This window comes from Pseudoalteromonas porphyrae (assembly GCF_001298125.1).
Taxonomy (GTDB): domain Bacteria; phylum Pseudomonadota; class Gammaproteobacteria; order Enterobacterales; family Alteromonadaceae; genus Pseudoalteromonas; species Pseudoalteromonas neustonica.
Genome location: NZ_LHPH01000015.1, coordinates 1 through 57,671 on the forward strand (window position 1 = coordinate 1; position 57,671 = coordinate 57,671).

51 protein-coding genes and 1 tRNA gene (1 of these 52 running past the window's edge) are annotated in these 57,671 nt (G+C 40.0%); 22 read left to right on the top strand and 30 right to left on the bottom strand.

Annotated features, from left to right (window positions below; all coding sequences use genetic code 11):
• From ADS77_RS22960 to radA, 3 genes are all read right to left on the bottom strand, one after another.
• Positions 1–157, bottom strand: a 157-nt coding sequence (locus ADS77_RS22960) for a phage integrase N-terminal SAM-like domain-containing protein (RefSeq protein ID WP_410054817.1), incomplete at its 3' end; no start/stop codon positions are given.
• A 551-nt stretch (positions 158–708) separates the two neighbouring features.
• Entirely contained in the window at positions 709–1,641 is a 933-nt protein-coding gene (locus tag ADS77_RS13180; RefSeq protein WP_054454854.1) for a hypothetical protein, read from the bottom strand.
• A gap of 100 nt (positions 1,642–1,741) precedes the next feature.
• Positions 1,742–3,127 (bottom strand): DNA repair protein RadA, encoded by a 1,386-nt coding sequence (radA, locus tag ADS77_RS13185; RefSeq protein ID WP_054204205.1) that lies wholly within the window; start codon positions 3,125–3,127, stop codon positions 1,742–1,744.
• A gap of 379 nt (positions 3,128–3,506) precedes the next feature.
• Between radA and ADS77_RS13190 the strand changes: the two genes are divergently transcribed.
• Complete coding sequence (locus ADS77_RS13190; RefSeq protein WP_054204206.1) at positions 3,507–5,993, top strand: PilZ domain-containing protein; 2,487 nt, start codon at positions 3,507–3,509, stop codon at positions 5,991–5,993.
• Here the strand turns inward: ADS77_RS13190 and serB are convergent.
• Positions 5,977–6,999, bottom strand: a complete 1,023-nt coding sequence (serB, locus tag ADS77_RS13195) for a phosphoserine phosphatase SerB (RefSeq protein WP_054454856.1) — start codon at positions 6,997–6,999, stop codon at positions 5,977–5,979. The two genes, ADS77_RS13190 and serB, sit on opposite strands and share 17 nt — an antisense overlap.
• Positions 7,000–7,132: 133 nt before the next feature.
• On the opposite strand from serB, the gene ADS77_RS13200 reads away from it, so the two are divergent.
• Positions 7,133–7,753, top strand: a complete 621-nt coding sequence (locus ADS77_RS13200; protein WP_054204208.1) for an AhpA/YtjB family protein — start codon at positions 7,133–7,135, stop codon at positions 7,751–7,753.
• On the opposite strand, the gene ADS77_RS13205 is transcribed toward ADS77_RS13200, so the two are convergent.
• From ADS77_RS13205 to prfC, 4 genes are all read right to left on the bottom strand, one after another.
• Positions 7,720–8,493 (bottom strand): TatD family hydrolase, encoded by a 774-nt coding sequence (locus ADS77_RS13205; protein ID WP_054454858.1) that lies wholly within the window; start codon positions 8,491–8,493, stop codon positions 7,720–7,722. The genes ADS77_RS13200 and ADS77_RS13205 overlap by 34 nt on opposite strands.
• A gap of 6 nt (positions 8,494–8,499) precedes the next feature.
• Positions 8,500–9,138: a pyridoxamine 5'-phosphate oxidase gene (gene pdxH / locus ADS77_RS13210; protein WP_054204210.1), complete on the bottom strand. Its 639-nt coding sequence runs from the start codon at positions 9,136–9,138 to the stop codon at positions 8,500–8,502.
• Positions 9,139–9,482: 344 nt separating this feature from the next.
• Positions 9,483–11,225, bottom strand: a complete 1,743-nt coding sequence (argS, locus tag ADS77_RS13215) for an arginine--tRNA ligase (protein ID WP_054454860.1) — start codon at positions 11,223–11,225, stop codon at positions 9,483–9,485.
• A 54-nt stretch (positions 11,226–11,279) separates the two neighbouring features.
• Positions 11,280–12,863: a peptide chain release factor 3 gene (gene prfC / locus ADS77_RS13220; protein ID WP_054204212.1), complete on the bottom strand. Its 1,584-nt coding sequence runs from the start codon at positions 12,861–12,863 to the stop codon at positions 11,280–11,282.
• A 262-nt stretch (positions 12,864–13,125) separates the two neighbouring features.
• On the opposite strand from prfC, the gene ADS77_RS13225 reads away from it, so the two are divergent.
• Positions 13,126–15,804 carry an ATP-binding protein gene (locus ADS77_RS13225; RefSeq protein WP_054204213.1) on the top strand — a complete coding sequence of 893 codons (2,679 nt, stop codon included), beginning with the start codon at positions 13,126–13,128 and terminating at the stop codon, positions 15,802–15,804.
• Here ADS77_RS13225 and rimI read toward each other — a convergent pair.
• The 5 genes from rimI to guaB all read right to left on the bottom strand — a co-directional run bounded on the left by rimI (position 15,790) and on the right by guaB (position 19,992).
• Positions 15,790–16,251 (bottom strand): ribosomal protein S18-alanine N-acetyltransferase, encoded by a 462-nt coding sequence (rimI, locus tag ADS77_RS13230; RefSeq protein WP_054454862.1) that lies wholly within the window; start codon positions 16,249–16,251, stop codon positions 15,790–15,792. The two genes, ADS77_RS13225 and rimI, sit on opposite strands and share 15 nt — an antisense overlap.
• Positions 16,238–16,546, bottom strand: coding sequence for a hypothetical protein (locus ADS77_RS13235; RefSeq protein WP_054454864.1), 309 nt, complete (start codon positions 16,544–16,546; stop codon positions 16,238–16,240). The genes rimI and ADS77_RS13235 overlap by 14 nt, the downstream gene beginning before the upstream one ends.
• Positions 16,547–16,611: 65 nt before the next feature.
• Positions 16,612–16,688 (bottom strand) — tRNA-Trp (locus tag ADS77_RS13240).
• Between the two features lie 154 nt (positions 16,689–16,842).
• A complete protein-coding gene (guaA, locus tag ADS77_RS13245) occupies positions 16,843–18,420 on the bottom strand; it encodes a glutamine-hydrolyzing GMP synthase (protein WP_054204216.1) in 1,578 nt (525 codons plus the stop codon).
• Between the two features lie 102 nt (positions 18,421–18,522).
• On the bottom strand, positions 18,523–19,992 hold the full coding sequence (gene guaB, locus ADS77_RS13250; protein WP_054204217.1) for an IMP dehydrogenase: 1,470 nt from the start codon (positions 19,990–19,992) through the stop codon (positions 18,523–18,525).
• Positions 19,993–20,127: 135 nt separating this feature from the next.
• Here guaB and xseA point away from each other — a divergent pair, with 135 nt between their 5' ends.
• Positions 20,128–21,462 carry an exodeoxyribonuclease VII large subunit gene (gene xseA / locus ADS77_RS13255; protein ID WP_054454866.1) on the top strand — a complete coding sequence of 445 codons (1,335 nt, stop codon included), beginning with the start codon at positions 20,128–20,130 and terminating at the stop codon, positions 21,460–21,462.
• 36 nt (positions 21,463–21,498) lie between these two features.
• Here the strand turns inward: xseA and ADS77_RS13260 are convergent, their stop codons facing one another.
• The 3 genes from ADS77_RS13260 to ADS77_RS13270 form a co-directional block, all read right to left on the bottom strand.
• Positions 21,499–22,173, bottom strand: a complete 675-nt coding sequence (locus ADS77_RS13260) for a hypothetical protein (protein WP_054454868.1) — start codon at positions 22,171–22,173, stop codon at positions 21,499–21,501.
• A 110-nt stretch (positions 22,174–22,283) separates the two neighbouring features.
• Positions 22,284–23,102, bottom strand: coding sequence for a serine O-acetyltransferase (cysE, locus tag ADS77_RS13265; RefSeq protein WP_054204220.1), 819 nt, complete (start codon positions 23,100–23,102; stop codon positions 22,284–22,286).
• Positions 23,103–23,662: 560 nt separating this feature from the next.
• Positions 23,663–26,548 carry a M16 family metallopeptidase gene (locus ADS77_RS13270; RefSeq protein WP_054454870.1) on the bottom strand — a complete coding sequence of 962 codons (2,886 nt, stop codon included), beginning with the start codon at positions 26,546–26,548 and terminating at the stop codon, positions 23,663–23,665.
• A gap of 523 nt (positions 26,549–27,071) precedes the next feature.
• On the opposite strand from ADS77_RS13270, the gene ADS77_RS13275 reads away from it, so the two are divergent.
• Positions 27,072–28,028, top strand: coding sequence for a methylenetetrahydrofolate reductase (locus tag ADS77_RS13275; RefSeq protein WP_054204222.1), 957 nt, complete (start codon positions 27,072–27,074; stop codon positions 28,026–28,028).
• A 10-nt stretch (positions 28,029–28,038) separates the two neighbouring features.
• Here the strand turns inward: ADS77_RS13275 and ADS77_RS22725 are convergent, their stop codons facing one another.
• From ADS77_RS22725 to proB, 7 genes are all read right to left on the bottom strand, one after another.
• Positions 28,039–28,512 carry a GGDEF domain-containing protein gene (locus tag ADS77_RS22725; protein ID WP_235575781.1) on the bottom strand — a complete coding sequence of 158 codons (474 nt, stop codon included), beginning with the start codon at positions 28,510–28,512 and terminating at the stop codon, positions 28,039–28,041.
• The gene (locus tag ADS77_RS22730; protein WP_235575782.1) at positions 28,487–29,017 is read right to left on the bottom strand and encodes a GAF domain-containing protein; all 531 of its coding nucleotides are present in this window, start codon (positions 29,015–29,017) and stop codon (positions 28,487–28,489) included. The genes ADS77_RS22725 and ADS77_RS22730 overlap by 26 nt, the downstream gene beginning before the upstream one ends.
• A 231-nt stretch (positions 29,018–29,248) precedes the next feature.
• Entirely contained in the window at positions 29,249–30,493 is a 1,245-nt protein-coding gene (locus tag ADS77_RS13285) for a DEAD/DEAH box helicase (RefSeq protein ID WP_054204224.1), read from the bottom strand.
• Positions 30,494–30,602: 109 nt separating this feature from the next.
• Positions 30,603–31,304 (bottom strand): DUF3581 domain-containing protein, encoded by a 702-nt coding sequence (locus ADS77_RS13290; protein ID WP_054204225.1) that lies wholly within the window; start codon positions 31,302–31,304, stop codon positions 30,603–30,605.
• A 322-nt stretch (positions 31,305–31,626) separates the two neighbouring features.
• Positions 31,627–33,111, bottom strand: a complete 1,485-nt coding sequence (gltX, locus tag ADS77_RS13295; protein WP_054454872.1) for a glutamate--tRNA ligase — start codon at positions 33,109–33,111, stop codon at positions 31,627–31,629.
• A gap of 82 nt (positions 33,112–33,193) precedes the next feature.
• Positions 33,194–33,553, bottom strand: a complete 360-nt coding sequence (locus ADS77_RS13300) for a glutaredoxin domain-containing protein (protein ID WP_054204227.1) — start codon at positions 33,551–33,553, stop codon at positions 33,194–33,196.
• A 456-nt stretch (positions 33,554–34,009) separates the two neighbouring features.
• Positions 34,010–35,113 carry a glutamate 5-kinase gene (proB, locus tag ADS77_RS13305; RefSeq protein ID WP_054204228.1) on the bottom strand — a complete coding sequence of 368 codons (1,104 nt, stop codon included), beginning with the start codon at positions 35,111–35,113 and terminating at the stop codon, positions 34,010–34,012.
• 248 nt (positions 35,114–35,361) lie between these two features.
• Between proB and ADS77_RS13310 the strand changes: the two genes are divergently transcribed.
• Both ADS77_RS13310 and ADS77_RS13315 read left to right on the top strand, forming a co-directional pair.
• Positions 35,362–36,318 (top strand): DMT family transporter, encoded by a 957-nt coding sequence (locus tag ADS77_RS13310; protein WP_054204229.1) that lies wholly within the window; start codon positions 35,362–35,364, stop codon positions 36,316–36,318.
• A gap of 266 nt (positions 36,319–36,584) precedes the next feature.
• Positions 36,585–36,818 (top strand): hypothetical protein, encoded by a 234-nt coding sequence (locus tag ADS77_RS13315; protein ID WP_054454874.1) that lies wholly within the window; start codon positions 36,585–36,587, stop codon positions 36,816–36,818.
• 30 nt (positions 36,819–36,848) lie between these two features.
• Here ADS77_RS13315 and ADS77_RS13320 read toward each other — a convergent pair whose 3' ends face one another.
• From ADS77_RS13320 to ADS77_RS13335, 4 genes are read right to left on the bottom strand one after another with little or no spacing between them, the layout of a single operon-like run.
• A complete protein-coding gene (locus tag ADS77_RS13320; protein WP_054454876.1) occupies positions 36,849–37,349 on the bottom strand; it encodes a DUF1543 domain-containing protein in 501 nt (166 codons plus the stop codon).
• 21 nt (positions 37,350–37,370) lie between these two features.
• On the bottom strand, positions 37,371–38,720 hold the full coding sequence (locus ADS77_RS13325; RefSeq protein ID WP_054204232.1) for a sigma 54-interacting transcriptional regulator: 1,350 nt from the start codon (positions 38,718–38,720) through the stop codon (positions 37,371–37,373).
• A 2-nt stretch (positions 38,721–38,722) separates the two neighbouring features.
• Positions 38,723–39,235, bottom strand: a complete 513-nt coding sequence (locus ADS77_RS13330; protein ID WP_054454878.1) for a hypothetical protein — start codon at positions 39,233–39,235, stop codon at positions 38,723–38,725.
• Position 39,236: 1 nt separating this feature from the next.
• A complete protein-coding gene (locus tag ADS77_RS13335; protein ID WP_054454879.1) occupies positions 39,237–40,694 on the bottom strand; it encodes a sensor histidine kinase in 1,458 nt (485 codons plus the stop codon).
• Between the two features lie 327 nt (positions 40,695–41,021).
• On the opposite strand from ADS77_RS13335, the gene ADS77_RS13340 reads away from it, so the two are divergent.
• The 5 genes from ADS77_RS13340 (at position 41,022) to ADS77_RS13360 (ending at position 43,867) form a co-directional block, all read left to right on the top strand.
• Positions 41,022–41,249 carry a cag pathogenicity island protein Cag25 gene (locus ADS77_RS13340; RefSeq protein ID WP_054454881.1) on the top strand — a complete coding sequence of 76 codons (228 nt, stop codon included), beginning with the start codon at positions 41,022–41,024 and terminating at the stop codon, positions 41,247–41,249.
• A gap of 20 nt (positions 41,250–41,269) precedes the next feature.
• Complete coding sequence (locus ADS77_RS13345; protein WP_054204236.1) at positions 41,270–41,497, top strand: hypothetical protein; 228 nt, start codon at positions 41,270–41,272, stop codon at positions 41,495–41,497.
• A 113-nt stretch (positions 41,498–41,610) separates the two neighbouring features.
• A complete protein-coding gene (locus tag ADS77_RS13350) occupies positions 41,611–41,847 on the top strand; it encodes a calcium dependent protein (RefSeq protein WP_054204237.1) in 237 nt (78 codons plus the stop codon).
• Between the two features lie 9 nt (positions 41,848–41,856).
• Entirely contained in the window at positions 41,857–42,093 is a 237-nt protein-coding gene (locus ADS77_RS13355; RefSeq protein WP_054454883.1) for a calcium-binding protein, read from the top strand.
• A 115-nt stretch (positions 42,094–42,208) separates the two neighbouring features.
• A complete protein-coding gene (locus ADS77_RS13360) occupies positions 42,209–43,867 on the top strand; it encodes an amidohydrolase (protein WP_054454885.1) in 1,659 nt (552 codons plus the stop codon).
• Between the two features lie 6 nt (positions 43,868–43,873).
• Here the strand turns inward: ADS77_RS13360 and ADS77_RS13365 are convergent, their stop codons facing one another.
• Positions 43,874–44,113, bottom strand: a complete 240-nt coding sequence (locus ADS77_RS13365) for a YgjV family protein (RefSeq protein ID WP_054454886.1) — start codon at positions 44,111–44,113, stop codon at positions 43,874–43,876.
• Between the two features lie 268 nt (positions 44,114–44,381).
• Here ADS77_RS13365 and ADS77_RS13370 point away from each other — a divergent pair, with 268 nt between their 5' ends.
• The 3 genes from ADS77_RS13370 (at position 44,382) to ADS77_RS13380 (ending at position 49,444) form a co-directional block, all read left to right on the top strand.
• Positions 44,382–45,038, top strand: coding sequence for a Crp/Fnr family transcriptional regulator (locus tag ADS77_RS13370; RefSeq protein WP_054204241.1), 657 nt, complete (start codon positions 44,382–44,384; stop codon positions 45,036–45,038).
• Positions 45,039–45,517: 479 nt separating this feature from the next.
• Entirely contained in the window at positions 45,518–47,131 is a 1,614-nt protein-coding gene (locus ADS77_RS13375) for a hypothetical protein (RefSeq protein WP_054454888.1), read from the top strand.
• A gap of 162 nt (positions 47,132–47,293) precedes the next feature.
• Positions 47,294–49,444, top strand: a complete 2,151-nt coding sequence (locus tag ADS77_RS13380; protein ID WP_054454890.1) for a YjbH domain-containing protein — start codon at positions 47,294–47,296, stop codon at positions 49,442–49,444.
• A 79-nt stretch (positions 49,445–49,523) separates the two neighbouring features.
• Here ADS77_RS13380 and ADS77_RS13385 read toward each other — a convergent pair whose 3' ends face one another.
• Both ADS77_RS13385 and pepB read right to left on the bottom strand, forming a co-directional pair.
• A complete protein-coding gene (locus ADS77_RS13385; RefSeq protein WP_054454892.1) occupies positions 49,524–50,090 on the bottom strand; it encodes a phosphoribosyltransferase in 567 nt (188 codons plus the stop codon).
• A gap of 335 nt (positions 50,091–50,425) precedes the next feature.
• Positions 50,426–51,721 (bottom strand): aminopeptidase PepB, encoded by a 1,296-nt coding sequence (gene pepB / locus ADS77_RS13390; protein WP_054204244.1) that lies wholly within the window; start codon positions 51,719–51,721, stop codon positions 50,426–50,428.
• Between the two features lie 90 nt (positions 51,722–51,811).
• On the opposite strand from pepB, the gene sfsA reads away from it, so the two are divergent.
• From sfsA to panC, 7 genes are all read left to right on the top strand, one after another.
• A complete protein-coding gene (gene sfsA, locus ADS77_RS13395; RefSeq protein ID WP_054454894.1) occupies positions 51,812–52,528 on the top strand; it encodes a DNA/RNA nuclease SfsA in 717 nt (238 codons plus the stop codon).
• A 224-nt stretch (positions 52,529–52,752) separates the two neighbouring features.
• The gene (dksA, locus tag ADS77_RS13400) at positions 52,753–53,196 is read left to right on the top strand and encodes an RNA polymerase-binding protein DksA (RefSeq protein WP_054204246.1); all 444 of its coding nucleotides are present in this window, start codon (positions 52,753–52,755) and stop codon (positions 53,194–53,196) included.
• 18 nt (positions 53,197–53,214) lie between these two features.
• Positions 53,215–54,153, top strand: a complete 939-nt coding sequence (gene gluQRS / locus ADS77_RS13405; protein WP_054204247.1) for a tRNA glutamyl-Q(34) synthetase GluQRS — start codon at positions 53,215–53,217, stop codon at positions 54,151–54,153.
• 507 nt (positions 54,154–54,660) lie between these two features.
• A complete protein-coding gene (gene pcnB, locus ADS77_RS13410; RefSeq protein WP_054204248.1) occupies positions 54,661–56,013 on the top strand; it encodes a polynucleotide adenylyltransferase PcnB in 1,353 nt (450 codons plus the stop codon).
• Between the two features lie 4 nt (positions 56,014–56,017).
• Entirely contained in the window at positions 56,018–56,503 is a 486-nt protein-coding gene (gene folK, locus ADS77_RS13415; RefSeq protein ID WP_054204249.1) for a 2-amino-4-hydroxy-6-hydroxymethyldihydropteridine diphosphokinase, read from the top strand.
• Positions 56,504–56,534: 31 nt separating this feature from the next.
• Positions 56,535–57,329, top strand: coding sequence for a 3-methyl-2-oxobutanoate hydroxymethyltransferase (gene panB, locus ADS77_RS13420; protein ID WP_054204250.1), 795 nt, complete (start codon positions 56,535–56,537; stop codon positions 57,327–57,329).
• A protein-coding gene (panC, locus tag ADS77_RS13425; protein ID WP_054454896.1) for a pantoate--beta-alanine ligase crosses the window boundary here: on the top strand, positions 57,329–57,671 show its beginning. 509 nt of this gene lie beyond the right edge of the window; only the first 343 of its 852 coding nucleotides appear in the window; its start codon is at positions 57,329–57,331; the stop codon falls past the right edge of the window. Before panB ends, panC begins: the two co-directional genes overlap by 1 nt.

Below are 57,671 nucleotides of genomic sequence, written 5' to 3' on the forward strand. Positions count from 1 at the left end.
TAAAAAAGATATTCAGCTCATCATCAGTAATTAAATCGAGTGGTTTATTAAAATAATGGCTGAGTTTAAGTAAATGCTCGCAGTAACTTTTACAAGTACTTTGTGAATAACCACGGTAGGCTATTTCAGTTTTGACTTGTTCAATGAGTGTATTCATGACTTACCTCCAAGTTATGGGATAACCCCAAGGTAAGTGTGGCTCAAATGGTCAGAATAGGATCTCCGCGTAGCGGCTTAGTTCAACAATTTTATAGTGCGCGAAGGGCGGATCTTTCTGCCGATGCCACGCTTATGTATTTATAAATCTATTTTTAACAAATTAACTAAGATATTGCCATCACTAAGTTTTCTATTACCTTTAAGCAAAGCTAAATGAAACAATATACGCATGTCGCTCATTTTCCTGAATATGGGAGCAAACAACAGCTTTATTATTCAATAAGTTACTATCCTAAACCTATACCAACGTCGGTTTCCACCTTGAAACTATCACTCAGCTTTACTCTTTCAGCTTTGGCTTTCGTTGCTCTCAGTCACAATCTACGATGATTAATTTAACGCCAAACTGCTCTGGTTTTTCCTAGTACCTAGCGCCTAAAACCTAGTCCCTCAAGTAAACAAAAAAGCGCGAGATATACTCACGCTTTCAAACAACTCAAAACTATCTCTGTCTTAAACTGACAGCTTACGGCTGATAGCTAACAGCTTTTAGTCGCCCTTAGCTTTTAAATTTATAAACTCTGCTAGCTCGTTTGGTTGGCCCATCAAAGTAAATATTTGCTGATTAATCTCTGTCATTGTTTGCCCTGCGGGTAAACTGGCTGACACTGTTAATGAACCTAAACCTTGTGTGAAGTCTCTAATTGCCTGTGCAAGCTCGTCACTAACAGGGGCTTGCTGTAGCTGCATTTCAACCATTTGCTGCATTTGTTCTAGCGTCATGCCTTGCTTGCTTAATACTTGTTCAACAAGGGCTTTAAACTCGCCTTCGTTATTAAGTTTAATTTCAATACTACGAGGCTCAAGTTCTGAGATAGCTTGCATTAATAAAGTTTGTTGCTGTAATTGCTGCTCAAGCGGCAATGCCTGTGTGCCTTGCGCTTGTTGCATTTTACCCATTGCTAGTGAAGCTTCCATTAGTGCTTTTGATTTAGCTAAACCTAGATCAAAGTTAAGCGCAACAATCTGGTTTGCGTTGAGCGAAAAAGCAATATCGCTGTCGCCAGAGTTTTCGTCGTAGTTCATTAGCGTGTGTAAATCGTAACTTGCTGAGGCAAGTTGGTTATTTGCATCATTTGGTAGTTGCGCTACAAACGCATCGCTAAATTTAAAGCCTTTTAATGACAGCTCTGTACGCGGTGCTATTTTATCAACCTCGTAACCTGCAACTGTAATACTGCTTATTTGCGCAATATTTTCGTTATCAAAACCTTTGATTTCAACACCTGATAATTCAACACTTTGTGAAAACACACTTGCTGATAATGTTTCATAGGTTGCAGTTGAACCTGTTTGCTTAGCTAATAAAGCAAGCTGACGATCTACTTCTGTTTTTACTTCTTTGGTAAGCGCATAGTTTGCGTAGCTTGCACCACCCACAGCTAGTGCAACAACAGCTGCAACAATCGCTAATTTTTTCATTTTATTTCCTTATTACTGTTCTTTTTAATCATTAATTTGTGCTTACAATAGCATTTATAAGTAAGCTGACGTTATTGGTAATTGTAACAAAAATACCCTCTTAATTTATTAAACTAAGTAATTCGTGCACTGTTTTTACTGGCGTTATTTTAGCGCCCAGCCCTTCCATTGATTTATGGTAATTGCGAAATGGAATAAATATTTCGGTAAAACCATGCTGGGCAGCTTCTTTAACGCGGGGCACGCCACTGTCTATTGGGCGTACATCACCATTTAAACTCAGCTCGCCCATTATGCAAGTGGTACGCGGCACAACAAACTCATTTAAGCTGCTGAGTAATGCTGTTACTAGCGCTAAATCAATACAGGTTTCTGTTTCATCGATGCGTAGGCCACCAACAATGTTAAAAAACGTATCGTGAAATATCTTTGTTTTAGTGTGCTTACGTAAAATACCGGTCAGCATTTTAATCCGATTCATATTCAAACCAACACATACTCGCTGCGGAAACTCGGCCTCTGTTTCAGTAGTTAAGCATTGTATTTCGAGTAACAGATTACGATTGCCTTTACGGATACAGGTGATCGTTGAACCAGGGGAGTCAGTACTAGAACCTGATAAAAATATTTCACTAGGGTTATCAACGCTCAACATGCCGCGTTCGCACATTCTAAAAATACCCACGGTATCAATGTCGCCAAAACGGTTTTTATTCGCGCGCAAGGTACGTATTTGACCATCGTTTGTGTCTATATGCAGTAATGCATCAACAATATGAACTAGTGTTTGCGGGCCTGCAATTTCGTTATTTTTATTAACGTGGGCAATGATAAACATAGTAACGTCGTTTTGCTTGCAGTATTGTGTTAACGCTTGGGCGGCACTTTTTACTTGTGATGGAGAACCCGGGCTGCCATTTGCGTTATCGGTCACAACCGCTTGAATTGAGTCGATAACAGCAAACTTAATCTTATTTTTTTCAAGCTCTTCGATAATGGTTTCAACACTGGTTTCTGATAATAAGTACAGTTCATCAGGGTTGTAATCAAGCTTTAAGCGGTTAACACGATTTTTAAACTGTGACAGTGACTCTTCTGCGGTACAGTATAGCGAAGGCATGCGCTGTGACATGCGCGCAACTAAGTCAGATAATAATGTTGTTTTACCAGCCCCAGGGTCGCCAGAGATAATATTTACAGAGCCGGTGGTAACACCACCCGATAACACACGATCAAGCTCGCCAATACCGGTAAGTTGTTTTTCGGCCTCTGTGGTTGTTATGTCATTAATTTTTTTAGAGCCACCACCAACACCACCAGCGTAACCACCCACAACTGCTCGTGTAGCTGCTTTTTTACTTTGCCCTGCAGAGGGTTTGAATTCAGCTAAGGTATTCCATGCCCCACAACGGCATTGCCCCTGCCAACGCTGGTAATTCATACCGCACTCGGTACAAACAAATTCTATTTTTGCCGCTTTTGCCATTTACAGTGCCTACTTTGCTAACTTTTTGCTCATTCTCCCTAAGCATATTGAGTAAACTCATTTATGATTAGGTGCTTATTTTACTATTTCGTTGCCTTAACATCGAACATTGCCCTTGCCAATAGCGCAATTCAGCGCCACAATCGGAGTATAATTAAAGCTATTTTGTTACTTTTGCTTTAGGGCACGCTTTTTGCTTTAGTATTTTGTTACTAAAGCAATTGGAAGTAACAGTCATTAATTTGGCAATCTCATAATAATAAAAACTTAAAGATGGATACTCGCTACACTTAAATTGTCGTAATAATGCATTAAGATAAACGTATTTATAACGCAATAGTATACCAACTTTTTAGAATAGACGGTGATGGTTTTATAAATGACTGATGACATACTATTTAAATATGAAAGTTTAGTTGATGAACTTAAATCATATTTAGGTAACTCCAAATTTGACTCGATCTTTAAATCGAAAACCGCGGGCTTAACCAAGCCTGAGCAATTTTTGATCAAGATGGAAATGTCTCGCCTTTCGCAACCAATCGCCCGGTTTATTGATTTACGAGGCCAAGTAACAGGCCAAGTAAAACCTTTTGAATATGAAGGTAAACAGCACTTTATGGATGAAACAGCCATAGAAGTGTTTGAAAAAGCAATTGAACGACATGGTGGTTATACGCTTGCTGTTTATGAAGCCGTAATGAATACTGATAATAACCATCGGGTGATGCAAAAAAAAGCGGCACAATTAGCCCAGCAGCCAGAGCATCAAGAAGAGCAGAACTTTGATTGTCAGGTTATCAAGTTTGCATCCTATGAGAGCCGCCGCGAAGAGCGGATGAATTACTCAATTAAAATCACTGTTGAGCTTGAAAAAAGCAATACGGTTGCGGCCACGACGTCTGATATATCGTTAAGCGGCGCCAAAATAAAACTCGCACCTCGCTACCATGTCAAACGAGGACAAATACTTGGCTTACGGCTAGTTGGTCTTGAGCAAGATTTTGAACTTGGTTTAAAAAATGGTATTCAATACGAAGTTGTTGCCGTTGAAAAAGTTTCTGCTGACTTTAACCATATTCGCCTAAAAAGAACATTTGTTGAAAATAATGAAAAGTTTGATGGATTCTTAGAAAGCTTTATCCATGGAAATAAACGCCGCTATAAAGTAAATTTAGATAACACTTTAGATGCTGTTGTATCTAAAGGTTATGAGCAATATTATATTCCCCGTGTGACTTCTTTATTTACTTTCTTCAGCCAGCATGATGATAAAATATACCCGAGTTTAGTGCTTACCACTGAAAATAATATTTTTATCCAGCGCTATTTCTGCGATGAGCGAAAACTATCTTGTTTATACACAATATTAAATCAACAACGGATAAACTTACTACTGAGTGACCCATCTCCAGTAAAAGAAGAATATTTATATACATTTACCCATGTTGTTGGCGGTAAAGTTTATTATTATTCAGCAACCCGCTCAGAGCTTGCCACTGAACCTGAATTAAAACAGCTGTTCTTTGGTTTTGGCAGTCAAAAAGAAAGCTGGCAATGCTTTAAAGTACAGCTGATGCCCAGTCATCCCGATGATTCATTTATCCCTTTAAGTTTGCCAAATACCGCTGGCAAAGACATCGAAAAATTAAATAAGCCCCCCACTCCTCGCGTGCAAGGGATGGTGAAAGACGTTAAGTACTTAGTGATTTTAACGTCTGTAGGGACTAAAGCTGAGCAAACGCATTATCAAACTTTTAGTTATGACAAAAGCTTGGTAAATCAGTTAAAGCGCTTTGGTCATGGTAAGCATAAAGCGCCGCCAAAGCTCGAAACCGTTGATTTAGAATATGTAAATTTACGCGCACATAAGCGCTACCTTTATAAAACAGATATCTTGATCACTTTGCCTGATGAGCAAGTTTATACAGCGCATAGTCGCGATTTTTCGGTCATGGGACTACAGATTGAGTGCCAGCAACCCGTTAGCTTTAATAAAGGTGATGTTGTTGAATTAAGCATGCCTGAGCTGCAAAAGATCACTAAAAAATACCAACTTTCAGCATTGAAATATGAAGTTATGGCTGTAAGTAAGTCGCTTACTACAATTAATTTAAAAGCAACGCGGATAGCTGATTTACCGCATATGGGTGTAAAGTTTTTCACGCAGTTAATTGAAAATAATAAAGATAAGCTAAAAGTATCTGAAGAAGCGCCAAAAATTCCAGGTTTGTCTACAGCGCTTAGAAACATGGTCACTAAAAGTGTATGCCAATTCCCATTTTATTTGCATAAAGAAGCCGCGCACTTCAAAACAGGGGCAATTGGTCATGGGCTATACCCAAGCTCACTGCATACTATTTTACAAAATTACGGTTTGCTTAATGACACCACAACAATTGATCCCTTTTTATCAACAGAGCAAATTACCGATATTATTACTCCGTTAATTAAAGATCGTAGTCGCCAAGATCCCCCGCTACAATTTACGCTGTTTATTCGCTTTGATCCTAAAAAATCGACACTTCAAGAAGCCGTTAAAAGCCAGTGTGTTGCTGATGATAACTTTTCACCTTTGCACTTATTTTTAAAGAAAGGCTTAAAATCTGAATTAGTATTCGTTATGCGTTTATATATTTCTCGCACTGGCCGCCCTGATACAGATTACTTATCAAACGAGCTTAAATACGTGAGCCAATATGCGCTTCATAAAGCTAAAGATCTTGAGGAAGCGCTATGGTCAGTTGCAGGTGTTGGCGACATGGTAGATGTAACTGATGAAACGCTCAGCCACTTGGATTTTACAGCTGAGCTAATAGAGCAAATGAATAAGCGCAAACAAATTTGGCTTAAGCGTTTAACTTAAGCTCAGGGATCGTCAAAAGGTATAATATTTGTAATAGCGATCCTTGGCAAATTGCAGCTTGAGCTTGCTCAACCACCTTTGGCTTACCATGTACTGCTACACCTAAACCTGCCGCAGCCATCATGGTTAAGTCATTCGCGCCATCGCCAATGGCAACCGTTTGCTGTACAGGCAAATTTAATTGCTGTTGTAGTTTAGTCAACACCACCGCTTTTTGCTGTGCATCAACAATAGTTCCAAGTACTTTGCCGGTGAGCTGATTATCTTTAAACTCCAATACGTTGGCATGCACTTCATCCAAATCAAGTATGCTTTGTACTTGCTCTGCAAAAGGCACAAAACCACCAGAGGCAATTGCTAAATACCAGTTATGTTGTTTTAGCACTTTGCATAGCGCTTGAATGCCGGGCATTAAAGGTAAATTATTTTTAAGTTCATCAATTAAGCTTTGTTTAATACCTGTAAGTTTGGCAACGCGCTGATGTAAGCTTTCGCTAAAATCTAACTTTCCAGCCATTGCTTGCGCTGTTACCGCCGCAACATCATCGTACACATTCGCAAGGCGCGCTATTTCATCAATGCATTCAATAGTAATAGCAGTTGAATCCATATCCATAACCAATAAACCAGGCTGTATTAAGCTAGGTGGCTTGCTAACTTGTACTAGCTGAAAACCTAACGGATGAGCAAACTCATTTAATAACAACGGATTAATGGTCAATTGGCCTTTATCACTATAAAAGCACCATGCAGGCGTTAATTTTTGATCAGGCTGGTAACGACATACAGCACTAACAATAAAGCCATGTTGAGTTAAGAAAGCCGCAATACTAACGAGCTTTTGCCCATCAAAATTACCTGCAAAGGCGATACTGAATGTTCCCTGTAAATTAATCACTGCGCTGGTTTGTTCTACTAACGCACCCTGATCGCGATACCATTGTCCTAACGAAAACTGCATTGCCACTTGCTCAGATGTTAGGGTCGCAAAGCGCTCCAATGTCATGATGACTCCATAATGATACTAATGTCTCAACTGCGACTTAAGAGTAAATTCGCCATTGAGGGGGATTTAAGGTTATAGTTAGGCTTAGTTGTAACATCAAAAGCAAAAGCTGTCAGCAGCGCAAGCGGTGACTATGAAAAATAACCATCTTAAAAACCCTATTTCTGCATCTCAAAGGCAACGCTTAGTTCGTTTGAGTCTGGCTGCTGCATGTTTTTTACTGTTGAGCTGGGTTGCAATAAATAGTAGTTTTCAAAGCCATCAGTTACTTTATGACAGTGCCGACAGTACCGCTAAAAGCTTAACTCGCTTCATGGCGCTTAATGCAAAAACCCCATTACTTGAAAAAAATAAACCCGCACTAAACGCGCTTTGCAATAATATTAGTAAGGACGAATTTGTGCTTGCGGCAATGATTTATGATCACCAAGGAGTGCTTATTGCAAACAGCGCTAATTGGCAAACGCATCATTTATTAGGTAAATTACCAGATTCCACTCCCGGTATAAGTAAACTTAAAACCCCCTTTGTTGAACCAGTTATTAGCGATGATGACCGCCCCCTTGGCTTTGTATCCATTACGTATTTAACGCGATCATCGATAGCACAAAGCCACAGCCACTTTCATGACTTAGGCCGCCAAGTATTATTGATGCTGGTTATAACCTGTATTTTTACATGGCAACTAGGGCGCGGTTTAAAACGTTGGCAGGTTAATCGTTATATTCGAAAAAGTGCTGAGCACGAGTCATAAAGGCGTTGTTTTAGATCATTCCTATTTAATGATGTGACTTGTTTTAACTGACAAAGCTGATCAAACACTAATGGTAATTGCAGTGGTGTATTGTGCTGCCCCTGAAAGCCCGCAAGCGGCATTGATGGTGCATCCGTTTCAAGTAATAAATGCTCTGGCGCTATTTGAGCAATAACGTGACGTGTTTTTTGCGCGCGCTCATACGTAATTACCCCGCCTACCCCAAGTTTAAAGCCCAACTTAATGTATGAATTTGCTTGTTGTAATGAGCCTGAAAAAGCATGAATAACACCACCGAATTTAGGCTTACAGCGCTTAAATGATTGCGCAATTAAATCATGACTTTGCCGATGATGTACAATCAGTGGGAGTTCCAGTTGATTAGCAAGTTCAATTTGATATTCAAATATTTGTGTTTGCTTTGCTATATTTTCGATACTACGATCGATCCCACATTCACCAATAGCGACTAACTGATCTTTATGCTTGTGAGCCAGTTTGTTAAGTTCATCTAAATGCTCATCACGGTGTTCAGCCATAAAATAAGGGTGCAAACCAATGGCAATGTATACGCTCGGGTATTGTTTAGCAAAAGAGGTGAGTGAATAAGATTGTGCCAAGCTAACACCCGGCACAATAAAATGATTAATTCCCAGTTCTAAACTTTGCCGAATGAGTTGTTCGCGCGTGGCGTCAAATTCAGCAAAATCTAAGTGGCAGTGGGAATCAATAAACGCCATAACTGGTTATGGGTTTAAACGCGTTACTTGCCAGCTGTTGTCAGCTTGGCGTTGATACATAAAGCGATCGTGCAAGCGATGCGCCCCGCCTTGCCAAAACTCTATTTTAGTTGGCACAACACAGTATCCGCCCCAAAAATCAGGTAAAGGGATCTGACCTTTCGCAAATTTATTTTTCATATTCGCAAAGGTTTCCATTAATACTTTTCGTGATGACACAGGCCGACTTTGTGCAGACGCCCATGCAGCAAGCTGACTCTCTTTAGGGCGTGATAAAAAGTACTTGGCAACCGCTGCGGTTGGCAATGGTTTAGCTTCACCGTATACAATCACTTGGCGTTCCATGGTGTGCCACGGGAAATGCAATGATATTTTGTTATTACCTTTTAGCTCTTGTGCTTTACGTGAGCCGGTATTGGTAAAAAATACAAAACCGTCATCATCAAGATGCTTTAACAATACAATGCGTTGCGATGGTTGCCCTGTTTCATCAACCGTCGCCACGACCATAGCTGTAGGATCTGATAAATTAGCCGTTACAGCATTATCGAGCCACTTTTCAAACTGTTTAAATGGACAATCAAGCAAGTTATCTTCGCTTAAACCATCTTGTAAGTATTCACGACGAATATCTTCGAGTTTCATATCAAATCCTTCTTTATCAGCTATCAGCTATCAGCTATCAGCTATCAGCTATCAGCTATCAGCTATCAGCTATCAGCTATCAGCTATCAGCTATCAGCTATCAGCTATCAGCTATCAGCTATCAGCTATCAGCTATCAGCTATCAGCTATCAGCTATCAGCTACAAAATTAAGCAATTGCAGCTCAGTGTCAAGCTACAAGCACCTAGCACCTAAAATTATCTGCAAGTGTAGGAGCGCTAGCAAGGCAATGAGTTTATTTATGCCAAGGAGCATACGTATCTGGTATGTGACTTAGGCTAAATAAACTCATTGACGCAGCTAAAGCGAACTACGCGCAGCAGATTACATTTGCTCCATGACTTCGATACCTAACAGATCTAAGCCTGTACGCAGTGTATCTGCCACTAAATTACACAACATTAAACGGCTGTCGCGTACACTTGGCTCTACACCTTCTTTAAGTACTGGGCAGGCTTCGTAGAATGTCATGTATAGGCTAGCAAGTTCGTATAAGTAACTACACAATACGTGCGGTGTTGCCTCATTGATCATTTGATCAAGCACTTCTTCTAATTGTAGCAATTTAAGTGCTAGGGCTTTTTCTTGTTGCTCAACAATGGCTATTTCAGCATTTAGGTTTGCAGCATCTACACCTGATTTACGGAAAATACTACGTACACGAGTATAAGCGTATTGTAAGTAAGGTGCGGTTGCGCCTTCAAAGCTGAGCATGGTATCCCAGTTGAAAATATAATCACTGGTACGATTTTTAGATAAATCAGCGTATTTAACTGCGCCAATACCAACTTTACGGGCAATTTCACTGCGCTCAGCGTCGCTTAAATCTGATTCACGCTCAGCAAGTTTTGCTGTTGCACGAACAATTGATTCTTCAAGTAAATCGGCTAATTTTACTGTGCCACCAGTACGGGTTTTAAATGGTTTGCCATCTTCACCCATCATGGTGCCGAAAGGGCAAAATTCGTAGCTAGTCTCATCACGAAGTAAACCGGCTTTGCGTGCTGTAAGCTCTACTTGATTAAAGTGTAAGCTTTGGCGTGCATCAACAAAAATTAGGATACGTGCTGCACCCAACTTGTTTGAACGGTAATCACAAGCTGCTAAATCGGTGGTTGCGTATAAGAAACCGCCACCTGATTTTTGTACGATAAATACAGATGGCTCACCATCTTTATTTGCCAGCTCATCTAAAAAAACTACCTGTGCGCCTTGTGACTCAACCGCAATATTTTTATCTTTTAATAACGCAATAATGTTATTAAGCTCACTGTTATAAGCGCTTTCAGCCATTATATCGTCTGGCGTAAGCGTTACATTTAAGCGTTTATAAACTTCTTCAGAATGCTTTACAGATGTTGCGATAAACAGCTTCCACAGTTTTTCACAATGAGCGTCGCCGCCTTGTAGTTTTACTACGTAGTCACGGGCTTTATCAGCAAAACCTTCTTCGTCGTCAAAACGCTTTTTAGCATCGCGATAGAAAGTTTCTAAATCAGCTAACGCAACGGTATCAAGATCAACACCTTGGCTTATTTGATCTTCTAAATGCGCAATCAACATACCAAACTGCGTACCCCAATCGCCCATGTGATTTTGGCGAATAACAGTGTCACCACGAAACTCAAGCGCACGTACTACTGCATCACCAATGATCGTTGAACGTAAATGCCCTACGTGCATTTCTTTAGCTAAGTTAGGAGATGAGTAATCAACCACAACTTTTTGTGGCTGTGCATGCTCTGCAACAGCCAGTTTTTCATCTTGATTTGCCGCTTTTAAACTTTGCGCTAAAAACTCAGGCTTTAAGTGAATATTAATAAAACCAGGACCCGCGATCTCCGTTTTTTCTGCAATATCACTTACATCTAAATGATCTATTATTTTTTGTGCAAGCTCGCGCGGGTTGCTTTTCATTTTTTTAGCTGCGCCCATTGCACCATTGATTTGGTAATCACCAAATTGTGGGCGGGTGCTTTGTGTGACAGCAGGGTTGGTATCTGCAGGTAAGCCTGCCCCCGTCATTGCCGCGATGGCTTTTTCAATCAATAGCGTACGAATGTTCATGTAATTTATTACCTTTACCAGCCCGCTATTGCAGGCTTTAAATTGAATTTTTGTTTAGTTTTCACGCGTGTGGTTAAACGTCACTTCTGGGTAGCGTTCAGTCGATAAGTTAAGATTTACACGACTTGGGGCAATGTAAGTTAAATTATCGCCACCATCTAGCGCTAGGTTGCTTTCACATTTACGCTTAAAGTCTTCAAACTTTTTAACATCATCACAACTCACCCAACGAGCCGTATTTACATTAACACTTTCGTAAATAGCATCAACGTTGTATTCGGCTTTTAAACGCGCTACTACTACATCAAACTGCAATATACCTACAGCACCAACAATTAAATCGTTATTAATGAGAGGTCTAAATACTTGTACTGCACCTTCTTCAGATAGCTGCACTAAGCCTTTTAATAATTGCTTTTGCTTTAATGGATCGCGCAGGCGAATACGACGGAATAACTCAGGTGCAAAGTTTGGTATACCAGTAAATTTAAGTTTTTCACCTTGTGTGAAAGTATCACCAATTTGAATCGTACCGTGGTTATGTAGGCCAATGATGTCACCAGCGTAGGCGTCAGCTGCACGCTCACGGTCACCTGCCATAAAAGTTACGGCATCTGAAATGCTTACCTGCTTACCTATACGCACATGATTCATTTTCATGCCTTGGCTGTATTTACCCGATACAATACGCATGAATGCAATACGGTCGCGGTGTTTTGGATCCATGTTTGCTTGAATTTTAAATACAAAACCTGTGAAGTTTTCTTCACTTGCAACAACTGTGCGGTCTTCCGTTTCGCGCGGCAATGGCGTTGGTGCCCATTCAGTCAGACCTGTCAAAACATGATCAACACCAAAGTTACCAAGTGCTGTACCAAAATACACAGGTGATAATTCACCGGCTAAGAAAAGATCTAAATCAAACTCATTTGATGCACCAATCACAAGCTCAAGTTCATCGCGCAATTGCGCAGCTAACTCTTCACCAATTGCATCATCAAGTTCAGGGTTATCTAGCCCTTTAATACTGCGCACTTCTTGAATCATATGACCTTGCCCTGTTTTATATAACAAGGTTTCGCCGCGATGAATATGATAAACACCTTTAAACTCTTTACCGCAGCCAATCGGCCATGTAATAGGTGCACACGCAATATTTAGCTCTGTTTCAACTTCATCAAGTAACTCCATAGGATCACGGATGTCGCGGTCACATTTATTCATAAAGGTAACAATTGGCGTGGTACGAAGGCGTGTTACTTCCATTAATTTACGAGTTCGGGCTTCAACACCTTTAGCTGCATCGATAACCATTAAACATGAATCCACAGCCGTTAAGGTACGATAAGTATCTTCAGAGAAGTCTTCGTGCCCTGGGGTATCAAGTAAATTAACAAGTGCTTTATTAAACGGAAATTGCATTACAGAAGTGGTTACAGAGATACCACGCTCTTTTTCCATCTCCATCCAGTCAGATTTAGCATGTTGATTTGAACCGCGACCCTTTACCGTACCGGCTTTTTGAATTGCTTGTCCGAACAACAACACTTTTTCAGTGATGGTCGTTTTACCCGCATCTGGATGCGAGATGATTGCGAACGTACGTCGCGTATTGATTTCGTTTAATAAATTAGACATGTAAGCCGCTTTAAGTCAGAACAAGGCGCAACTAAAAACAAACCTAAGCAAAGGTCTTTTTTGCGCACTGTAAATATAAAATAGAATTACCCACATTATACCTTGTTTACCTTAGCCAAAAAAGCAACGATTGTAAGTAATTAGCTGATAACTTTGTTTCAAATTGCACCAAGCACGTAGGTGCAGTCAACGCGCTAAACTTGTGTAATTTTACACTAGCGCATACTATTGATGGATTACATGGAGGATATTTTGTTTGGGCATGAAAACCAGTAAGCTAAGCATACGATTATTATGGTATATCACGCCGTTGGTGATCTTACCGTTACTGTTTTTAGGGGGCTTTACGCTCACTAACGTCACTAGTTCAACACAAAAACAAGCTGAACTTATCGTGAGCCGTTTTGTAGAACAACAACAGCAAAAAATGTTCAACTACATTGACTCCTTTCATTCCACCACAAAATTACTGTCAACCTCCCCTGTTTTAAGCGACTTTCTCGCTGACGACCTTCGCTATAATGGTAATTACACACGTCGTTTGGGCGCATTAATGGACGTATTTGCCAGTTATTCTGAAGCGTACCCAGACATTATTAGTGTAAATTTAGTTTCCCCAAATGGTAAAAGTGACGCGTATTACTCTAGTAGTTTAAATATAGCTCCTGACAGCTACCCTTTTTTCGATCAAGTATTACAAAGTAATTTAGGCCAACAACAGTTTATGGTGCAAAAAAAAGATGGCACCACCAGCTTGTATTTCATCCAACGTATTTTTAGTGCTGATTATTACTTAAAGCGTCCTCAGCAATTAGGTTTTATTATTGTTCATGTTGAGCCGTCAATTTTAAATACCAGTATTTTAGAAGCCCCCTATAACAACACACTTAATTTATTATTAACTAACGACGGTAAAATTTTATTTAGTTCAGATTATGACAAACGGGGTAATTACATCAGTGAGTATGAGTTAAAACAAATTCATGAATTAGCTGATTTAGGTAAACTCTCCACCATAGAGCTCTCCAGTATCGATAAGGTTGAACGAATGATTTATGCCGTGCAAATGAGTGGCGGTTATTATTACGTATCGACTATCCCAAAAGCACTGCTTTATCAGTCGGGTAGAGCCATTAGCCTGATCACAGCTTTAATTGTAATTATTTCGGTGGTTACGCTACCACTGCTTATTTTTATTGTAGTGCGTAACTTATTACTCAATCCCATTGAGCAACTAGGTGCGGCGAGCCATCGCGTTGGCGATGGTGATTTATCAGTTTACTTACCAGCACACAACAATGATGAAGTTGGTGTTTTATTTAATGATTTTAATCATATGATCAACCAAATCCGTCATTATCAAGATGAATTAAAAGAATACAAGCACCACCTTGAAGATAAAGTTGAGAGCCGTACTAAAGCGCTTGAAACAATGAATAGCCAGCTTGAAGGGGCTATTGCACAAGCGGAACAAGCCAACCAATTAAAGAGCCGTTTTTTAGCGAATATGAGTCATGAAATTCGCACACCACTAACTGCGATTATGGGTTTTACAGAGCAACTGCTACATACAAAAAAAGCAGTTAATGATGAATTGCATTTAAGCACGATTTTACGTAACTCAAAGCACTTACTTGAGCTAATTAATAATATTTTAGATTTATCAAAAATTGAAGCTGAAAAACTAGCCGTTGAACGTGAGCCGCTGTCTGTTGTTGAATTAGTCCATGATATAGATTCGATTATTCGCCCGTTAGCGCAAGAGAAACAGCTCACTTTTGAAATAAATTACACATTACCTTTACCGCAAACAATCTATAGCGATGCGACTCGCTTAAAGCAAATTCTGATTAATATTGCCAGTAATGCCGTAAAATTTACTGAGCAAGGGCAAATAACCCTCGATATTAAATACCTCGAAGATAAACAATTTATTGAATTTGCAATTGAAGATACCGGCATTGGCATGTCAGAGCATGAAGTTGAACGAGTCTTTAAACCATTTGAACAAGCCGATGCAACGACTACGCGGCGTTTTGGCGGTACTGGTCTCGGGTTATGTATTTCCAAAAATTTAGCACAATTACTTGGCGGTGATGTTCATTTAGAAAGTGAACCGGGTAAAGGCAGTCGATTTTGCATTCAAATAGCCTGCCACCTTGATGAAAATGCAGAGCATGCCCATGCAATGCTAACAGCAATAGAGCAACTAACCCCCACTAAAGACCAGCAGCTTTCCTTTGCAGCTAATAGCTTTGATGCCAATATCCTTGTTGCTGAAGATAACCCTGATAACCAAGTGCTAATTAAGTTATTACTACAAACATGGGGGCTTGAGCCTGATATCGCAAAAAATGGAGCTGAAGCTGTCGAAATGGCGTTAGTGAATGACTATCAGCTCATTATTATGGACATGCAAATGCCTGTGATGGGTGGTTTAGAAGCCACACAAATGCTACGTCACGCCGCTTACGATGGTCCTATTATTGCGCTTACTGCGAATGTAATGAAGCATGATGTTGACACCTACCTCAAAGCAGGTTGCGATGAAGCACTAGCAAAACCTATCGACAAAGATGCGCTTGAAAGCGTACTCGTTAGTTATTTACACATAGAAAAAGACAGTCAAAGCAAATGGGATAGCTTGCTCAACAGCGATAAGTTTCAACAGATAAATGAAAACTATCGCTCTAAACTACCTGATTACCTAGTTGAAGTGACGGATTTATATAATTCAGGTGAATGGGATCAACTCAGGGCACTAGCACACAACTTAAAAGGCAGTGCTGGGTGCTTTGGGTTTAGTAATATTCATCATGGTGCTGCGACTCTTGAGGATAACTTGCGAGGGCGCGATCATAGTCGTCGTGACTATTTGGCATTGAGTTTAATTGAAGCAATTAAATATACGATACAACAAGCTAAATCACCCAAAGAGTAAAGTGAGCCCCATTAGTATTGCATCTTCATGACCATTTTTTGATGGGTCATCACTTGGGTAGTAATTTTTACGTACTGACATCTCACTAAAGCCTGCCCGTTCATACAAGTTAATTGCACGGGTGTTGGTTTCGCGTACTTCTAAGAATAAGTTTTCAGCGTTATGCTTTTCGCCATATTCAATAAATGCTGTAAGTAACTGCTTTGCTATGCCTTTCCCCTGAAAATCAGGTGCTACGCAAATATCCATTAAGGTAAAGTCAGGTCCTGCTTTCTCACCAATGTAAAAACCAATCATTTGTTGTTCACTAAACGCGGCTAAATTAAAGTAGCGCCCAGCTAAACATGATTTCATTGTGTTAACAGTCCACGGATGGCTGTGACATGCACTCTCAACACGCATTAGCGCGTCAATAGATGATTCAGTAACAGATTCAAAGGTTATCAAGGTGTATGCTCATCAGCGCCCATAGCGCGCGTTTATTATCAGCACTAAGCTGTTGATTTGGTAAACTCAGTTGGCCTTCATGCCATGCTAGCGTATCACTTTGCACTACGTGCTTAATTTGCTCTGGTGCAATAGCACGATTTAGATCTGCTAACAGCTTTTGATTTAACTCTAGAGTTACCTGTGGTGCCGTCATTGTTTGATCAGAAATTTTCTCAACAATAGACTGTGGACGAAAATGTTGATTTAGTTCAAGGTTTTCTATACCAAAAATAGCTGCGTATCGTGGATGCATAACAACTCAGTAGATTTAAAAACAAGAACAATATAAGAAGTAATAAAAACGATGTAAAGAAGAAATGGCAGGGGCGGAGAGACTCGAACTCCCAACCATCGGTTTTGGAGACCGCTGTTCTACCAATTGGAACTACGCCCCTGCAATGCGACGAATTATAGAGAAGTTTCGCTAAAGGTAAAGAAAAAAATTACACTTTTAGTTCAACTGCTTTTTAAATAAACAAAACGGCGAATTAGCATGCTAATTCGCCGTTTTACAATCAATTATCAAACTAGTTTGCTACTAAGTTTTAATTATTCCCATTCGATTGTTGCAGGTGGTTTACCTGAAATATCGTAAACAACACGTGAGATACCGTCGATTTCATTAATGATGCGGTTTGAAACCAGACCTAAGAACTCATACGGTAAATGTGACCAACGCGCTGTCATAAAGTCGATAGTTTCTACACAACGAAGCGACACAACCCAATCGTACTTACGTGCATCACCCATTACCCCTACCGACTTAACTGGTAAGAATACCGTGAACGCTTGGCTCACTTTATGGTAAAGCTCAGCTTTGTGTAGCTCTTCAATGAAGATAGCATCAGCACGACGTAGTAAATCACAGTATTCTTTTTTGATTTCACCAAGTACGCGCACACCTAAACCAGGCCCAGGGAACGGATGACGGTAAAGCATGTCGTATGGTAAACCTAGCTCTAAACCAATTTTACGCACTTCGTCTTTAAACAATTCACGTAATGGCTCCACTAAGCCCATTTCCATATCATCCGGTAAGCCACCCACATTGTGGTGAGACTTGATCACATGTGCTTTACCTGTCGCTGATGCTGCTGATTCGATGACATCTGGGTAGATAGTACCTTGGCCTAACCATTTAGCATTTTTAAGCTTTTTAGATTCGCTATCAAATACCTTAATAAACGTATGACCAATGGCTTTACGCTTATCTTCAGGATCAGATTTACCAGCAAGGTCCGCTAAAAATAACTCTTCAGCTTCTACTTTAATGATGTTCAAGCCAAATTTATTACCGAACATATCCATTACTTGTTGGCCTTCGTTTAAACGAAGTAAACCATTATCAACAAATACACAGGTTAAACGATCGCCAATGGCGCGATGGATAAGCATAGCTACAACCGATGAATCAACACCGCCTGATAAACCTAATATGACTTCATCTTCACCAACAGTCTCTTTAATTCGCGCGATTGCGTCATCAATGATTTTTTCAGCAGTCCATAATTTTTCACAACCACAAATATCAACAGCAAAGCGCTCTAATAAACGCTGACCTTGATGAGTGTGTGTTACTTCAGGGTGGAACTGCACGCCGTAGAAACGCTTTTCTTCGTTAGACATTGCCGCATGTGGGCAAGTAGATGTTTTAGCTGTGGTTTTGAAAGTATCAGGGATTTCCATTACTTTGTCGCCGTGGCTCATCCATACATCTAGAATGCCTTCGCCGCCGTCAGTAATACTGTCTTCAATGGCATCAAATAATGCACAATTGCCTACTTTTTCAACTTGCGCATAACCAAACTCTTTCTTATCAGAGCTATGAACGTTGCCGCCAAGTTGAGTCGCCATTGTTTGCATGCCGTAACAAATACCAAGTACGGGTACACCGGCATTAAATACATATTCAGGGGCACGCGGGCTGTTTTCTAACGTTGTTGACTCAGGGCCACCAGATAAGATGATACCTTGTGGATTGAACTCACGGATTTGCTCTTCCGTTACGTCCCATGCCCACAGTTCACAGTAAACACCAATTTCTCGCACACGGCGGGCGATCAATTGCGTGTATTGCGAACCAAAGTCTAAAATAAGAATTCGTGAATCGTGAATGTCTTTGCTCATTGAGGGTCTCGTTAGTCAAGAACTGGCACTCAGGGTATCTGAATGACTAAAAATAAATAAGGGCCAGCAAAAGCTAGCCCAGTAATATCAATAATATATTGATTAACCTAAGCGGTAGTTAGGTGCTTCTTTAGTGATTTGCACATCATGAACGTGTGACTCACCCATACCTGCTGAAGTAACGCGTACAAACTGAGGTTTAGTGTTTAATTCATCAATAGTTGCACAACCGGTTAAACCCATTGCACTGCGCAGGCCGCCAACTTGTTGGTGAATGATGGTTGCGATTGGGCCTTTATAAGCCACACGACCTTCAATTCCTTCAGGAACTAGCTTGTCTGCTTGGTTTGACTTTTGGAAGTAACGATCAGATGAACCTTCTTTTTGGTTCATCGCGCCAAGCGAGCCCATACCACGGTATGATTTGTAGTAACGACCTTGATAAAGCTCAACTTCACCCGGCGCTTCTTCAGTGCCCGCTAGCATAGAACCAACCATTACACATGATGCACCAGCAACCAATGCCTTTACGATATCGCCAGAGAAACGGATACCGCCATCAGCTATCACTGGAATATCGCGACCTTTTAGGCCTTCAACTGCATCAGAAATAGCCGTGATCTGTGGTACACCACAACCAGTAACGATACGCGTAGTACAGATTGAACCTGGGCCGATACCTACTTTAACGGCATCAACACCGGCATCAGCAAGCGCTATAGCGCCTTCAGCTGTTGCCACATTACCCGCGACTATTTGCAAGTCTGGGTAAGCTTGACGTGTTGCAGCTACGCGGTCAATAACACCTTGAGAGTGACCATGTGAAGTATCTATTAGTAATACATCAACACCCGCTTCAACTAATGCGGCAATACGTTCATCTGTACCAGGACCGACACCTACAGCAGCGCCTACACGAAGACGACCTTGCTCATCTTTACACGCATCAGGTTTGTCTTGTGCTTTTTGATAATCTTTAACTGTGATCATGCCCTTTAATTTAAACGCATCATCAACAACAAGGATTTTTTCGATACGGTGCTCGTGCATTAACCCTAAGATTTCATCACGTGCAGCACCTTCTTTAACGGTGACTAATTTTTCTTTTTTAGTCATTACCGTTGAAACTGGCTGTTCAAGTTTTGTTTCAAAACGCATGTCGCGGCTGGTAACAATACCCACAAGGCCATTTTCAGCATCCGTTACCGGAAAGCCTGAAAAGCCCTTTTCTTCAGCAAGTACAATCGCATCTGCAATGGTTAAATCCGCTGTAACTGTAACTGGAAAAGAAACAATGCCGGCTTCATACGTTTTAACTTTACGTACGTTTTTAGCTTGTTCTTCAATAGTCATGTTTTTGTGGATAAAACCTAAACCGCCTTCTTGTGCCAGCGCAATCGCTAAGCGGGCTTCTGTAACAGTATCCATAGATGCTGAAACTAGCGGCAAGTTAAGTTTGATACCACGCGTTAAGCGAGTTGAAATATTTGCCGTATGTGGCAAAACAGTAGAATGACCTGGTACTAAAAGTACGTCATCAAAGGTAAGAGCTTCTTTAGCAATTCTAAGCATTTTGGCAACTTCTCACATGTGGATCTTGTATAAGGAATTGCGGCCAAATTTTATCAGCGTTATGGGCACGAGTAAATAAGATTTCACAAATATTTATGATAAAATACCGTCATCATCGCTTTTTAGAGTCGCTTTATGGCCGTAACATCCCAGCAGCAAACGATTTATACCGTTTCTAGATTAAATAGAGAGATCAGAACCGTACTCGAACAAGGGTTTGCATCGTTAAATTTAACGGGTGAAATATCAAATTTCATTACACCTGCCTCTGGCCATTGGTATTTCACACTCAAAGATGATCGTGCCCAAGTAAAAGCAGCCATGTGGCGCGGTAACAACCGTAATCAACAATACCGCCCTATAAATGGCGCACAAGTAACTGTACGTGCGCGTGTTTCTTTATATGAGCCACGCGGCGACTACCAACTGATTGTTGAACATATGGAAGCCGCGGGCGAAGGTCAATTAAAGCAAGAGTTTGATGATTTAAAAATGCGTCTTGCCGCTGAAGGCTTATTTAGCTCAGCACATAAGCTGCCAATTCCATCTGTTGTGCATCGTGTGGGCATTATTACATCCGCTACAGGGGCAGCAATTAAAGATATTTTGACGGTTCTAAAACGCCGCGCCCCACAACTTGAAGTCGTGATCTACCCTGCGATGGTGCAAGGGAAAGAGGCGCACCTGCAACTGATTGATAAAATAAACATAGCCAATGCCCGTAATGAAGTCGACGTACTTATTTTAGGCCGGGGTGGTGGCTCACTGGAAGACTTATGGTGTTTTAATCATGAGCTGCTTGCCCGTGCTATTTTTGCCAGTGAGCTGCCAATGATTAGCGCTGTGGGTCATGAAATTGATACCACGATAAGTGATTATGTAGCTGATGTACGTGCAGCAACACCTAGTGCAGCTGCGGAGCTTGTAAGTCCAAACAGCAGCGAGCTTGCAAACCAAATTCAACAGCAGTTAAACCGTTTAGCAAATGCCTTTAAACACCAATTATCTGCAAAGCAAAGCATTGCAACCGCACTTGAACACCGCTTAACACTATGTCACCCGCGCAATCAGTTAAATCAACAATCACAACGCTTAGATGAGCTAAGTTTGGCACTACAACAAGCTATGCAACAGCATATTTATTTACACGAGCGTCGTTTAAATAATTTAGCCCCACGATTAATGCAGCAATCACCTGATCGTAAACTTACTCAAGCAAGTCATCAATTGCAGCAATTACAAGCAAGACTTCAGCAAAGTATGCGACAGCAACTAAATGATGCTAATAACCAATTATCAATGCAAGCAGGGAAACTAGAGTCAGTTAGCCCATTAAATGTGCTCGCCCGTGGTTATAGCATCACTAAAAATAAGCAAGGAAGTGTAATAAAATCAACGTCACAAGTGAATAAAGGCGATTCACTTGTGACAGAATTAGCTGATGGAGTAATTCAATCTATCGTTAGTTAACTTTAGTAAACGACTCTTTGCTTGCTGCACAATTGGTTATTTTGACTCTGTAGCAAGCAGTAAAGAAAAGTCTCGATCGCTGGATTTGGATGTACTAACGGTAAATTGTTGCCAAAATTCTTGTTTTACCAACTTATCATTTAACTCACGCCAGTGAATATGGTTAAAATCATCCATATCTTTTGGTGCTGAAAGGTCAAATTTACATACCGAACTTTTGCACTGAGCATTTACCATGTCTGGGGTGATGCTTAGATCGGCCGTTTGCAAAAAGTCTTTCATTGCGGTCTCTGTTCGATAAGCCCACTCTTCGTTACGTGTTTGTTCGTCAAATTGGGTTAGTAACGCCTGTTCAAGATCGGTGGGAGCATTGAGGCGTTTTTCATATACTTTTACAAGCTTACGCTGTGTTTCTAATTCAACTCTCAACTCTTCTAACTGAGCTTCAAGTGGTGCAGGGTTTACTAATTCAGATATTGCTGAAATATTTACTCCAGCAATATCTGTTTGGCTTTGCGTTGCACTAACAGGCGCAGGAGGAAGCTTAATTGAGTCTGACTCATTAAGAAATGTTTGAAACGCTTGCTCTGATTGAACATCATCTTCAAAAAATGCTAATTGAGAGGAGGCGATAAATCCAAAAAAAACAGAAGTAATAGTTACACCAGCTAAAAAAGCCAATAATAAAGAAAGATAAATATTTTTTATCATTGTGCGGTAATTCCTTTACTACCCTTGACCACGGCTTGTAATCGAGGTTTTACTAAATCACTGTATTTCCCAAGATGATCACACCTTGGGATAGCCTGAATAAGTATGGTTTATAACATTGCACTGGTATGTGATTCGTTCTGTGGCTCATCCGCATCTAAAAAGTTTTGGTTCATGCTTTTCGCCGGACAGGGACAGTTTGGTTTACCCACTATTTTAGCTGGAACGCCAACAACAGTCGTATGTGCAGGTACTGCACTCAGAACAACCGAACCTGCACCAATGCGCGCCCCTTCGCCTACTTCAATGTTACCTAATACTTTTGCACCTGCACCAATCAAAACACCGGCACGAATTTTTGGATGTCGGTCACCTTTTTCATTACCTGTACCGCCTAGCGTCACAGACTGCAAGATAGACACGTTATCTTCTATTATGGCTGTTTCACCAATAACTATACCAGTTGCATGGTCAAACATAATACCATGGCCGACTTTACAAGCAGGATGGATATCAACGCCAAATACTTCTGAGGTACGACTTTGAATAAATCGCGCGAGCTCTTTACGATTTTGGCGCCATAAGCAATGGGCAAGTCTATGTGCTTGAATTGCATGAAAACCCTTTAAGTTTAATATCACTGTTAAATAGGTATCGGCAGCTGGGTCACGATCTTTAACGGCTTTTATATCATGAGCAACATGCGTGAGCATTCGGTCACAATCAACAAAGGCCTGATCAAATAATTCTCGAATGGTAAATGCTGATACCACTGCGTCCGACAATTTATTAGCAACAATAAAGCTCAGCGCAGACCCTAAACACTCATGATTTAAAATGCATGAATACACATGACTTGCTAACAGAGGTTCACGGGTAACGACTTCTTTTGCTTCAGTGCGAAGCTGTTGCCAAATTTCATGACGCATAGGTTTGCCTTATTTAATACCTAGATGGGCTTTTCCTCAGTCTAACGGATTTCTACCTTGATGTGTTAATACAGCCGTTATTTGTTCTGGTTATTATATATAACTAATCTATACCCAAGCCACCTCAAGATGCACAATTCAGCGTTTCACAGGGGCTTAATACCAATCGTGTTAAGTTAATGACCATTTATAGCGAAAGATAAATACAGTGATAACAAGGCAGAAACTTTGACATGGTGTTGTTCTCGGCAATTGCTCCTGCATTGCTCTACCTCCTGCATCCATGTAGTCGTATATGAAAAATTACTAACGCAGTTAGCGCTTTATTTAGTCCGCTAGAATGGTTAAATATTTAAGCCGATTGGTATAATATCAAGGCGTTACTTTGCAACAATAAGTCGTCCCTTTTAAGAAGTAGCAACGATAAGAGTGAGTACCGGTGAAATGCCCGAAGAGTTGGTTTGGGTATATTGGCTTACTTTGTTATAGGCAAAATAAAAATGCCCTAATTATTGGGGCATTTTAGTTAAGCTGAGCTTTCTTAAGTATTTGAATATTGATTATTCAAATACTTTATCTACAGCAAGTACTTCAATATTTTTCGCTGGTATTGCCAGTTTATAATCAGCAATGACTTTATCTTCGGCAACTAACTCAGCTGGTTTTTCAGCGTTATACACCATTGGCGATGTTTGCTCTGACGCTAGGCGTTTTTGCATGTCTTTGCCATCACCTGTGATAAATACATACTGAATATTATCCGTTTGTAAGTTAGCTTTAATAACGCGGTTTACGTCAGCTACAGTGAGCTTTTCAAGCTTACTGGTTACATATTTTACGAAGGTATCTGTATTATAAAATTCACTGTCAAGCGCATAACCCAATTGACGATTTTGACTTGCGACCATTTGTGGCACAAAGTTGATTAAGAAGTTACGCGTTGCGTCAAAGTCTTTTTCTGTCATGCCATTTTTGATCAGCTTATCAAGTTCAAATAACGCTGTACGTGTTGCAAAGTGCGCATCGTTATTTGAACGAAGTGGGCGTAACCAGACTTGAAATATTTGCTCTGAACGACCTAGGTTTGCATCAGGTTTAGTTTGATACATACCACGAGGGAAATACTCGATATACGCGTAATCACCGTAGTTCATGCCACGTGTTTGACGAATGCGCTCATATAAATATGAGTTAGAGCTGCGGTGTTCGCCAAAGTAAGAACGCACAAGCCAAAGCGCAGTCCAATCTTCGCTACTACGAATAGTATCTATAGGGAAGCCAAATGATACCGCCGTTGACTGTGCTGACTTTTCAACAATAGTTGCGTGGTGACCTTTTAACTCTGGTGCATCTGGAATTGATAAACGGCTTTGCTCACCTTTAGGTAATGCGCTTAAATCCGCAAACATGGTGTTTTTAAGCGAATCAGGCACTGCACCAATCAAACCAACTGTAAGCTTGGCTTGAGTAAATTCTTTAGCATAAAACGCCTTTACATCATTTAATGTTAACGCTTCTAGATCAGATAAGTCACCATAGTTATAACTTTCATAAGGGTGGCCTTGATATAGTTTGTGATAAAGCACTTCTTTACCTAGCTCTTCATCGTTAGACGCTTTTAGGCCCGATTTAATGCCGTCAATCAGTTCTTTCTTTAAACGTTTAAAGTCATCTTCTCTAAAACCGGGGTTAAGTAACTGCTCACTTACAAGCGCATACCATTTTGCTGCATTATCTTTATGAACACGCCCTTGCAATGAAATCATTTCTTTATCTAATTGGTAACCAAAGCTGCCAGCCAGTGGATAAAGCGCTTGTTTGATATCGTTATAGCTCTTAGATTCTGAGCCACCTTGTGCAAGCATTGCTGCTGTTAGTGCTGCTACGCCTTTTTGACCTTTAGGGTCTGCCGCAGCGCCAGTATGAAATAACCAATTTACATCAATCAGTGGTGAGCTATTGGTTTTATCAAGCACATTAAAATGGCGTTCTTTAACCGTTTGCTGACTAGCAACTAAGGTATTTAAATCAACCTCTTGATCAAACCCTGCAATTTTATCAAGTGCAGACATAGTTACGGTTGTACGGCTGCTATCTATAAAATATTTATTAGCAATGCTTTGAATATCTTGCGCACTGATACTGTCAGCGGTTGCATATAGCTGATTAACAACTTCAGGGTCTCGCTCAAAATGCATGTAACTTGCAAGTGTTGATGCGATTGATTGAGATGAATCTAAACCATTAATAAAGCTGTACTTAAGGTTCGATTTTAAATCAGCTAACTTTTGACTATCAACTAATTCTGTACGAGCTTTTGCATAAGTATTATTAATTGCTTCGCGGGCTTTCGCTAAATCTTCTTCATTTTCAACTTTTACAAACACATGGAGTAAACCCGGATCTTTAGTGTCTGGGTTGTAGCTAAACATTTGGCTAGCAATTTGTTTGTTAACAACTAACTCTTGATATAGCTCTGAGTTGCTTGAAAAATAAAGCTGAGAGAGAAGATCAAGTGCAGCTCTGTCTTTTTTCTTAGGTTCCCAAGCTGCCCCTTTATAAGACACTAACAACCAATGCCCTGGTAAGCCTTCATTTTGCTCATGTACATATTTAGCAGCTTGTTGTTTTGGCTCGGTTGGTATATCGGCAACATAGTCGCCCTTTTGCCACTGACCCCAATGTTTTTTAACCATTGCCATAGTCTCTTGCGGATCGACATCCCCCACAATCACTAACGATACATATTCAGGCTTATAAAACTTCTCAAAAAACTCTTTACCATAGGCCATTTGATCGGGCATCGCTTCAATGTCTTCAAAAAAGCCCATTGTGGTATGTTTATAAGTGTGTTTTTCGAATGCTTCATTACGAACAGCTGAAAGTAACTTGCGTACTGGGCTGGCATTATTTTTAAGGTACTCACCTTTAACAGTTAATGCTTCGGTACGGAACTGCTCTTCTGAATACTTTAAGTTTTGAAAAATATCAGCTTCGATCTCAAGCACTTTATCAAGATGCTGCTTAGAGAAATTTAAATGGTAGTTAGTATAATCATTTGTTGTATACGCGCGGTTATCTACGCCTGAGTTTTTTAAAATATCTGAATATACATCTTGCGGAAATTTTTCAGATCCTTTGAACATCATGTGCTCAAAAAAGTGTGCAAAACCGGTTTTTCCTGCTTCAACTTCATTACGTGAACCGACAGAGACAGGTATTTGTAATGAAACAACATCAGGGTAGTCAGTTTTAACAACCATGACGCGTAAACCATTCTCTAACTCTTCAAGTAAGTAGTCTTGTGAAAACACACGATCATTTGCAGCTTTAGCAGCCGTTTGTGTTATTTCAACCTCTTTCACCATAGTTGAACCTGAGTTACTCGCACAACCACTTAGTGCAAGTGTCACCGCGAGGCTTGTTGCTAATAATTTAAATTTCATTGCTATCCCTTGTTAGTTGAATAAATTTCTTGTTTTTAGTCATTTTATTATGCAATAAAGCGAGCAGATATGAGAGCCCTAGCGCAGCTATTTATGTAAACAGTTGTGTATACCCAAATCACCTGAAGATATGAGTTTCAGTTGGAATTAAAAGCGATTTAGGCAAGGCATTGATTACAGGCAATGGTTATTCCCTTATCAAAATCAATCCATTACAAAGGTAACGCAGTATAAATCGCTTTTAAACCAATCCTTTGGGCGTTTCACCGGCACTTACTTTCTGCGTTGTTACTCCTTAAAAGGGATCGCCATTATTACGAAGTAACGCCTTGATATTAAGCCCCTGTGAAACGCTGAATCCTACATATTGAGGTGGCTTGGGTATATATACAAACTCAGTTACATGCCAAACATGAATAAATTTCATATTAATTGAATAACTTTCATTAAAAAAATCTATCTAGACGTCTAAATGGCTGTTATATTGTTTGGCATAGACATCTAAACAGCTGGAATGAGAGTTATGGCTTTATCACTGCAAGAGAAAATCGAAGATACCAATCAAGGCGTGTATTTAATTGGTACAACTCCGCCACGTATTGGAACTGATGAAACTCAGCTTGAAACCATTGCACAAAAGCTTTTAGCTCGTTTACATGAAATTGAATACGATGGTGTCATCATATACGACATTCAAGATGAAAGCAGTCGCACAGAAAAACCACGGCCATTCCCTTTTAAACAAACGGTCGACCCGCGTGAGTACAGTCACTTGTTACGTAAGTTATCACACCAAGATGTCATCACTTATAAAAGTGTGGCACAACGCGGGGTGGCTGAATTTAAAGATTGGTTAAGCGAAACGAAGGAAAAATTTGATTTAAAAAACTTAGTGCTAGTAGGTAGCCCATCGTCTGCTGGCGATATTAAATTAAGCTTACCTAACGCTTATAAAACCCTAAGTGAACAGCAGCAAGATTTCTTTTTAGGCGGTGTTACGATTGCAGAACGTCATGCAAGTAAGCGAAATGAACATGAACGTCTGCTTGAGAAAACGGCGCAAGGGTGTCAATTTTTTATCTCACAAGCCGTATACGACGCGCAAGCAACCATTGATTTAATTACCAGTTATGTACGTAGCTGTAAAGCACAAGATATTGAGCCAAAACGCATTATCCTAACGTTTACACCGTGTGGTAGTGAAAAAACCTTAGACTTTATGGAGTGGTTAGGTATATCAGTGCCTGAAGCGACAAAGTGGCGCATGCTAGATTCGCACAACCCATTAAGTGAGTCTGTGCGTATTTGCCGCGAAAATTTAGACTTGATCTTAAAAAGCTGTGCACATTTAGAGGTGCCGTTAGGTTTAAATATTGAAAGCTTAACTAACCGCAAAGAAGAAATCGACGCATCAATAAACCTATACCGTTTATTAAAAGCGACTATGGAACTTAATTTAGCTGAAAAACAAATAGCCTAACAACTTACGTTTAAAGTAATTGCCCAGCTTTAAACGCCAATTTATTTTTATACATGTCTTTATCGGCTTTATTGAGTAGTATTTCAAACGTTTCTTTGGTGTGCTCAGCAAATCCATAACCAATACTAATACTCAACGGTGGTAAAGACAGCTTAGCTAATTGAGCATTATACCCTTGAACTATCTTAGCCTTTATTTGAAGTGGTTCATTGGTATCATTTGTTTGTAATACAACCACAAATTCATCTCCCCCCAAGCGGCCTATTATATCAGCCTCTCTTAAGCACTCTTTAAGCGTTGCGGCTAATGCAACCAATGCTTTATCACCTACCTCATGGCCATGCGTATCGTTTAGTAACTTAAAATCATTTACATCGATAAATAGACAACAGACCTCAAAACCTAACCTTTGCGCTAAATTTAGCTTTTGCTGAGAAAGAATACTTACTGCACGCCGATTATAAATATGAGTAAGGGGGATCAAGCATGGCTATTTCGCGCATTTGCACAAAACTATTAACCATGAATAAATCATCTTCAATCATATCCCGTAATTGTTTTATCAACTCTAAGTAATTTCGCTGATAATCTGTCTGCTCAAAATCCATCACACACAAAGTGCCAAAAACATCCCCATTGGGCCAATGAATAGGCAAGCCTAAATAAGATTCAAACCCATCTTTGCTTACTTCAGGGTTGTCGTGCCAATATTCATCATTACTGGCATTATTAACATAGAGGGAATGATTATCTTGTACGACTTTTTTACAAAATATGTTGGTTTCTAGGGGGATCATAGTACCCGCAGTGTAAGGATTGTCTTGCTGTTCACTGGCAATGACAACACGATAACCACTTTGCATCGCTTGCACAATAAAACCCGCAGGCGCAGCAAATAGGTCAGACATTAAATCGACTGTTTTTTGCCACTTCTGCAGTGATATTTGATTATCTTTGTCTGTAAAAATCCACTGGTTGCTTTTAAACATAGCACATACTCACACAATTAACCTTATATGAGTATACCCAAACCACCTCAAGATGCGAGTTTCAGTTGGAGTTAAAATTGGGCGTTTCGCAGGCGCTTACTCTCATCGTTGTTACTTCTTAAAAGGGACTGCCATTCTTGCAAAGTAACGCCTTGATATTTGTTGTGATTCAATTAAACCCCTGTGAAACGCTGAATCCTGCATCTTGAGGTGATTTGGGTATATAAACTACTAACGACGACGGTTTGGAGTTTTTTTGCCCAAAACACGCTTTTTGTCGCGTTCTTTACGGGATTTATTACTATTTTTACGATTATCTTTCGGCTTTTTGTTTGGATCAGGCTCATAACCTGTTAGCCACTGTGGTGTTAAACGCGTATCAAGTAACACTTCAATCTCTTCCAGTAACCATTGCTCATCAAGGCTTACTAAAGACATGGCGAGCCCTTGTTCACCAGCGCGCCCTGTACGACCGATGCGGTGTACATAATCTTCAGCAATATAAGGTAATTCAAAATTAATAACGTATTTTAACGCTGGAATATCAAGGCCTCGTGCAGCTACATCCGTAGCCACTAAAACGCGTGTTGAACCTTCTTTAAAATCTAACAAAGCTCTATCGCGTGCGCCTTGCGATTTATCGCCATGGATTGACTGTGTTTTTAAACCGTCTTTACACATTTCTTTAGCGAGCTGATCGGCCATTTGCTTAGTGCGCGTAAAAATTAATACTTGGCGCCAGTTTTTCATGCCAATCATGTGTGATACAAGCTCACGCTTACGGTCTTCATCTACCGCGTAAATAACCTGTTCAACTTCAACAGCCGCAGAGTTTCGCTTATCAACTTCCACGAGTTCTGGGTTTCTAAGTAATTTTTTACTAAGCTCAAAAACACTGTCATCAAATGTGGCTGAGAATAATAATGTTTGGCGATCACTCGGCACATGGCGCAGTATACGTTTTATCTCATCAATAAAGCCCATGTCGAGCATACGGTCCGCTTCATCAAAGACTAATGAATCAACACTTGAAAGTTTAATGCTGCCTTTAATGATGTGATCAAGTAAACGCCCTGGTGTGGCGACTACGACTTGCGCATCTTTCATCGCTTTAATTTGCGGGCCAATACTGGCACCACCATAAGCTAAAGCGCCTTTTATATCACTGCCCTGTGCGTACTTTTCAAAACTGGCAAACACTTGCTGAGCCAGCTCACGCGTTGGCGTTAAAATAAGAACACGAGCCAAGCCTTGCTCATCTTTTTTAGGCGTGTTTAGCAACTTATGCAATAGCGGTAATACAAATGCGGCTGTTTTGCCTGTGCCTGTTTGCGCACTGCCCATTACATCACTACCCGCTAAGATAAGGGGGATAGTTTTGAGTTGAATTGCGGTAGGTTGAGTATAATTGTTTTGCTCAATTGCGTTTAATAACACCGGATCGAGATTAAGTGATGAGAATGTAGTAGCAGACATAGGCTTGGCTTTAAAATGACAAAGAGCGCTATTGTACGCATATTCAGCCACCTCGTAAATTAACCAATAAAAAAGGCGCTAATTTAGCGCCTTAATATAAATGGTTGCTTTATGCTGGTTTTAAAGTTGCTTTACGTTCATTGTAAAACGCAATTAAATCATCAACCGTTGTTTGGCAATACTCACGAATACCTGAGACCACCATATGCTTTTCACCACAACCTACTTTAACGCCATTTTCTAATAGGTTAAAACGTAATGTGATTTTACCGCGCTTGCCTGTGTATTCAAAACTTGGCTCTGCAAATTCAAGTGTAGGCGCTGTAATATCAATATTATCAAGATTAATAAGCATTGATTCGTAAATAACCATTGGTCGTGCGGGGTTAATCATTACCTCTTGCTTACCCATTAGTGGAATAATCACATGGGGGAAAGTAGTACCAGAGAACTCAACATAATTTTTTATTAAACTATTCGTTAGTGTTGGGCATTGACTGGTTTTACCTTCACGCTTGACCTTTAAAATAACCTTATCACCACTGGTTATTTCAAACTCATCGGCACCTTCTGGAAAGTGTAGTTTAGTATTTTCATCCACCATACCCGAAAACGTAAATTCCATTCGCTCACTCAGACCATAGCGGTCTAGCACTAATGAAAAAAGTAAGTCTCCTGGTGCGCAAAATTTCTTTGCATCTTTATCATGAAGAGGATTGTAATCATCAGCAATACATTTGGCGAAACGACAACCTTGCTCACGAGAAATAGAAACATAATCAGCATGTTGCTGATAAAAAGGACTTAACATAGTTTTTTCACTGCTTAAACTGCTTATAACCGAGTTATTCTACCAGATAAAAATTAAATAGAGGTCGAATCTGTTAAAGTTTTGTTTCAAATATAAAAAACCGAGATGTAGAACCTCGGTTTTAAAATTTATAAAATGCTTTGATATTTATACCCAAATTACCTCAAGATACGAGTTTTAGTTGGAATTTACTCCCATCGTTGTTACTTATTAAAAGGGATTGCCATTGTTGCAAAGTAACGCCTTGGTATTAAGCCCCTGTGAAACGCTGAATTCTGCATTTTGAGGTGGCTTGGGTATTATCAGCTATTTGATCATATCTTTAGCTCGCAGGGTATTCACGATACGCACGCTCGATATTCTTAGCCTGCTTTTTAGAAATACCTAAATGAGCAAGTGCCACACGTAAACGAGCTCGTGATAGGTCAGACCCTAAAATCTCCATCGCATCAAGCACTGATGTAGATGATGTTTTGCCTGTGATTGCTACAAATATCGGCTCTAAAAAGTCTTTAATTTTAAGCTCGTGGAATGTTGCCACTTCTTTTGCGATAGCAAAAATAGCTGGTTTATCAAAACTACGTAAGCCTTCAAGCTGCCATACAAAAAATTGTAAAGCTTGGCGAATTATATTCTCATCCGCTTTACCTGCCGTTAATAAAGCCGGATCGTAAGTTGGAATACCACCTACAAAATGACCAGCTAAATCAACCATATCCGACAAAGTATTAATACGCGTTTTCGCTTCAGGTAATACTTTAGCAAGCATTTTAGCGTTAAATTTCCAATCAACAAAGCGCTGTACAAGTTCTTCGTCAGTTAGATTTTCGCGGATCCACATGCCGTTTAACCAGCTTAATTTGTCTACGTCAAATACAGGGCCACCAAGCGATACACGCTTCATGTCAAAGTTTTCAATCATTTCAGCAAGTGTGAACTTTTCACGCTCATCAGGCATTGACCAGCCCATACGGCCTAAGTAGTTCAGTACCGCTTCTGGCAGGTAGCCCATTTCTTTATAGTAGTTAATAGACGTTGGGTTTTTACGCTTAGACAGCTTTGATTTATCTGGGTTGCGTAATAATGGTAAATGGCCAAGTACTGGCGCTTGCCAACCAAAATCTTCATACAGTTTTAATAACTTAGGTGCTGAGTTGATCCACTCTTCACCACGGAAAATATGACTAATTTCCATGTGATGGTCATCAACAACATTCGCTAAAAAGTAAGTAGGGAAACCATCTGCTTTAAGCAGAACCTGCATGTCAACATTTTCCCACGGGATCTCAATTTCATCACGTAAGTAATCGTTAAACTTAAAGGTACCTTCGCTTGGGATTTTCATACGTATAACGTAAGGTTTGCCCGCAGCTAAGTTTGCTTTAATTTCTTCGTCTGTGTGATTTAAACCACGACCGTCGTATTTAGGGCGTAGGCCTTCTGCCATTTGCTCTTCACGCATTTGATCAAGTTCTTCGCTGGTTGCAAAACAATAAAATGCTTTGCCATCGTCAACTAATTGATGCGCATATTTTTTATATAAATCACTTCGTTCTGATTGGCGATAAGGACCAAATTCGCCGCCCACATCAGGACCATGATCCCATTGAAGGCCTAACCAACGAAGGCTATCCATAATAGCTTGTTCTGATTCTGATGTACTACGTACTTGGTCGGTATCTTCAATACGAAGTACAAACTCGCCACCTTGTTGTTTGGCAAAACAGTAATTGAATAAGGCGATATAAGCGGTGCCAAGATGCGGGTCACCCGTTGGTGATGGTGCAACACGTGTGCGAATTGTCATGGTTAAGTTCTCTTTCTATGGGCAATAAAATTGCGCTAAATGCCAACATAGCAAATGCGCTATAAAAATGAATACAGGGGTATTATGCGGCTACTTTATTTAAGTAAGCAATAATATCGTTTGATTCGTATAACCAAGTAACTTGATTATTTTCTTCTATACGTAAGCACGGTACTTTTATTTTTCCGCCTTGTTCTAGTAGCTCTTGACGATACTGCTCATTATTTTTAGCGTCACGTGTGTCTACCTTTAAACCTTCACGCTTAATAGCGCGACGTACTTTTACACAAAATGGACAGGCTTTGAATTGATACAATTTAAATTGTGCGGTGCGCTCATCTAATTGAGCTTGCTCTGGCGCGGGACGTTTTTTACTACGTGGCGTAAAAACAAAATCAAAAAACAAGATTAAACTACCTAAGACTAACCGAACTAACTTCATTTACTTCGCCCTTGTAACCAACAATTTAGGGCGCGATTTTAACACACATAATTACCAAGTCACTTGGAAATAAGTAATTCTATTTGATGTAAATATAGGAATATTTACCTATTCGCGTATATTTAAATTGCACTTGATGTATTGATTATATTAAAAAACGTACAAGCATTAGCGCTGAAGTAAAGCATATCACCCACATTTAACTTTGTGTGGGGATTAATAAATATGGAAACAGTGTCACGGTTAAAGTGATTATTGACATAAATCGCAAAAACGTTTTTTTCAAACCTTTATAAGCGAAGACATAAGTGCATTATCTAGCTCAAGTTAACCACCTTGCAGTGTTATTTAAACTATCCACACATACCCGTAAGGGTTAACCATATTTCAAGCTGCCCTAAAACTTACATAAAATTAGGGTCAGCTTTTTCAATTTGTTAAAAATAAATAAATGTTCTAAAAAAGTACCAGATCATCACGATGAATAACTTCATTACCGCAATCAAAATCAAGTAAAGCTGCTATTTCATTTGAATGTCGGCCTTTTATTTTATCTATTTCAAGTTTATTAAAACGCACTAAACCTCTCGCTACTAGCTGCTGCTCACTGGTAACTAAATCAATTAAAGCACCTCGTTCAAACTGGCCATTTGCACCTCGAACGCCTTTGGCCAATAAACTCGCACCTTGTTGTTGCAAAGCACTGACAGCTCCGTCGTCTATCACTATTTGACCGTTACTTTTAGGACCTGCTAATAGCCATTTTTTACGCCCATCTCGCGGCGCTACTAATTTTAGAAAGCGTGTACCGGGCAGCTGTTCACTCATGCAATTGAGAATAACGTTTTGACCTGCGCCTCTTGCTATAATGACCTCTACACCGGCTCGCCGTGCAATATCAGCAGCTTGTAGTTTGGTCGCCATACCGCCAGTGCCTAAGCTTGAGCCACTTCCCCCTGCAAGCTGGCGTAATTCATCATCAATATGACGCACTTCATCAATTAATTGGGCATTCGCATCGGTGCGTGGATCACCGGTAAACAAGCCTTCTTGATCAGTCAATAATAAGAGTTTGTCAGCATTGGCTAAAATAGCCACCAGCGCTGATAGGTTATCGTTGTCACCCACTTTTATTTCCGTCGTGGCAACGGCATCATTTTCATTAATAATTGGCACTACGTCATAACGTAACAGCGCAGTTAATGTATCACGGGCATTTAGGTAGCGTTCTCGATCATCTACATCCGCACGAGTTAGCAACATTTGCCCTACATTCACACCATATAAAGCAAACAAGCTTTGCCAAATATGAATAAGCTGACCTTGACCAATCGCCGCTAGCATTTGTTTATCAATGACTCCTCGCCCACATGGAGCAATCAATTGCTCTCGTCCCGCAGCCACAGCACCGCTTGATACTAATACCACCTGATGGCCTTGCTTTTTTAACTCACAACATTGGCGAACAAGTTCTACCATATGTGCTTTATCGAGTTTATCTGTACCGCCGGTGAGTACACTAGTTCCCAGCTTAACAACTATGACCTGCGCCCTTTGCATGCTTTTTACTACGAATGAAATAATGATGAATTAATTTATACCAGCTATCATTTTTTGAACAAGTTAAAAATATTCAATATCACTAGCCTTTCGTGATTAATTTTGCAGCAGACTGTTTAGTATTTAGGCAAGGCAGCGCCTATGGTGTGTGGTTGCTCCCCACAAATGGGCGATAACGCAGTATAAATGCCAAACATGCGCTATTAACATGCTAGGATCCTGTTTTAATTTAAGAGCAAGCGAGTGTCATGCCAGCCAGTTTATGTTTAATTATCGCCACTTTTTTATGGGGAAGCTCGTTTATCGCGCTAAAGTACGCAATTGCTATCTATGACCCCGCCCTAGTGATTTTTTTACGTATGCTAACCACATTAATTATGTCTTTATGTTTGTGGCGGTATGTTATCCGTTTTGAATATCGCATCGGTGATTGGAAGTATTTAGTAGGTATGTCGCTGGCAGAGCCGTGCTTATACTTTTTGTTTGAAGGACATGCAATGGAGTATACGTCAGCATCACAAGCCGGCGTTATTGTCTCATGCCTGCCGATCATAGTGGCGTTTTTAGCCTATTTCATGCTTAAAGAATACATCAGCAAAGCGATTATAATTGGTTTTACATTTTGTATTGGCGGCAGCATTTTACTGACTTTACTGTCACCCGAATCAGAACAAGCCCCCAACCCAATGCTTGGTAATTTTTTAGAGCTATTGGCGATGGTCTGCGCAGCATTTTATACCGTCAGCGTTAAGCATTTGGTGGCACGCTACTCACCATTAACTCTTATTGCATTGCAAGGCGTGAGTGGCAGTTTATTTTTTGCGCCCTTTCTACTCTTTATTGATTTACCGAGTGAAAATCAACATGACCTGACTGCCTTATTGAGTATTTTATACTTAGGGTCATGCGTAACACTCGGCGGCTATGGTTTGTATAACTATGCGATTAGTAAAGTCTCTGTATTAACCGCTGCTGCATATTCAAATTTAATTCCTATTTTCACTTTGATTCTTTCAGCAATTATTCTCGGTGAAATACTCACCCTAGGACAATGGCTTAGTATTGCGGTGGTTTTTATTGGCGTAATGATAAGTCAACGCCATCAGGAGTTAGCCGTTACGATCACGCAAGATGATACCGCTAATCCTCCTGTCAGCAACCACAAACGCAATTCAGCCCCAACCGCTAATGAGTTCAACGAATAACAGATTAATAAGTAAGGCCGCTTTGTGCTAAAAAGTGTTATGCGGCCAACCACTGTAAAATACGACCTAATCTACCATTGTCTAAGAATTAATTTATAGGAACACCTAATTACCAACTAGGCAAAAGCGACAAAGCTGATAAATTCTTACTATTGAATACAAAAACCTTGATACAGCACAATATAATGAGAATTTACCACGCAGTTATTTGACCAAGGGGCTGTTCGCTCACTACAATGGCGCATCTTAAATTGTTATGCTGTCTAATGAAAAATCACTCGTCAAAAAAAGAACTTATTTTACTGCCAATTTTACTGGTCGTGATCATAATGTGTATTGCTGGGCACTTTTTGTTACAGGCGAGTTTTCAAGATAGCAATATCATAGAGTATATGCTTGCCGCGTTACCATTTCTGATGTTTGGATTTGTTATTTTAGCGTTTAAAATTGCCAGCAACAGCGAAGACAAAGAGCGTGAAGAGCAAAGCGATAAAGACTAAATTACCTACTTTGCCCATTTTGTAACGAAATTACAGTATATGGTAACCAAACCAATCAGGTTTGATTGCTTGCGATTCGCCGCTAGGGGTTAGTTGAATATGTAATTGGCTATCAAGTAAATCAATAGCAAAGCAATCATCCACATCGTGTAAATCATCTTTATGAATATGACTTAGCCCTGCTAGTAAATCCATTTTGGCGCGTTGCTTAGCCTGCTCAGCGTCAGTGGCTACATACAGCGCAAAATCATGCTGTTCAGCAAGGCTATCAGCCCGGTAGGCACCTAAATTAACAAAATACAGTTGCTGTGCTTGCTTTACGGGATGATCAACAACTTTAACCTCAAAGCCATCAATGTGTTTTATAGCCATAAAACTATCCATATGCACGCTGTTTTTGTCACCCACCCATTGGCTTTTTAGCTTTGTATAAGTGTGTTCAATTGACTCACCCACAACAAAACGCACATCGTGCATTTCAATATGACAACCCTGAATTCGCCCACCTAAGTACACCATAAATAACTGCATTTTCACCCCTAAACCTCAATGTTAGATAATGTTATCAACATCAATGTTGTGTTTTTTTATTAATTTATAAAAATCTGATCGGTTACGCTTTGCAAGCTTTGCGCCCTCTGCCACATTACCACCCGCCATTTTTAAAGTATTGATCACGTAATCGCGCTCAAACTCTTTTTTAGCATCATTAAGCGATAGTGGTTCAATATTACTTTCATTACTATTGAGCGCACTTTCAACTAATTGAACTGATATTACCTCACCGGGAGTCAGTGCAACAACTTGCTCAACCACGTTTTGTAATTGGCGAATATTGCCAGGCCAGTCATGGCGCACTAAGGCATGCATGGCATCGTTTGTAAAACGCTTTTCTTTTTGGTTCATTCGCTTTGCAATTGAGGCACTAAAATATTGAGCAAGTAAACTAACATCTTCTCGGCGCTCGCGTAACGGGGGCAACTTAAGATTCACAACGTTTAAGCGGTAGTACAAATCCTCGCGAAACTGTTGATTGGCAATGGCATCGGGTAGGTTTTTATGTGTTGCAGAGACAATACGTACATCAATTGGTATTTCTTCTTGAAAGCCCACGGGGCGAATCGTTTTCTCTTGTAATACACGTAGCAGCTTAACTTGTAAGTTTAATGGCATGTCGCCAATTTCATCTAAAAATAATGTGCCACCTTGCGCCTGCTGAAACAGTCCCTGATGATCTTTAACAGCTCCCGTAAAAGCCCCTTTTTTGTGACCAAATAATTCAGACTCAAGCAATTCACCAGGCACAGCACCACAGTTAATTGCTACAAATGGGCCTTCACTTGCGTGGCTATATTGATGAATGGCGTTGGCAAGTAACTCTTTACCTGTCCCACTGGCACCGGAAATCAGCACATTTACATGGGTGGGGCCTAGTAATTTAACTTGCTCAAGCAAATGTAGCATCGCACCACTACGAGTCACTATATTGCTGCTTTTAGAGTTTTCGTCTGCACCTAAACCATGAATTTCAATAGCTTTTGCTAAGCTATCAAATAACTCATCCTTATCGACTGGTTTTGTAAGAAAAGCAAAAATCCCTTGTTTGGTTGCTTCCACTGCATCGGGTATCGAGCCGTGAGCTGTCATCATTATTACTGGCAATGCGGGATAACGACTTTGCAATTGGCGGTGAAGTGCCATGCCATCCATTTCGTCCATTCTTAAATCGGTGACAACAGCATCAAACACGTTGTTTTTTAATAATTGTAACGCTGCCATGCCACTTTCACAGGTCGTTACTTGGTAGCCTTTGGATTCAATACGAATAGCTAATAACTTTAATAAGCTTGTATCATCATCAACCAATAATATGCGCGCACCTTGGTTTTGCTCTGTTGACATAATTAGTGCTCCTTTGTCTCTTCGCGTAGTAATAGTTGTTGCTCAATGGTTGCCAGTGATGACATGGTTTTTTGCATTTTATCATTCAGTGCTTGTTGTGCTTCTTGAGCACTGATCTGTTGCTTAATTTGTTGTTTTTGCAGCCAAAGGTACTGTTTAATATCATCAGGCCAGTAAAAAGCCTGATCCAACTGCAGTAATTTAGCTAAAACTTTAGTGGGCTCCAACGAATTATTCTTACAACTAAAATCAAAGTAACGCTCAATTGCAGCCGCACCAATATAAACAGCCTTAGTATCTGTGGCCTTAAAACCACCACACGCTTTTGCATGCCAGCCAATTACAACCTCAGCAGGCGGATACATGGGCTCACTTTTTGGTCGCGGCTTAGGGTTGGGTTCTACAACTTTAATCGCTTGCTCGTTGTTATTAACTGATGGTTTAATCAACTCGCATCCTGCAAGTCCTAAGACTGTAATATAAACCATTAAAATGGTTTTAAAGCGCACGCCCATGCTACTTAACTCCCTGCTTTTCATTAATTGGTATGTGGATCACAAAACGACAACCGTGTGGCTCATTGCTTTCAAGTTCTAATCTGCCCATTAACTGCTCAACGGACTCTTTCACTATGGTAAGTCCCAAACCACTGCCTTGTGCACTAATATCTTTAGCGTGCTTACCTTGATAAAAAGCGCTAAATATATGTGTTTTATCTTGGTCTTTAATGCCACAGCCGGTGTCGCTCACAACCATTGTTAAGTTACTTTGTGACAACCCAAGAGTAATATTAACAACACTGCCTGTAGGTGAGAACTTCAAGCCATTTGAAATGAGTTGAATCAACATCATTTCAATGAGTTCAGCAGCCACTGCTATGGGCTGCTCAGGTAAACTCGATTGCCAACTAATCGTTTGATTTCGCGCTAATAAACGATGCTCAAAATGACTGTTTATTTTATTAATGAGATGCTTAAAGTCAATCTCATTAATACTTTCTTTGCTTGTTCTAATTGCATTGTAGCTAAGCAAGCTGTCAATCATTGCTCGCAAACGCACTGTGCTTTGGGTAATTAGTTCAAGCACCGCTTGTTGCTCTGTATTCATAGGACCAACAATTTCATCCGCCAATAAATCAGTGCCCTCAACCATAGACGCTAGCGGTGTTTTTAACTCATGAGTAACGTGACGTAAAAAAGTATCTTTTTGTTGCTCTAAAATATGTAGCTGTTCTTGCACCCATTGCAACTTGTTTCCCAGCTCAACTAGTTCAGCTGAGCCTTGTACAGATATTTGTTGTTGCCAATGTCCTTGCCCTAGCTTATCAATTACTGACGTTAGCCCTTTTAACCTTCCGCTAATACGCCATAAAAAACCACCGCCAACTAATAGCGTCAAAGGAATTAACGCAATTAGCCAGTTAATAAAAGAGTTTTGCAATGCTTTTAGTTCTAATTGGTTTTTTGTAATTTGTAATTCATTTTGATCTTTTAGCCATAAGGCTTGGCTGGTAATTAATTCACTCATTGGAATAAATAACTGGGCATCTTGTCGTTGCTGAATAACTAACTGCTCATGTGCCAGCTGCAATGCCTGCGACAATTGCTGCCACTGATTAATATATTCAGATGCGGGACTTATAAACATAAGCTCATCGATATTGCCCAAAGATGATTGCCATTTATCTATTATCAACTTATCTAACGAGTCACTTTTTAACACCCAATTTTGCCGCGTTGCACGCTCAAGACTGTTAAGCTCTTGCTTTAGGTTATTAAGCGATTTAGTAACTTGGTAGTTATCACTTACGATTTGCTGAGTTACAGCCAGTTGTTTATTTAAAGCGTTTAAAAATACAATCACAACTAATGACAATGGTAGTAAAGATAGCAATGTACTAAATAAAAATTGTCCGATTAAGTTAGGTCGCCAAGCAAGTATTGCAGAGTACTTTTTACCAAACGGCACCAACATAGCTATTCCCTTCATTTAAATGTTTTATTATCTGATCTGCTACTTATACACGAGCTGAATCAATAAAAATAATGAATGAGGTAAATCAATTCTTCTCTCTTAGCTTCTTGACGCAAAATTGAGACAAGCTAATGGCATGTTTTTAATAGTATTTATTATTTTCTCACGCGTTATGTTGCAAAAAAGACACAGTTCTGGGTAATTATTTCAGTTTAACACCAATGAAAAAACTTAAACTACTGATAATAAACAGTAAAAATAGTTGGCATCGTTTTTGTACTACTACTTGTAATTATGAAGTTTGGATTCAGATTATAAGGACATCACATGAAACAATTAACTGTATTGTGCGTATGTATAAGTACCTTTCTCAGTAGCGCCGCTTTTGCAATGGATGCGAAAATTACGTTTTCTGAATTAGACAAAGACGGTAATGGCAGCTTAAGTTCAGCCGAAGCATCTGAGGATGCCTTATTACATGAAAGCTTTGAGCAAATTGATAAAGACCAAGATGGTCAAATTTCCCTTGCTGAATTTAAACTATTTCTCCAATAACTTTAACGAGGAAAACTGATATGAAACAACTTATCGCCGCATTTTCACTGCTTTTTTTAATGATAAGCGCCACCGTTTTAGCAGCGCAACTGAATGTTAAATTTGCAAAATTAGATATTGACTCTGACGGGCAAATATCACTGCTTGAAGCGAAAAAAAACATGGCGCTGTTTAAACAATTTAGTGATCTTGATGATAATCAAGACGAACACTTATCTGAGCAAGAATTCTCTAAATTTAAAATTTAAAAAGACGTTAAAGTATTTGCCATAATCCCGGAGGGAGTGTGTAAACGGATTTATTGTTGGGATTTAAATTATGGCAAATACTTTACTCTTTCTTCTTTTAAAGGATATTAAAAATGAAAAGCGTAACATTGATATGCTCGGTGTTATTAATAAGCAGCTTTGGCGTTGCTGCACTTGATGTAAAGCAGCGTTTTAATCACCTAGATTACAACAAAGATGGTTATTTAACCCACGACGAATTAGAGCCTCAGCCACAATTACTTAGTAACTACCAACGCTGGGATAAAGATCAGGATAATAGGATTTCACTTGTGGAATTTAAAGATTTTTTAACTAACAATCTCTATTAGTGAGTGCCTATGAAGTACAAGACACAATTAGGGTTAATAGCCCTACTAACCATTAGTTGTGGCAGTTTTGCAACAACTGATAAAATCAAAGATATCTTCAACAATTTAGACCGAAATAAAGATGGTCTGCTTACGCGATCGGAATCAGCCAAAGATCCCGCTCTTTGGTCACGTTTTAAAAGTTATGATACCGATAAAGATAATAAGTTATCGCTAAGCGAATTTACCCTATATGCTAGTAAATAAAGGATCAAATTCTGCTCCTTTTTTCTTATCCAAATTGCATTCTGTGTTTTGAAAATAACTTGCGGCGATGAGATTCTCTGTTAATGTTGAATAAACACAATAATAAGAACAATCTATGAAACGCTTACTGCCTTTATTTTTAACACTTACCTTTCCCAGCCTCGCATCAACCACTGTGATATACAACGCCAATGGTTACACTCCTACTTATAAAGGTGAATTAAAGCAGTTTTCAACGTTAGTAATAAAAGATGGCAAAGTAGTTAAAATTGGAGACGATGAACTCAAAAATAATTTCCCTGGCTCACAAAGTATTGATGCAAAAAAGCAAACCTTACTACCTGGACTCATTGATGCACACGGCCATGTCATAGGTTTAGGCAATAATTTAACGCAATTAGATTTACGAGGTAGTCAATCAATAGTTCAAGTACAAACCACGCTTGCTGAATTTGCAAAAAGCAATAAAGAAAGTTGGATCATTGGCCGAGGTTGGGATCAAGAATTATGGCCCGATAAGCAATTTCCCACCGCTGGCGACTTAGATAAAATAATTAAAGATACCCCAGTTGTACTATCTCGGGTTGATGGGCATGCCATTTGGGCTAACAGTAAGGCGATTGAACTTGCTAATATCACGATTAAAACCCCCACTCCCGATGGAGGTGAGATAATTCGCGATCATAGTGCTCAACCAAGCGGTATTTTTATTGATAAAGCACAAAGCTTGATCACTTCACATATTCCTGCCCCATCAGATCACAGTGTTAATTTGGCTTTAGATCAAGCAGGCCAACATTTATTAAGTTTAGGGATCACCTCAACCCATGATGCAGGGATTGATAAGCAAACATGGCTAATTTATAAAAGCAGAGCTGCTGCTGGCACTTTGCCTCTGCGAATTGTTGCTATGCTCAGCGCAGCAGATCCTGACTTTAAAACGATGCTCAAAGCTGGCCGCTACAAAGATCTAAATGATTTTATGTCAATTCGTAGTGTTAAAATATACGCAGATGGCGCTTTAGGTAGCCGCGGTGCTGCTTTATTAGCTGATTACGCTGATCGAACTGACCATCAAGGGTTAATGCTCGAAACTCAACAGCGATTAGAAGAACTACTAACATTAAGCTTTCGTAGTGGCTTTAGTGCCAATACACATGCAATTGGTGATAAGGCAAACCGGATAGTATTAGATGCATATCAAAATGTATTTAAAAAAACGGGGGGGATTTTACTGCGTAACCGCATAGAGCATGCTCAAATTGTTGCCCCAGAGGATATTGCTCGATTTAAAACATTAAAAATAATCCCGTCGATGCAACCTGTTCATGCTACCTCTGACATGCATATGGCGCAGCAACGCCTATCTGAGCAGCAATTAATAGGCGCATACGCATGGCAAACGTTTTTAAAACAAGGATCTGTAGTTGCAGCTGGTTCTGATTATCCGGTCGAGCTTGCCAACCCTTTTGATGGCCTTTATTCAGCCATAACACGCCAAGATCACAATCAATTACCCGCACAAGGCTGGCGAGTAAGCGAAGCGCTCAACAGAGAAGACGCGCTTAACGCGTTTACGCTTGGCGGTGCTTACGCTGCGCATCAAGAGTTTAAATTGGGAAGTTTAGAGCAAGGTAAATGGGCTGATTTTATTTTAATTGATAAAGATTACTTCACAGTGCCAGTGCAAGAAATCTTTACTATTAATGTCGAGCAAACGTGGATTGCCGGTAAGCTACGCTTTCAAAGAACACCGCTTCAAAAAGAAGAATAAAATCGATTAGTCTTTTATAGTAATACTGCTTTTTGGCTCGCGAGATAACTTAATGAGGTGATAGATATTTACAAATGCGAGTAAACCATTTGTTATAGCCACAGGCCATGCAGTAATAGCAACACCATAAAGTGTAAAAGCAATGCAACCGACTAGATTAAGCCACCGTAATTTGGTTACGTCACTCATCATCAAAGAGGCAACAAGTAAAGCGGAAGCTATATAGCCTAAATATTCCCAACTCATTTGTTCTCTCCACTCGTTTAGGTTAGCATTGCAGGCTGTGTGGTTTTTATAGTGGCCACACATTGCCACAACAGTATAAAAAAGCTAACTTACATAAAACCAAAAGTTGCTCGATGGCATACTTTTAATAATCATTACACGGGATATCAGGTTTCAACTCAATTAACCGTAGTTAACTCAGCTAGTAAGTTAGCGTAAATTCTTAGAATCTTAATGCTAACGTCATTAAGGTGTAATAAATAGGACAATTGTCCGAAGAGCACAATCGATGTTTCAATATCATTTTTCTAGTTATTTGGTCGACCAGTTACTCACCTTTGCAGGTAGTCGCTACCAGCAGTCTAAAAAAGAAGTGCTGATCCACCAAGATCAACCACTTACTAAATTAGTGTTAGTAAGAAGCGGCACAATTTCGTTTAGTTACGATGTTGGTAATGGTCGTCGCCTGCTGTTAGGGCAGCTCGATTGCAATAATACGTTGATAGGTGAAATAGAAGCACTGAATAACAATCCCTGCATTTATACTGTTACCTGTTTTAGTGACGTTAGTTATAACTTAATTGAACTAAAACATTGGCGCGCATTACTATTAGATAAACCTGAGTTAAGTTTATATACAGCGCAGACCATTGCGGCTAAATTCCAAGAAAATCAAAAAATTAATCTAGATAAGCTGCTATTACCACTGGGCTACAACATAGCGAAAGATTGTTTATTACGTGCCAAAAACAACAACCCTACCCTACTACGCGCTTACCCCACTGTAAATGCTGAAGCTGAGCGGTTTGCCACTACAGAGCGCGCTTATCGCAGAGTTGTTTCAGAGTTAGTAGAAAAAGGGTTAGTGGAACGCTCTAGCGATGGTCTAAAAGCGGTGGATTTAGAAAAGTTAAGCGACTACGTAGATAGCTTTTCACAATTGTAGTAACACGGGGATAAAAAATATAGCTAAGATGAACTTATGAGTACCAAACGTTCATTTTAGCGTCATATCTATTAATGTAGAATACGACCAAACAATATTGCCTGCTAAGGCGAAAGCAATTTGTACCTATACTGATTATTTATCTTGTAGAATGTAAAATAGTCATCATGAAATAGATGCTTTTCATTTACAAATGCACAGCTCTGCCTTAGCATGTACACCAATTAAAGGATCGACGCAAAATATCAATTATAAGAAAAAAGATTTACTCACCTATATAAGCGGTAATGATTTTCTCTTGTGATGAGTAAAAGTATATATAACGTTCACTTGACGTATATATAATGTGCGCTTATCCTTCACTAACTTATTATTGTATTAGAGCTATAGGTCATAATTGACAGATACTTTACTACATGTATAGCACTGCAATTAAGTCTGTTTACTTTACAAAGAGAAAGGAAAGAAAGGTAACTATTATGGGAAATAATACATTTAAACTCACCAAGCTAGCTCTAGCAATTGGTCTTACAGCTACTCTAAGTGGTTGTTTTAGCGATAATGACGATAATGATTACGTTAAACCACCAGAGCCACCGGTACCAACGGTAAAAGCGCCTGTTGCTGATACACCTGCTGCTCTTACATTTTATGTTGCTGGTAACGTTGTTGATTCTGAAACTGGTGAAGTAGTTGCTTCTACTGTAAAGTTTTTAGAAGCAGGCGTAGCTTCAGCTAATGTTGTTGCCCTTAATGGCGACGCAATTACTGAAGTTGCTACAACTGACGGTTCTTTCACTTTCAACCTTGTTGAAGGCGCAGAGTTAACTCAACTAACTGCACTAGTGACAGCTGAAGGTTATGCTTCAAACAGTGTTGTTGTTGATTTAAGCGACAAATCTGAAGTAGTTGATACGATTGTATCTCTAGTTAAATTAGATGATAATAAAGTAACACTTATCAAAGATAAGAAAGTTGCTGCTGCTGACGGTAAACTTGCTGCTCCTTTAGCTGAAACAGCTGGCGCTGCTACAATTGAAATCGGCACAGACGTAGAACTTCAAGACGCTGAAGGTAATGCTGTAACGGGTACTGAAGTTACACTTAACGTTGTAACTGCTGATATTAACGCTGCTGCAGGTAAAACTGCTGCTGTTGACTTAATCCCTGAAGGCTTAACTAATGCAGACGCAACTAAAGTAGTTGTTCCAGCTGCTTATATGAGCGTTGAAATGCTTGCTGGCGATACTAAGATCAAAAGTTTCTCAGAAAACATTTCTTTGACAGCTAACTTACCAGCTACATTTAAAACTATTGATGGTTCAATGGTTGAAGCGGGTGACAAATTTGACGTATCTTCATACAATGAAGAAACTGGCGTTTGGGCTAATGAAGCAGAGCAGGCAACTGTAGGCGCTGCAGGTGCATTAACTTTACCTGCTAAATTTGCTACTGACCACTTAACTGGTTTTGCACTAAGCGAAGCTCAAACAGCATGTAGCACTCCTATTTCTTATACCTTCACAGGCGATGCTGTTCCAGCTTCTGGCTTGTATGTACACCTTAATTCTTCAACTGTTTCTAAAAAGAAGCTAGTTAAGAAAGTTCAAGGCAACCTTTATGGTGCAGGTGTTGTAGCTGATAATGCTGTTGCTAACGTATCTGTTAAAGATAAAAATGGTAACGTATGGGGCACTGTAGCTAATGCAAACCTATGTGGCGCAATTACAGTTGCTTTAGATAGCCCTGTTACTATCGTGGCTCAGAACTTAAACGTTACATATACCTGTTCTAACGCTGAAGTTGATAAAGATAAAACATTCCCACTTACTGGTGCGGTAGTTTTATATTCTCAAACTAAGAGAACTATTTCAACAGCTGTTGAAACAGCAGGCTCTTACGCGTTAACAGGCCTTGAAAGTGGTGTTACTTACGATGTTAAAGTAATTCCTACTGGCATCAATGTTGGCTTACAAAGCACTACAGTGACAGCTAACGGTACTGATTCTGCATTCAATATCGTTCGTGATAACTGTACTCTTGAAGACCGTGTAGTTACTGGTACTGGTACTGGTACTACTGGCGGAAGCTAATAGCTAAAGTCTTAAGTAAACTTTTTAAAGCCGCGCATTAGCGCGGCTTTTGTTTATCTGCTCAATTAGTTACTTTTTGTTTAGAGCATTTATTGTTAAAGTACTAGAATAAACTGGTTTTAAGGATTTAAAACCTAATTTTAATCAACTTTGGTTAATCACGTGACTTATAATAAAACAGCCCTCGCAGCATTTTGTGCACTCAGTGCAAGTACTTCAGCTTTTGCCGAACAACCTATCAATCACGGTATTGCATATAACGGTTTTACTGGTATTTTTCATACACCATCCGCGTCCGTTATGGATAAGGGAGTTGTTGATATAGGTTACAGTAACCAACTAGAAATTCGTGGTAAATACACTGATGGCCACAATTTCACTTTTTCTGCAGGGTTATTTGATGGACTAGAAGTCAGTGGTCGTATCGCCTCATCAAGCATGCATGATAATTTATTTAGCTCGAGTAGCCGTGGACAAACTCGCGATTTATCATTTAATGCTAAATACCAAATTCCTTTTATCCCTAAAGACTGGTTTAGCCTTGCAGTAGGTGCTAAAGATTTTGGTGGTGCAGCAAATAATTATGAAGCATTTTATGCTGTTGCCTCTAAACAGTGGTGGGATTTTCGTTTTAGTGCCGGTGTTGGCACCTCTGATACACTAACAGGTCAGCTTGATGGTGCATTTGCCGGCATTGAATATCAACCTTTCACTTGGTTGTCGGTACTTGCTGAGCATGATGCTGAGGCATTTAATGTAGGTGCACGTGTAACAGTTCCAAAAGAATGGTTATACGATTTAGCGACGGTTTCATTTAACACCCGTTTATATTCAAACACTGAACTGGCCGATGATGATGTTTACTGGGGGGTTAACATTAGCATGCCTCTTAGTGATGAAGCGCAAGCGAACTATACGCCTGTGCAACCAGCGCCAGTACAACCAGCGCCAGTAAGGGTACAACCGACAGAAACACTAAGAAACAAAGCGCAGGAGCCACAACCTGCTAGTGTGACGGCTTACTCTGACAATCAACCTAATATTAATAAACAACCAGCAACAGTCAGCTCAACGACAGAGAGCATTCAAACTGAGTCAGCGACAAATCAGCAATTACACAGTTTAAAAAGCGCTCTCGTAAATGATGGGTTTGAAAATATTCGGGTTGGTCTTTCTAGCGCGCAACTTCTCATTGTCGAATTTGAAAACTCTGTGTTTAACCGCAATGAAATTGACGCACTAGGTTTAGTACTAGGACGTATTACAGAGCATTTTAATCACAGTGATAATGAATTTGTAGTGCGTTTATCAAAACAAGATATCCCTCAACTACAAATAAAAGGCCGATTAGATAATTATCGCCGTTTTGTAAACGATAACATCACACCAGATTTATTGATTAGTAATGAATTTACTGATCAAGATTTACCAACAGTAAAATGGGCTGGCAATGCGCCAAGCACAAGCCCTTATTTTGTCCCAAGGCTTTCATTTACACCATCATTGGCAACAACGTATGCAACTGAGCTGGGCGTATATGATTACTCATTAGCACTGCAAGCAGATTTGCATATGCCACTTTGGTACGGAGCAGGTATAAACGTGACAGGTCAGGTAAACGTCCATGACACTGACCATTTTGAAAAGGGTAAAATCTTTCAAAACTCTCGCCAAGAAACTGGTATAAAACGCGCCATCGTGTATCAGACTTTCGCGCTACCATTTAATATTTATAATCAAACTCAATTTGGTCTTTACCAAGATTACTTTGATTACATGGGTATTACCAATGAAACAGTATGGCAAAGCCCTGAAGGCCGCCATAAGTTAAAAGCTAAACTAGGCTACTTTGAGTACAAAGATTACAACACAGATAAACGTGATTACTCAGTGTATTCATACCGTTATTTTTGGGCAGAAAAAGATGTGTCATTCCATGTTTCAGGCGGGCAATTTTGGAACGAAGATAGTGGCTTTAAGCTAGAGACTAAATTTTGGTTTGGTGATGCCAATGTTGCACTGACATACAGCAATACAACGATAGAAAAAGTGGGTATCGGGTTTAGTATCCCATTAACATCGCGTAAAGATATGGATGCTGGTAACTGGCAAGTAAAAGGTACCAATAGCTGGAACCATAGCGTTCAAACCCGAATTGGCGAATCACATAACCAACTTGACTTTGGTAGTGCGACGACGCTTCGCTCAAGCATTGATATAGATAAAAACTTCTTGAATCAAGATCGCTTATCGAGCAGCTATGTTTATGCTCATCTAGCAAGATTAAAAGAAGCTTTTGAAACGTTTAAATAACTTATAAATAATCTGAGTTCTAGAACAAAAAGGCCTTTTAAAAGGCCTTTTTTAATTCCACGTAAAATAGTTAACGCGATTATTTTTTTAGTAGAATATCGTGGATTTTCACCAAATCCGTTTTCCCTGCAATTATTTCATCCGGTGTTAAACCTGATAGTTCATGCGGGAATACCAACCACTCTTCTGATTCATGAATGTAGTAATCTGGTTTCATATCTACTTTTGAGTTTTTTGGCTTGTAATACGGACAGGCAATACGAATATCTTTCGGCAAGTTTAAGCGCATTAGCTCTGATAGCTTTTCTTTGAGAGCAAAAATACTGCGTCCAGAATCAAATACATCATCAACAATTAGCAATGAATCACCCGCATTAGCGTTTTCAATGATGTAGTGTAAACCATGCACTTTGATTTCTTTCGATTGTTTATTAATACCGTAATATGACGAAGTACGTACCGCAATATGATCTGTCTCTATGCCTTTATAATCGTAATATTCTTGCACTGCGATACCAATAGGTGCACCACCACGCCAAATACCGATAATAAAATCAGGACGAAAGCCATCCTGGTAAACTTGCGCTGCTACGCGAAATGAATCTTCAAGTAATTGTTGCGCTGTGATGTAGCACTTATCTGACATAATTAGAATTCCCAGTGTGAGTAGATCATTTAAGTGTAGCCGATCTTAAAAAGATAATGGCGTACTTAAACTGCTAGTAGCGGTGAATTTTATCGTAAATAACGTGAAAAAGCTTGTTTCACTTTCGACATTAACGTTTTTACTCTAAAACAGGCTGTCCGCTATCAAAAGAATGAAACACAGCTACTTGATCAACAGCTTTTGTAATAGGGTAATAAGTGCAATGTTTCTGAAGGTTTTTGTAACGCTTTATAAAAATGGCATTCAACTTTCGCTGAATGCCATTTATTAATTAACAGGACTGAATGCAGTTGATTCAATCAACTATCTATAATTTACGCTTTTTCTAATAACGTACGTGCAACTGTTCGCATACCAACAGTTGTAGCGCCCGCAGCCCATTGACTCGTGCTGCCCATATTAAATGCTGCAGCTAAATCAATATGCACCCAGCCTTTACCATCATTTGGCACAAAACGTGATAAGAAACCAGCCGCGTTTGATGCACCACCATAACCGCCACCTTTTTGTGCTCGACTATTTGCAGTATCAGCATAAGGTGATGGGCAGTTTTGTTGATGCCACTTTTCAAGTGGTAGTGGCCAGCCTGCTTCCATTTCTTGCTCTGCAAAGCCTTCTACTTCACGTACAAACTCTTTATCTAGACCAAACAGCGCATTGTACTCTTGGCCTACCGCAACCAAGGCTGCGCCTGTTAGCGTAGCAGCATCGATGATCAATGGTGCACCTGTTTCACCTGCGGCCATTAAACCGTCAGCTAACACTAAGCGACCTTCAGCATCAGTATTAACAATTTCCACTGTTGTGCCATTTTTATACGTAAGAATATCGCCAAGTTTATAAGCATGACCAGAGATCATGTTCTCAGCGCAACATAAAAACAACTTAATGCGCTTTTCAATACCACGACTAATTGCCAATGCTAAACCAGCTGTTACCGTTGCTGCACCGCCCATATCGCATTTCATGCCTAGCATGCCTTCGCTCGACTTAATAGAATAACCACCTGAGTCGAATGTAATACCTTTACCAACTAACGCTGCGTCAACAGGTGCGTTTTCATCGCCTGTTGGATTGTAATCTAGTGCTAATAAAACCGGAGGACGCTCACTTCCACGACCAACAGCATGAATACCAATCCACTGCTGCTCAAGCAATGCATCACCTTTAATAATTTGATAGCTAACATGCTCTGGTGCTAGTGACTGAATAAATTCAGCCGCTTTTCCAGCTAAGCTTTCTGGGAAGATGTCATCAGCAGTGCCGTTGATCATTTCACGTGCCCATGTTGCTGAGCGTTTTAGCGACTCTAACTCTTTACTGTCGGTCTTTGTTGTTTGTGCAAACTCAACTCCGTGTAATGTTTTAGGTGACACAAACCCTTGGTAAAACGCCCATTGCGTCTCAGTACACCAAGTATCGCCAGCTAAAACAACATTTTTAATGCCTTGATTAGCAATGCTACGCGCCGCTTTTTGAACATTTTTTAATGTGTCTTGCTCTGTTAAGTGAACGCTTGCACCTTGCTCATTAAAAGATAATGTAGCGGTTTCGCCCCAATGCACTGCAGCACCCTGCTCGCTTAATTGAACAACAAATTTTTCAGTCATGTTAGAATACTCTTGCGCTTATAATAGTGACTTTGAGTTTACTATAGCCACAACAACTTCCCAACTGCTTGAGACTAAATAACCAAAATAATGAAATATTCAACGCCACTGCAACACGCCACATTAATTAAACGCTATAAACGCTTTTTAGCTGATTTACGCCTTCACGATAGTACAGAGTTTACAGCTCACTGTGCAAATACAGGTAAAATGACAGGCTGTGCTGAACCTGGTTTTACAGCCTTCTATTCTACCAGTAGTAACCTTAAGCGAAAATATCCACATTCTTTAGAGCTGACTAAAAATCAATTCGACCATTTTATATGCGTCAACACCGCTATAGCGAATAAAGTAGTTGAAGAAGCGCTGCAAGCCCAACTCATTGGTGAATTGTGCAACTACACAAACATACAAGCGGAAGTTAAATATGGGCAAGAAAATAGCCGCATTGATTTTTTGCTGCGCAATGAACAATTGCCACCGTGCTATGTAGAAGTCAAGTCGGTCACATTGCTAAGTCAATCTGAACCTAATAGCGGCCAGGGCTATTTCCCTGATGCACAAACGCTGCGTGGGCAAAAACACTTACGCGAGTTAATTGAAATGGTCGAGCAAGGCCATCGCGCTGTATTACTCTTTGCTGTTTTACACCAAGGTATAGAGCAAGTAAGCGCTGCTGCGCATGTTGATGAAACATATGCGCAGCTATTAACTGAAGCAATGAGTAAAGGAGTTGAAGTACTTGCTTATAAAGCGAGCATTTCGCCTAATGAGATCCACATTACACATAAAATCCCTTTTATTTAAAACAAGCCTTGTAATTTGTACTTTTGCCCATATTAATAGGCAAGTTAAAAATCACGTTTGAAGTTAAAAAGTAGCCTACACCCTCTTTGTACCCTTTTTAATCAACCGATATGATTTACGTACAGCCAATTAATTTAAAAATAAATTTGCCTAGGCCATAGGATTCTGTTATTTATAGCCGCCGGCTAAAGCTGGGTATTATATTAAGGATTTAGGAGAAAGTTATGCCAGACCAAAAAAAATTAGGGTTGTTGGCTCAGGCCGGATTAGAACCATACCAGGAAAAGCCGGGCGAAGAGTATATGAATGACGCACAACGCGCTCATTTTAAAACTATTTTGGAAGCATGGCGCAACGATTTACGCAACGAAGTAGACCGTACTAAATCGCACATGCAAGATGAAGCAGCTAACTTTCCTGATCCAGTTGATCGCGCAGCACAAGAAGAAGAGTTCTCATTAGAGCTTCGTACTCGTGACCGTGAACGTAAACTGATCAAAAAAATTGAAAAAACAATAATTCTTATCAAAGAAGATGATTTTGGATATTGTGATTCATGCGGGATTGAAATTGGTATTCGCCGTTTAGAAGCACGTCCTACTGCTGATTTATGCGTAGACTGTAAAACGCTTGCAGAAATCAAAGAAAAACAATCTGGACGTGGTTAATTACCTGTAATTAAATCAATGTCTACCACAGCCGTTACTGCGCCAATGCGCAATTATCGCGGTCGTTTTGCACCGTCACCTTCTGGGCCACTTCATTTTGGCTCACTTGTGGCGGCTGTGGGCAGTTACCTTGACGCTAAAAGTAACCAAGGTGCTTGGTTAGTGCGTATTGAAGATATCGACACGACTCGCGTTATAGAGGGTGCAGATACAGATATTCTCACCACACTGGAGGCCTATGGCTTACAGTGGGATGAAGACGTTGCCTATCAAACAAAGCGCCATCACTTATACGCTCACACCATTGAATATTTAAATAGCCAACAAGGCGTTTATGCATGCCACTGCTCACGTAAAGAAATTAAAGCCTTAGGTGGTATTTATCAAGGCCATTGCCAAAGTTTACAGCACTCACAACAAAATAGCGCATTACGATTAATACAACGCCACGCCACCTGCCACTATAATGATTTGATTCAAGGTGACATTAACGTTGATCACGCCCTCGCGCATGAAGACTATTTAATAAAGCGCAGTGATGGCTTATATGCTTATCAATTAGTTGTGGTTGTAGACGATATTGAGCAAGGGATCACCAACGTGGTGCGTGGCGCAGATTTACTTGAGCCCACAGCACGCCAATTAAGCCTGTTTAAGCAACTCGATAAACCCGCTCCTCGTTATGCACATTTACCTTTAGCTGTCGCCAAACCAGGCTTTAAATTATCAAAGCAAAATTATGCGCCAGCAATTGATAAAAAAAATCCAAAACCGGCGCTATTAAATGCATTCGAGTTTTTAGGTTTAGCGCCTAGCACTGAGCTACTCTCACTAAATATCGATGAAATGATGACTTGGGCAATCAACAATTACACCCTGCAAAACATTCCAAAAGTCCAGCAGATTCAAATTTCGCAACAGTTACAGAGTAAAGCGCCCCAGTTTACTCATTTATAGCGATAAAAATCACTTTTAAGCGTTAATTTTAAAACCTTCAACTTAATTTTTGAGCTGTACTGGTATATTATACCCAAACCACCTCAAGATGCAGAATTCAGCGTTTCACAGGGGCTTAATATCAAGGCGTTACTTTGCAATAATGGCCGTCCCTTTTAAGAAGTAACAACGATGAGAGTAAGTGCCTGTGAAATGCCCAATGGGTTGGTTTAAAAGCGATTTATACTGCGTTATTGATTTTAGCAAAGGAATGACCATTACTTGCAATCAATGCCTTGCCTAAATCGCTTTTAATTCCAACTGAAACTCGCATTTTGAGATGGCTTGGGTATATAGCCATCCTTAAGCCCAATGCGTTTTATCGCCAAGTATGCACATTACTCGTGCAGTTAATAACTAAATACAGCTATACTTGATCTGATTTTTGATGGTTATCCCCATCAAACAACCGAATTCTGTAGGAGACAGACTATTATTTCCAAGCTTTTTCAATTTTGTCGGCAAATTATGGGCCCATCAGCCACAGTAAACACCGAACAGCCCCAAGTCTCTGCGCAGCCTTTAATTATTGGACGCAATGAGCATGGCATTTCCCGCAAACAATTTAGCCCAAATGCAATCAAGGTATTATATCGTTTAAAAGACGGTGGCTTTGACGCTTACCTCGTTGGTGGTTGTATTCGTGATATTTTGTTAGGGCAACAACCTAAAGACTTCGACGTAGTCACTAACGCGACCCCAGAACAAGTGAAAAAGCTATTTCGCAACTGCCGCTTAATTGGTCGTCGCTTTCGTTTAGCACACATTGTTTTTGGCCGTGAAATTATTGAAGTCGCCACTATGCGTGGTCACCACGAAGCGCCTGTTGATAAAAATCAAACCAGTCAATCCAGTGGCGAAGGTCAGTTACTACGTGATAACGTTTTTGGAAACATTGAAGAAGATGCTGAGCGTCGCGATTTTTCAATCAACGCTTTATATTACTCTATTAATGATTTTTCAATTCATGACTATGCCAATGGCCTTGCGGCTATTAAAGCAAAACAAATAGAGCTTATTGGTGATCCGCAAACTCGTTATCGAGAAGATCCTGTGCGTATGTTACGTGCAGTACGTTTTGCCACAAAACTTGATATGAGTATTGCACCAGACACCGAAAAACCATTAACCGAATTAGCCAGCTTACTGGATAACATCCCATCTGCGCGTTTATACGAAGAAACATTAAAGCTATTTTTGAACGGCAAAGCCGAAGCAAACTTTTTAATGCTACGTAAATATGGGTTATTCAATGCATTATTCCCTGCCTTAGATGGTATTTTAGAACAAAATCCAGATGGCTTTGAACATGCATTTATTAAGCAAATGTTCCGTAATACTGATGAACGTATCAACGCAGAGAAAAAAGTGACACCTGCTTTTGTATTTGCTGCTTTGCTGTGGTTTCCACTTTTAAAAATTACCAAACAATTACAGCAGCAAGAACAATTATCAGAGTACGATGCTTTTCAACAAGGCATGAATAAAGTCTTAAGCGAAAGCGCACAACATGTTGCCGTACCTAAACGCTTTACTTTAGGCGCCAGAGATATTTGGCATATTCAGCACCGTTTGGACAAACGCGCTGGCCAACGAGCATATCGTCTAACTCAACAGCCTCGCTTTAAAGCTGCGTACGACTTTTTATTATTACGTGTTGAAGCCGGTGAGCAAGAACATACTGAGCTTGTGCAATGGTGGACGGAGTATTTAGCTAAAGATATTAACGGCCAAAAAGAACTAGTCAAAGCACTTGGTAGTCAAGGCGCGCCTAAAGGCCGTCGTCGTACTCGCCGTCGTAGCCCAAAACCTGCTGAGTAACTAAATGGAAATTGTTTATCTCGGTTTAGGGGCTAATTTAAATGCCCCTCGCAGCCAGCTTGATAACGCAGTGGCAGCACTTAAAGTGTTGCCACAGAGTAACTTTATCAACGTGTCGCATTATTACGCCAGTAAACCTATGGGCCCACAAGATCAACCTGACTATGTTAATGCTGTTGCGACAATTAAAACGTCGCTGATGCCAGAGCAGTTACTTGATTTAACCCAACAGATAGAGCTTGAGCACGGGCGTGTACGTAAAGCACAGCGTTGGGGCGCCCGCACCTTAGATATTGATATTTTATTATTTGGTGATCAACACATAAACTCTGAACGTTTAACCATACCTCATTATGGTTTAACCGAGCGCGAGTTTGTGGTTTACCCACTATTAGAAGTTGCCCCTGATCTTATTTTGCCAGATGGTACTAAACTAAAAAGTATTACTGCTACTTTGGCATTAAACGAATTACAACAATTACCTCTGTAATTAATTACAGGCCGTCGCCAACGAGGATACTATGTCTAAAATAACCGTTTCTACTCTCAATAAAATGAAAGCAGAGCAACAAAAAATCACCGCATTAACAGCCTATGACGCCAGCTTTGCTAAGTTATTTCACGATAACGGCGTTGACGTTATTCTAGTAGGTGATTCATTAGGGATGGTTTTGCAAGGCGGTGACGATACGCTAGGTGTTACTAACCAGGATATTGCTTATCATACTCGCAGTGTACGCGCTGGTAGCCGAGATTTATTTGTTATTGCTGATATGCCATTTATGACCTACTCAAACCCTGAACAGAGCTGTAAAAATGCAGCTGAGTTAATGCGTGCTGGTGCAAATATGGTAAAGCTAGAAGGCGGTGAGTGGTTATACGACTCAATTGTTGCTCTTACTCAACAAGGTATTCCTGTGTGTGGGCATTTAGGTTTAACACCACAATCAGTCCATGTTTTTGGTGGCTTTAAAATTCAAGGCCGTAGCGATGAACAAGCACAAAAAATGATTCATGATGCTAAAGCGCTTGAAGCAGCTGGTGCGCAAATGGTTGTACTTGAGTGCATCCCTTCTGAACTTGCAAAATTGATTACTGACGCACTATCTATCCCGACGATTGGTATTGGTGCAGGTAAATTAACTGACGGTCAAATTTTAGTTATGCATGACTTAGTAGGCATATCAGCGGGTTACATTCCAAAATTTTCTAAAAACTTTTTACTCGAAACTGGCAATATGCCAGATGCCGTTAAAAAGTATTGTGCCGATGTTAAAAACGGTGCATTTCCAAGTACAGAACACGAGTTTAAATAATGCAGGCAATCACTGAAATAAAATCACTACGTAGTCAAATTAAAGCATGGCGACAGGCCGGGTTAAGCGTTGCATTAGTGCCAACGATGGGCAATTTGCACCAAGGTCATTTTTCACTCGTTGAAAAAGCCAAAAATATGGCCGATAAAGTGGTCGTGAGCATTTTTGTTAATCCTATGCAGTTTGGTGTAAATGAAGATTTAGATAATTACCCTCGCACACTTACAGCAGATAAACAGGGACTTGCAGAGCTTGGAACCGACATCGTATTTACACCGAGTGTTGAGGCAATTTATCCAAACGGCTTAGGCGCACAAAGCTTTGTTGATGTACCTGACATAT

What these genes read in the sequence shown, in the direction of transcription:
- ADS77_RS13205 (WP_054454858.1), bottom strand. Translation starts at nt 8,493, where the DNA reads ATGGCGTTTATTGATTCCCACTGCCACTTAGATTTTGCTGAATTTGAC.
- ADS77_RS13320 (WP_054454876.1), bottom strand. Translation starts at nt 37,349, where the DNA reads ATGCAGTTATTTATGGTGTACTTAGGTGGGCGAATTCAGGGTTGTCAT.
- guaA (WP_054204216.1), bottom strand. Translation starts at nt 18,420, where the DNA reads ATGAGCAAAGACATTCACGATTCACGAATTCTTATTTTAGACTTTGGT.
- ADS77_RS13260 (WP_054454868.1), bottom strand. Translation starts at nt 22,173, where the DNA reads ATGATAAAAAATATTTATCTTTCTTTATTATTGGCTTTTTTAGCTGGT.
- pdxH (WP_054204210.1), bottom strand. Translation starts at nt 9,138, where the DNA reads ATGAAACTCGAAGATATTCGTCGTGAATACTTACAAGATGGTTTAAGC.
- ADS77_RS13190 (WP_054204206.1), top strand. Translation starts at nt 3,507, where the DNA reads ATGACTGATGACATACTATTTAAATATGAAAGTTTAGTTGATGAACTT.
- argS (WP_054454860.1), bottom strand. Translation starts at nt 11,225, where the DNA reads ATGAACATTCGTACGCTATTGATTGAAAAAGCCATCGCGGCAATGACG.
- ADS77_RS13270 (WP_054454870.1), bottom strand. Translation starts at nt 26,548, where the DNA reads ATGAAATTTAAATTATTAGCAACAAGCCTCGCGGTGACACTTGCACTA.
- ADS77_RS13225 (WP_054204213.1), top strand. Translation starts at nt 13,126, where the DNA reads ATGAAAACCAGTAAGCTAAGCATACGATTATTATGGTATATCACGCCG.
- ADS77_RS13325 (WP_054204232.1), bottom strand. Translation starts at nt 38,720, where the DNA reads ATGTCAACAGAGCAAAACCAAGGTGCGCGCATATTATTGGTTGATGAT.
- serB (WP_054454856.1), bottom strand. Translation starts at nt 6,999, where the DNA reads ATGACATTGGAGCGCTTTGCGACCCTAACATCTGAGCAAGTGGCAATG.
- ADS77_RS13365 (WP_054454886.1), bottom strand. Translation starts at nt 44,113, where the DNA reads ATGAGTTGGGAATATTTAGGCTATATAGCTTCCGCTTTACTTGTTGCC.
- ADS77_RS13360 (WP_054454885.1), top strand. Translation starts at nt 42,209, where the DNA reads ATGAAACGCTTACTGCCTTTATTTTTAACACTTACCTTTCCCAGCCTC.
- gluQRS (WP_054204247.1), top strand. Translation starts at nt 53,215, where the DNA reads ATGTCTACCACAGCCGTTACTGCGCCAATGCGCAATTATCGCGGTCGT.
- ADS77_RS13330 (WP_054454878.1), bottom strand. Translation starts at nt 39,235, where the DNA reads ATGGGCGTGCGCTTTAAAACCATTTTAATGGTTTATATTACAGTCTTA.
- pcnB (WP_054204248.1), top strand. Translation starts at nt 54,661, where the DNA reads ATGGGCCCATCAGCCACAGTAAACACCGAACAGCCCCAAGTCTCTGCG.
- ADS77_RS13370 (WP_054204241.1), top strand. Translation starts at nt 44,382, where the DNA reads ATGTTTCAATATCATTTTTCTAGTTATTTGGTCGACCAGTTACTCACC.
- ADS77_RS13340 (WP_054454881.1), top strand. Translation starts at nt 41,022, where the DNA reads ATGAAACAATTAACTGTATTGTGCGTATGTATAAGTACCTTTCTCAGT.
- ADS77_RS13350 (WP_054204237.1), top strand. Translation starts at nt 41,611, where the DNA reads ATGAAAAGCGTAACATTGATATGCTCGGTGTTATTAATAAGCAGCTTT.
- panB (WP_054204250.1), top strand. Translation starts at nt 56,535, where the DNA reads ATGTCTAAAATAACCGTTTCTACTCTCAATAAAATGAAAGCAGAGCAA.
- ADS77_RS13200 (WP_054204208.1), top strand. Translation starts at nt 7,133, where the DNA reads ATGAAAAATAACCATCTTAAAAACCCTATTTCTGCATCTCAAAGGCAA.
- prfC (WP_054204212.1), bottom strand. Translation starts at nt 12,863, where the DNA reads ATGTCTAATTTATTAAACGAAATCAATACGCGACGTACGTTCGCAATC.
- ADS77_RS13180 (WP_054454854.1), bottom strand. Translation starts at nt 1,641, where the DNA reads ATGAAAAAATTAGCGATTGTTGCAGCTGTTGTTGCACTAGCTGTGGGT.
- xseA (WP_054454866.1), top strand. Translation starts at nt 20,128, where the DNA reads ATGGCCGTAACATCCCAGCAGCAAACGATTTATACCGTTTCTAGATTA.
- ADS77_RS13290 (WP_054204225.1), bottom strand. Translation starts at nt 31,304, where the DNA reads ATGTTAAGTCCTTTTTATCAGCAACATGCTGATTATGTTTCTATTTCT.
- ADS77_RS13315 (WP_054454874.1), top strand. Translation starts at nt 36,585, where the DNA reads ATGAAAAATCACTCGTCAAAAAAAGAACTTATTTTACTGCCAATTTTA.
- gltX (WP_054454872.1), bottom strand. Translation starts at nt 33,111, where the DNA reads ATGACAATTCGCACACGTGTTGCACCATCACCAACGGGTGACCCGCAT.
- ADS77_RS13345 (WP_054204236.1), top strand. Translation starts at nt 41,270, where the DNA reads ATGAAACAACTTATCGCCGCATTTTCACTGCTTTTTTTAATGATAAGC.
- ADS77_RS13275 (WP_054204222.1), top strand. Translation starts at nt 27,072, where the DNA reads ATGGCTTTATCACTGCAAGAGAAAATCGAAGATACCAATCAAGGCGTG.
- ADS77_RS13375 (WP_054454888.1), top strand. Translation starts at nt 45,518, where the DNA reads ATGGGAAATAATACATTTAAACTCACCAAGCTAGCTCTAGCAATTGGT.
- sfsA (WP_054454894.1), top strand. Translation starts at nt 51,812, where the DNA reads ATGAAATATTCAACGCCACTGCAACACGCCACATTAATTAAACGCTAT.
- folK (WP_054204249.1), top strand. Translation starts at nt 56,018, where the DNA reads ATGGAAATTGTTTATCTCGGTTTAGGGGCTAATTTAAATGCCCCTCGC.
- radA (WP_054204205.1), bottom strand. Translation starts at nt 3,127, where the DNA reads ATGGCAAAAGCGGCAAAAATAGAATTTGTTTGTACCGAGTGCGGTATG.
- ADS77_RS13300 (WP_054204227.1), bottom strand. Translation starts at nt 33,553, where the DNA reads ATGAAGTTAGTTCGGTTAGTCTTAGGTAGTTTAATCTTGTTTTTTGAT.
- ADS77_RS13285 (WP_054204224.1), bottom strand. Translation starts at nt 30,493, where the DNA reads ATGTCTGCTACTACATTCTCATCACTTAATCTCGATCCGGTGTTATTA.
- ADS77_RS13355 (WP_054454883.1), top strand. Translation starts at nt 41,857, where the DNA reads ATGAAGTACAAGACACAATTAGGGTTAATAGCCCTACTAACCATTAGT.
- cysE (WP_054204220.1), bottom strand. Translation starts at nt 23,102, where the DNA reads ATGCGTCATGAAATTTGGCAACAGCTTCGCACTGAAGCAAAAGAAGTC.
- ADS77_RS13335 (WP_054454879.1), bottom strand. Translation starts at nt 40,694, where the DNA reads ATGTTGGTGCCGTTTGGTAAAAAGTACTCTGCAATACTTGCTTGGCGA.
- dksA (WP_054204246.1), top strand. Translation starts at nt 52,753, where the DNA reads ATGCCAGACCAAAAAAAATTAGGGTTGTTGGCTCAGGCCGGATTAGAA.
- proB (WP_054204228.1), bottom strand. Translation starts at nt 35,113, where the DNA reads ATGCAAAGGGCGCAGGTCATAGTTGTTAAGCTGGGAACTAGTGTACTC.
- ADS77_RS13385 (WP_054454892.1), bottom strand. Translation starts at nt 50,090, where the DNA reads ATGTCAGATAAGTGCTACATCACAGCGCAACAATTACTTGAAGATTCA.
- ADS77_RS22730 (WP_235575782.1), bottom strand. Translation starts at nt 29,017, where the DNA reads ATGTTTAAAAGCAACCAGTGGATTTTTACAGACAAAGATAATCAAATA.
- pepB (WP_054204244.1), bottom strand. Translation starts at nt 51,721, where the DNA reads ATGACTGAAAAATTTGTTGTTCAATTAAGCGAGCAGGGTGCTGCAGTG.
- guaB (WP_054204217.1), bottom strand. Translation starts at nt 19,992, where the DNA reads ATGCTTAGAATTGCTAAAGAAGCTCTTACCTTTGATGACGTACTTTTA.
- ADS77_RS13310 (WP_054204229.1), top strand. Translation starts at nt 35,362, where the DNA reads ATGCCAGCCAGTTTATGTTTAATTATCGCCACTTTTTTATGGGGAAGC.
- ADS77_RS13235 (WP_054454864.1), bottom strand. Translation starts at nt 16,546, where the DNA reads ATGCATCCACGATACGCAGCTATTTTTGGTATAGAAAACCTTGAACTA.